The 49,567-nt window shown below is 31.3% G+C and carries 38 protein-coding genes, 2 tRNA genes and 1 riboswitch; of the genes, 5 read left to right on the top strand and 35 right to left on the bottom strand.

Annotated elements, in window-relative coordinates; all coding sequences use genetic code 11:
- Nucleotides 1–338: 338 nt before the first annotated feature.
- The 8 genes from DWX29_RS08855 to DWX29_RS08890 all read right to left on the bottom strand — a co-directional run bounded on the left by DWX29_RS08855 (nt 339) and on the right by DWX29_RS08890 (nt 9,922).
- Complete coding sequence (locus DWX29_RS08855; protein ID WP_022088421.1) at nt 339–1,040, bottom strand: FadR/GntR family transcriptional regulator; 702 nt, start codon at nt 1,038–1,040, stop codon at nt 339–341.
- Between the two features lie 186 nt (nt 1,041–1,226).
- On the bottom strand, nt 1,227–2,414 hold the full coding sequence (metK, locus tag DWX29_RS08860) for a methionine adenosyltransferase (protein ID WP_117910757.1): 1,188 nt from the start codon (nt 2,412–2,414) through the stop codon (nt 1,227–1,229).
- Between the two features lie 114 nt (nt 2,415–2,528).
- Nucleotides 2,529–2,625: riboswitch (SAM riboswitch) on the bottom strand.
- A 184-nt stretch (nt 2,626–2,809) separates the two neighbouring features.
- On the bottom strand, nt 2,810–3,274 hold the full coding sequence (gene rpiB, locus DWX29_RS08865) for a ribose 5-phosphate isomerase B (RefSeq protein WP_117910758.1): 465 nt from the start codon (nt 3,272–3,274) through the stop codon (nt 2,810–2,812).
- Between the two features lie 233 nt (nt 3,275–3,507).
- On the bottom strand, nt 3,508–4,374 hold the full coding sequence (locus tag DWX29_RS08870) for an ABC transporter ATP-binding protein (RefSeq protein WP_022088424.1): 867 nt from the start codon (nt 4,372–4,374) through the stop codon (nt 3,508–3,510).
- A gap of 14 nt (nt 4,375–4,388) precedes the next feature.
- Nucleotides 4,389–6,512, bottom strand: a complete 2,124-nt coding sequence (locus DWX29_RS08875) for a hypothetical protein (RefSeq protein WP_118565672.1) — start codon at nt 6,510–6,512, stop codon at nt 4,389–4,391.
- On the bottom strand, nt 6,509–7,822 hold the full coding sequence (locus tag DWX29_RS08880; protein WP_118565673.1) for a hypothetical protein: 1,314 nt from the start codon (nt 7,820–7,822) through the stop codon (nt 6,509–6,511). The genes DWX29_RS08875 and DWX29_RS08880 overlap by 4 nt, the downstream gene beginning before the upstream one ends.
- On the bottom strand, nt 7,819–9,516 hold the full coding sequence (locus tag DWX29_RS08885) for a hypothetical protein (protein ID WP_118565674.1): 1,698 nt from the start codon (nt 9,514–9,516) through the stop codon (nt 7,819–7,821). Before DWX29_RS08885 ends, DWX29_RS08880 begins: the two co-directional genes overlap by 4 nt.
- Before the next feature lie 139 nt (nt 9,517–9,655).
- Entirely contained in the window at nt 9,656–9,922 is a 267-nt protein-coding gene (locus DWX29_RS08890) for a hypothetical protein (protein ID WP_118565675.1), read from the bottom strand.
- Between the two features lie 326 nt (nt 9,923–10,248).
- On the opposite strand from DWX29_RS08890, the gene DWX29_RS08895 reads away from it, so the two are divergent.
- Complete coding sequence (locus tag DWX29_RS08895; RefSeq protein ID WP_022088429.1) at nt 10,249–11,556, top strand: GHKL domain-containing protein; 1,308 nt, start codon at nt 10,249–10,251, stop codon at nt 11,554–11,556.
- A gap of 89 nt (nt 11,557–11,645) precedes the next feature.
- A complete protein-coding gene (locus DWX29_RS08900; protein ID WP_118565677.1) occupies nt 11,646–12,353 on the top strand; it encodes a LytTR family DNA-binding domain-containing protein in 708 nt (235 codons plus the stop codon).
- 231 nt (nt 12,354–12,584) lie between these two features.
- Here DWX29_RS08900 and DWX29_RS08905 read toward each other — a convergent pair whose 3' ends face one another.
- From DWX29_RS08905 to DWX29_RS08925, 5 genes are all read right to left on the bottom strand, one after another.
- Nucleotides 12,585–13,007, bottom strand: a complete 423-nt coding sequence (locus DWX29_RS08905; protein WP_118565678.1) for a flavodoxin — start codon at nt 13,005–13,007, stop codon at nt 12,585–12,587.
- 134 nt (nt 13,008–13,141) lie between these two features.
- Nucleotides 13,142–13,723 (bottom strand): DUF3793 family protein, encoded by a 582-nt coding sequence (locus tag DWX29_RS08910; RefSeq protein WP_118565679.1) that lies wholly within the window; start codon nt 13,721–13,723, stop codon nt 13,142–13,144.
- 395 nt (nt 13,724–14,118) lie between these two features.
- Nucleotides 14,119–15,531, bottom strand: coding sequence for a pyruvate kinase (gene pyk / locus DWX29_RS08915; protein WP_118565680.1), 1,413 nt, complete (start codon nt 15,529–15,531; stop codon nt 14,119–14,121).
- Nucleotides 15,532–15,935: 404 nt separating this feature from the next.
- Nucleotides 15,936–16,532 (bottom strand): DUF4352 domain-containing protein, encoded by a 597-nt coding sequence (locus DWX29_RS08920; protein WP_118565681.1) that lies wholly within the window; start codon nt 16,530–16,532, stop codon nt 15,936–15,938.
- 367 nt (nt 16,533–16,899) lie between these two features.
- On the bottom strand, nt 16,900–17,979 hold the full coding sequence (locus tag DWX29_RS08925) for a serine/threonine-protein kinase (protein WP_158574528.1): 1,080 nt from the start codon (nt 17,977–17,979) through the stop codon (nt 16,900–16,902).
- An 87-nt stretch (nt 17,980–18,066) separates the two neighbouring features.
- On the opposite strand from DWX29_RS08925, the gene DWX29_RS08930 reads away from it, so the two are divergent.
- On the top strand, nt 18,067–18,519 hold the full coding sequence (locus DWX29_RS08930; RefSeq protein WP_118565683.1) for a hypothetical protein: 453 nt from the start codon (nt 18,067–18,069) through the stop codon (nt 18,517–18,519).
- A gap of 127 nt (nt 18,520–18,646) precedes the next feature.
- Here the strand turns inward: DWX29_RS08930 and cysK are convergent, their stop codons facing one another.
- The 14 genes from cysK to DWX29_RS09000 form a co-directional block, all read right to left on the bottom strand.
- Nucleotides 18,647–19,576 (bottom strand): cysteine synthase A, encoded by a 930-nt coding sequence (gene cysK / locus DWX29_RS08935; protein ID WP_118565684.1) that lies wholly within the window; start codon nt 19,574–19,576, stop codon nt 18,647–18,649.
- 230 nt (nt 19,577–19,806) lie between these two features.
- Entirely contained in the window at nt 19,807–21,114 is a 1,308-nt protein-coding gene (locus DWX29_RS08940; RefSeq protein ID WP_118565685.1) for an O-acetylhomoserine aminocarboxypropyltransferase/cysteine synthase family protein, read from the bottom strand.
- A gap of 403 nt (nt 21,115–21,517) precedes the next feature.
- Entirely contained in the window at nt 21,518–21,742 is a 225-nt protein-coding gene (locus DWX29_RS08945) for a hypothetical protein (protein ID WP_022088439.1), read from the bottom strand.
- Nucleotides 21,743–21,772: 30 nt separating this feature from the next.
- Nucleotides 21,773–22,846 carry a tRNA 2-thiouridine(34) synthase MnmA gene (gene mnmA / locus DWX29_RS08950; RefSeq protein ID WP_118565686.1) on the bottom strand — a complete coding sequence of 358 codons (1,074 nt, stop codon included), beginning with the start codon at nt 22,844–22,846 and terminating at the stop codon, nt 21,773–21,775.
- Nucleotides 22,847–23,059: 213 nt separating this feature from the next.
- On the bottom strand, nt 23,060–23,497 hold the full coding sequence (gene nifU, locus DWX29_RS08955) for a Fe-S cluster assembly scaffold protein NifU (RefSeq protein WP_118565687.1): 438 nt from the start codon (nt 23,495–23,497) through the stop codon (nt 23,060–23,062).
- A 31-nt stretch (nt 23,498–23,528) separates the two neighbouring features.
- Nucleotides 23,529–24,710 (bottom strand): cysteine desulfurase NifS, encoded by a 1,182-nt coding sequence (gene nifS / locus DWX29_RS08960; RefSeq protein WP_118565688.1) that lies wholly within the window; start codon nt 24,708–24,710, stop codon nt 23,529–23,531.
- Between the two features lie 551 nt (nt 24,711–25,261).
- The gene (locus DWX29_RS08965; RefSeq protein ID WP_118565689.1) at nt 25,262–28,267 is read right to left on the bottom strand and encodes a discoidin domain-containing protein; all 3,006 of its coding nucleotides are present in this window, start codon (nt 28,265–28,267) and stop codon (nt 25,262–25,264) included.
- Between the two features lie 232 nt (nt 28,268–28,499).
- Nucleotides 28,500–29,396 (bottom strand): Rpn family recombination-promoting nuclease/putative transposase, encoded by an 897-nt coding sequence (locus DWX29_RS08970; protein ID WP_022088444.1) that lies wholly within the window; start codon nt 29,394–29,396, stop codon nt 28,500–28,502.
- Nucleotides 29,397–29,519: 123 nt separating this feature from the next.
- Nucleotides 29,520–31,772 carry a DUF262 domain-containing protein gene (locus DWX29_RS08975; protein ID WP_022088445.1) on the bottom strand — a complete coding sequence of 751 codons (2,253 nt, stop codon included), beginning with the start codon at nt 31,770–31,772 and terminating at the stop codon, nt 29,520–29,522.
- Nucleotides 31,773–31,810: 38 nt separating this feature from the next.
- A complete protein-coding gene (locus DWX29_RS08980; RefSeq protein ID WP_118565690.1) occupies nt 31,811–32,965 on the bottom strand; it encodes an aminotransferase class V-fold PLP-dependent enzyme in 1,155 nt (384 codons plus the stop codon).
- Nucleotides 32,962–36,561 carry a hypothetical protein gene (locus tag DWX29_RS08985; RefSeq protein WP_118565691.1) on the bottom strand — a complete coding sequence of 1,200 codons (3,600 nt, stop codon included), beginning with the start codon at nt 36,559–36,561 and terminating at the stop codon, nt 32,962–32,964. The genes DWX29_RS08980 and DWX29_RS08985 overlap by 4 nt, the downstream gene beginning before the upstream one ends.
- A 24-nt stretch (nt 36,562–36,585) precedes the next feature.
- Entirely contained in the window at nt 36,586–37,446 is an 861-nt protein-coding gene (locus DWX29_RS08990) for a DUF4007 family protein (RefSeq protein ID WP_118565692.1), read from the bottom strand.
- A gap of 4 nt (nt 37,447–37,450) precedes the next feature.
- Complete coding sequence (locus DWX29_RS08995) at nt 37,451–39,166, bottom strand: phosphoadenosine phosphosulfate reductase family protein (protein WP_199522704.1); 1,716 nt, start codon at nt 39,164–39,166, stop codon at nt 37,451–37,453.
- A gap of 70 nt (nt 39,167–39,236) precedes the next feature.
- Nucleotides 39,237–39,440, bottom strand: a complete 204-nt coding sequence (locus DWX29_RS09000; protein ID WP_022088450.1) for a transcriptional regulator — start codon at nt 39,438–39,440, stop codon at nt 39,237–39,239.
- Nucleotides 39,441–39,595: 155 nt separating this feature from the next.
- Here DWX29_RS09000 and DWX29_RS09005 point away from each other — a divergent pair, with 155 nt between their 5' ends.
- Nucleotides 39,596–39,922, top strand: a complete 327-nt coding sequence (locus tag DWX29_RS09005) for a helix-turn-helix domain-containing protein (protein ID WP_117910773.1) — start codon at nt 39,596–39,598, stop codon at nt 39,920–39,922.
- Nucleotides 39,923–40,097: 175 nt separating this feature from the next.
- On the opposite strand, the gene DWX29_RS09010 is transcribed toward DWX29_RS09005, so the two are convergent.
- The 8 genes from DWX29_RS09010 to DWX29_RS09045 all read right to left on the bottom strand — a co-directional run bounded on the left by DWX29_RS09010 (nt 40,098) and on the right by DWX29_RS09045 (nt 48,255).
- Entirely contained in the window at nt 40,098–40,541 is a 444-nt protein-coding gene (locus DWX29_RS09010) for an Rrf2 family transcriptional regulator (protein ID WP_117910260.1), read from the bottom strand.
- A 518-nt stretch (nt 40,542–41,059) separates the two neighbouring features.
- Nucleotides 41,060–41,890 carry a carbohydrate ABC transporter permease gene (locus tag DWX29_RS09015; protein WP_118565693.1) on the bottom strand — a complete coding sequence of 277 codons (831 nt, stop codon included), beginning with the start codon at nt 41,888–41,890 and terminating at the stop codon, nt 41,060–41,062.
- A gap of 9 nt (nt 41,891–41,899) precedes the next feature.
- Nucleotides 41,900–42,784: a sugar ABC transporter permease gene (locus DWX29_RS09020; protein ID WP_022088454.1), complete on the bottom strand. Its 885-nt coding sequence runs from the start codon at nt 42,782–42,784 to the stop codon at nt 41,900–41,902.
- Nucleotides 42,785–42,804: 20 nt separating this feature from the next.
- Nucleotides 42,805–44,118 carry an extracellular solute-binding protein gene (locus DWX29_RS09025; RefSeq protein WP_243053254.1) on the bottom strand — a complete coding sequence of 438 codons (1,314 nt, stop codon included), beginning with the start codon at nt 44,116–44,118 and terminating at the stop codon, nt 42,805–42,807.
- Between the two features lie 119 nt (nt 44,119–44,237).
- Entirely contained in the window at nt 44,238–45,788 is a 1,551-nt protein-coding gene (locus tag DWX29_RS09030; RefSeq protein WP_118565694.1) for a response regulator, read from the bottom strand.
- 92 nt (nt 45,789–45,880) lie between these two features.
- The gene (locus DWX29_RS09035; protein ID WP_158574529.1) at nt 45,881–47,635 is read right to left on the bottom strand and encodes a histidine kinase; all 1,755 of its coding nucleotides are present in this window, start codon (nt 47,633–47,635) and stop codon (nt 45,881–45,883) included.
- Between the two features lie 435 nt (nt 47,636–48,070).
- Nucleotides 48,071–48,154: transfer RNA gene (locus DWX29_RS09040), tRNA-Leu, on the bottom strand.
- Nucleotides 48,155–48,173: 19 nt separating this feature from the next.
- Nucleotides 48,174–48,255: transfer RNA gene (locus DWX29_RS09045), tRNA-Tyr, on the bottom strand.
- A gap of 181 nt (nt 48,256–48,436) precedes the next feature.
- Between DWX29_RS09045 and DWX29_RS09050 the strand changes: the two genes are divergently transcribed.
- Nucleotides 48,437–49,279 carry a class B sortase gene (locus DWX29_RS09050; protein ID WP_117910265.1) on the top strand — a complete coding sequence of 281 codons (843 nt, stop codon included), beginning with the start codon at nt 48,437–48,439 and terminating at the stop codon, nt 49,277–49,279.
- Nucleotides 49,280–49,567: the final 288 nt, after the last annotated feature.

Genomic DNA, 49,567 nt, shown 5'->3' on the forward strand with positions numbered 1-49,567 from the left:
AACCGATGATTGCGATTGTCTTTCCATCTAATAATGAAAGGTTACAATCTTCCTGATAAAATATTCTTGCTGTTTCCATAATATTTTATGCCTCCTATTTAATTAATCTCATTTATAAAAATGTTTATTTTTTTCTTATAGTTTTGTATTATATCGCTCGCGTTGTCTTATGTCAATAGTGTTGTCTGTTTTCTTCATAAAAATTTTTATGCAAACTTTTTATGTCTGTCTTGTAAATCTAAATTCTCCCCCCAATTTATTATGCTATTTTGCAAATTTTTACGGCAATTTCTTACGCTTTTACAATAATGGGTACTGCTTTGTTTTAAATCATTTAGTTAAGCCTTGTTATTACCCTGATTTTTATTTATTTCTAACTGGTCAATAGCATGCATGATATGCACCCGCATTGCACTTCTGGCACCTTCTGCATTTCTATTTTTCATAAATTCCATAATCATTCTATGCTCTGATATAACCTGCTCTACAGGAATATGCTCTGTTTCATACAAATAAACACCTTTTTCAATTGACTGATGCAGTACAGGCTCTAGTTGATTTATAAATTCATTATGAGTTGCATTTGCAATGGAGCAGTGGAACATCATTTCTTTATGTGTATAATCTATGCCTTTTAAAAGCAGTTCTTCTATTTCTTTACCTATGGCAAATATTCTTTCTAGTTCTCTATCTGATGCCCTTATGGTCGCATAATACGCTATCTCCGGTTCAAATATAAGACGCATTTCATAAAGGTCATCTATATCAACCTTTGCTGAAGCCGTATCTTCAAGACCTGCTACCATTTTAGGAGTGTAATCTTCTCTTATAAATGTTCCTTTTCCCCTCTTTATTTCCAATACATTTCTTGCTACTAAAATACGTATTGCTTCTCTTAAGGTAATTCTACTTACTCCAAGTTCTTCAGATAACTGAAGTTCATTTGGAAGTTTATCACCGGGATTATATTTTTTTTCAACTTTTATCATCGACATTATTGTCTCTGCAACATCATCCGATAATCTTTTATTTTTTCCCATAATAATCTCCATTCAAAAAACCACATAGCCATATTGTTTTTTGGCCATGTGGTTTATAATTCAAAATATAATATACAGGTTCAAAAACACCTAAATTATAGTTATGCTTTTATTTCAATATAATTTAATCCCTTTGCCTTATCAGGCCTCAAGTTGGGGGCCTTTGACCCCAACATCTTAACATATCTATAAGTATTTCTTTAATACATCAACTTTGTCTAATCTCTCCCATGGAAGGTCAAGATCAGTACGTCCAAAGTGACCATAAGCTGCTGTCTGCTTGTAAATCGGTCTTCTCAAATCTAACATTTTGATAATTCCTGCCGGTCTTAAATCAAAGTTTTCTCTAATGATATCTACTAACTTATCATCATGAATCTTTCCCGTTCCAAATGTATCAACCATTATTGAAGTTGGCTGTGCAACACCAATTGCGTATGATAACTGAATTTCGCATTTTTCAGCAATTCCTGCTGCTACAATATTTTTAGCTACATATCTTGCTGCATAAGCTGCTGAACGGTCTACCTTTGTGCAGTCCTTACCTGAGAAAGCTCCGCCGCCGTGACGTGCATATCCACCATAAGTATCAACAATGATTTTTCTTCCTGTAAGTCCGCTGTCACCATGTGGTCCACCGATTACAAAACGTCCTGTAGGATTGATAAAATATTTTGTATCCTCATCTAACATTTCCTTAGGAAGTACCGGTTCAAATACATATTTCTTTATGTCTTCATGAATCTGTTCCTGTGTAACATCAGGATCATGCTGTGTTGATAATACTACTGCTTCAATTCTTACAGGCTTATCATTTTCGTCATATTCTACTGTTACCTGACTCTTTCCGTCCGGTCTAAGATATGCTAACACTCCATCTTTTCTTACTTTTGTAAGCTGTTTTGTTAATTTGTGAGCTAATGAAATTGGAAGTGGCATTAATTCTTCTGTTTCATTTGATGCGAAACCAAACATCATACCCTGATCTCCTGCACCAATTGCTTCAATTTCTTCATCACTCATCTTGTTTTCTTTTGCTTCTAATGCTTTATCAACACCCATTGCGATATCTGTTGACTGTTCATCTAATGCAACTATAACACCACATGTATCTGCATCAAAGCCATATTTTGCTCTGTCGTATCCAATCTCTCTTACTGTATCTCTAACTATTTTCTGAATATCAACATAACCTTTCGTTGTAATTTCACCCATAACTAAAACAAGACCTGTTGTAATTGATGTTTCACATGCTACTCGGCTCATAGGGTCCTGTCTCATTAACTCATCCAATATTGCATCTGAAATCTGGTCACAGATTTTATCAGGATGTCCTTCAGTTACTGATTCTGATGTAAATAATCTCTTCTCCATCATCGTTCTCCTTTTCTTAAACTTTATCTAATTTATCTTTTAGCAGATTTATCCAAAATTTCATAAAAGAAAATCCACTGTTTTAAACAGTGGATTTGAAATCAAGGTTTTCAAATCTTATTGATCGATTGCTCGCTCAGGTGGGCACCTTCCATATAGGGGTTGCCGTGGCATCACAGATCCTTGTATCTCCGCCAACTCTGAATAAGATAAATTAATCATTTTATTTAACTAACAAAAGTAGAATAATACATTCATTTCTTTCCGTCAACCATTATTTTATGAACGCTATATAAAATATGAATCTTTTTTGATAATCTATATATAAAATTGCACTTCTTAGCCTGTATCTACATATACATTATAAAATGTTATTCCACTTTATTTCACAAATATTATTTGCTATATTTTTCTTCTATTTCTGTAATCATCTTTACTCTGTTCTCATGTCTGCCGCCTTCAAATTCAGCTCCAAAAAATTCGTCAAGAATCATTTTTGCCAACTCTTCTCCTACTACTCTTGCACCAAATGCAATTATATTGGCATCGTTGTGCATTTTTGTAAGCTTAGCTGAATATGGATCACTGCATACTGCTGCTCTAACGCCCGGAACTTTATTAGCAGCCATTGAAATACCGATTCCTGTTCCACACATTAAAACACCATAATCAACATCACCTTTAACAACTGCTTCGCCGACTTCCATTCCTTTCTTAGGATAATCGCACTTAATGATTTCTCCATTTTCATCATAATTAGTACCGTAATCTACACATTCATAGCCTTTTTCTTTCATATAAGCTATCATCTTATCTTTTAAATCTACTGCTGCATGATCGCATCCAAAACCAATCTTCATAATTTGTTCCAACCTTTTCTTTTTATGTTTACTAAATTTATAAGTTTTATTCTACCATAAGTACGTTTTATCATAAGTATTCTGTGTGACTGTTACCAAAATTTTGTAGTCTAATTCTAATTAGCTGATTCTTACTTATTAATCCTTTACTTATTCAAATGAAACCTTTTTAATAATACATCATATTCAGTTATTTTCAATCATTTTGGCAAATATTTGCTAAAAATACATGTCTATCTGTCTCCAAATATATGCAAATATAAATCTTCTAATGTTGGTGAAGCCTTTTTTGCATTGTCCACATCCGGAATCCCATCACATAAAAAACGCACCCTAATCTTTGCATATTCCTTCGACAAACTTGTAACTGTATATTTGTTCATAATTGAATTTACATCCTGTTCATTGATTTCTGCTTCATATACAACATCTTCAATACCTTTTAACAGATTTTCAGGAGTATCTTTTTTTCTAAGTATTCCGTTATCTAAAATTAATACTTCTTTTGCGATAAATTCAATATCTGAAACAACATGAGTTGCAATAATTACAATCTTATTAAACCCAATCTGAGATATCAGATTTCTGATTCTAATTCTCTCCTTTGGGTCAAGTCCTGCCGTTGGCTCATCTAAAATAAGAATCTTTGGGTCATTTAATATAGCCTGTGCAATTAATGCTCTTTGTTTCATGCCCCCTGAAAAGGATTTTAATTTTTTATTTTTAACATCATACAAATTAACAAATTTAAGAACTTCTTCTATTCGTTTTTTTGCCTCTGTTTTTTTTAATCCTTTTAATCCTGCAATATAATCAAGAAATTCTGCTACGGTAAAGCTATCATATACTCCCTGTTGCTGTGGCATGTATCCTATAAGATTTCTATAATCTTTGCCCATGCTTATTGTTTCTTTTCCATTATATAAAATTTCTCCACTGCTTCTGTCTATGGCATCTACTAAAATATTCATAAATGTAGATTTACCTGCACCATTAGGTCCTAATAAACCATATATTCCTTCTGTAAATTTACACGAGAATTTATTTAGTGCTTTTTTGTCACCATACTTTTTCGAAAGATTATTTATTTCTAAAATCATAGTTTATCCCTTTTCTATAAAATTTTTCTTTTAGTATAGTTCTTAAGATTTTTAAAATTCATAATAAAAACTGCTACTATAATAATTGCTAAATTAATCCATTCCACTACAGTTGCTTTTGTAAAATAATCGCTCATGTTTACTACCGGAATAAACATAATCTTATTCATAAATTCAACTCCCAGCATATATAGCACAACCGGCATAACTATAATTCCCATAGATATTACTACATTTTTGATGTAATCAGGAAAAAAATCCGATATTCCCACTACAAGCAAACCTAGTAAAATTATACCCATGCATTTACACAAATAAATTAAAATCAAAGCTGCAAGAATTGATATATGTAATGGAAAATGTTGCAACTGTGATAGACTCTGTGCAGGTGCCGCAAATCCGTTTGGCTTATATGCTTTTAACAAAATAACAAGCCACGGAATAGTTTCAATACACCATAAAACAACCGAAATTAAGATTGCGTTTAAATATTTATTTCTAATTAATTTGCTTCTTCCATAATATGTAGTATCCAAAAGTTTCTGCATTTCTTTCTGCCTGTCATAAGTAAATATTGGCACTACACAAAATACTGCAATGATAAATAAAATCAGGAAACTAATATCCTTATCGTATATTGTTACATCACCAAATATGTAACCGAATACTAAATCATTGGTAAACCAGCCTTCAATATTCTGCTTTTCCTTCAGTTCTTTAAGATAATCATTTTTCTCCTGAACTTTTTGGAAATCATCGTATGGCATCATCTGTGCATTATATTCCTGACTTGCCATAACATATACCTGATTATCAACCTCACCATTTATGTATTTTTCCGTAAGTTCGTCATATCCTGCCTGAATCTCATCATATCTTTTCTGTTCAGTATCAAGATACTCCTGACTCTTTTTATCCGGAACTCCATATACTTTTGAAATATAATTTGCATAGCATTTATCATGATAATCCATTTTAGTATTATCATTGCTCAAAAAATATCCCTGAATCACAACAAGTATTATTACAAAGAAAGCAACTTTATTAACTGCAAATATTTTCTTTTTCTCATAACTAAGTATTCCTTTTGATTTTATGCCTATGTTTTTCTGTCCTTTAGCAATTCTTAAATGCGGAAACTTTATTACTCTTTTCGTTGTAAACGAATACATTGTAAAGACTATTGATGCCGACAGATAAACTGCCATTATTATTAATGTCCACTTAAACAATTCAAAAGGATGTTGTAAAATATTTATATTTATGTATTTTGCCATAAACGATTTAGTATTTAATAAGGTAACAGGGCTTAACATTTTAAATACAGCCGTACTCATATTCCACTCAATACTATTAGTTATAAGTAATGAAACTGCCGTGCTTATAAGAATTATCCCATAAGTAACCGTTTCATTTTTTACAAGCGATATTATTCCTATAACTACAATTCCTATAATGCAGACAGCTATCCATTTAACCATGAAATATATAATCATATACTGCCATATCTGCATTGGCAGGGCAAATTCATAAAATCCACGCACTGACTGAATCGGTACATTCATTCCGCTAAGTCCATACTTAATATATAACTGAACAAATTTAATTCCATATACAATTATTATTGCAATTGCTGACGTTATGGATAATGCCACCATCTTGTTCACAATTAAATTCAACCGTCCGTTCCTGCAGGATTTTAATAAATCTAACATTCCTTTTTTTATTTCCTGACTTACTAATATAAGTGCAATCTGAACGACCATTACAAAAAGTATTATGTCCGTAAGTCCGAATTCTGTTATCTTCTCAATCACCCTATAGTTACCATATACCGGTTTCACATTTTTTACGGCTTCATATGCCTTAACCGTTCTTTTAGCATTGCTTAATTGAAATTTATTGTTTTTAGAAAACAATACAATGCTTTGCATATTTGTGCCATCCTCTTTTATCTTAATAAGATATTTACCGTAATTGTCAATCTTATTCTTCTGTAACTTATCCTGTGCAGCAATCTGTTCCTTCGTTTCTATTTCTGCCCTCGTTTCATAAAGAACATTAACTATACACAAACTTATTAATAACGCTATAATTATTTTAGAGAATACTATTTTCTTTAATTCTTTTATTATCATTTCTTTATTTTTAACCCAATCATCTCTCCTTGTGAAAATGACGATACAGAACTATTATTATCTGATTCGTCATCCACAAAATCACTCAAATACCCATACAGATATTTATTGCCTGCTGCCTGTAACGCCAATATTTTTTTATCCATATCATAATCAGGCTTTATATCTGTCCATTTATGTTTGTCCGTATCATAGCATCTGTATTCCGGAGGGATACTCTTATCTTCTGCATCCGGAGCCCCAAGTTCTTTATCTTTATCATACTGTGTTTTTACAATATATATTTTATTATTTACATATGAATATGACATACGATATGCATTATCCAATTCCTTACTTGTGCCTTTCTTCTTATCATATTCATATAAAGTGAATTGTTCACCATAGCACGTTAAATAGTAATAATAATTTTTATTAATTCCTATTAAATAAAAATCATAAAATCCCTTTACATCCTCCATTCCTTCATAGGTCATGTTATAATTGAAATCCATTTTTTCAACATCACCATTTTTTATATCTACACAATAATAATCACTATGTTCGTCAAATTTTTCTATTTCTTCTGCATAAGGGTTAGCACATGAAGTAAGCCATTCTGTATATTTACTCCATGTTTTGAACTCGGAATCATATACATTTTTATTCTGATATCTAATTCCAAGATATATCCTGTTTCCACTCTTCGCCTTTGAAAAACATGATATGTTAGCTTTGTTTCCAAAGTCAGTCAATCTTTTCTGTTCCCCTGTTTTTATATCGACTTCATATAATTCCGATGTCTCAGAAGCAACCATGACCATTCCATCATCATCGGCCTCACCATCTTCACTAGAATAACTTGTAAGATAGATTTTACCGTCAATAAACAAAGCTTCCTGATCATCTGTAGAAAAATCTAAAGTTGCAATTTTCTTTTTATTACTTCCATCAACATTACTTTTGTAAAGTGTAGTTCCACCTACATCTAAAAAATAATAAAGGTCATTTTCATATATGAATGGATATACCACTTTTCCCTCCATTATTGCATTACAAGTAATTTCTTCCCCGGCAACATATTCATGATTACAATTTGCAAGTCCGCACGCAACAACAGTCGTATTCGTCTTTGGATTATAAACTTTAATGCACGAATATCCCGTACTAAAATCATATCCTGAAAGTGTTACCATATCCTCTCCATAAGATGCATCTGGTTTTATCACTTCCACCGTACTAACATTTTCATTTGTCTGTGCCTTCTCATTTCCACAGCCTGTTATAAATAACGACAATAGACCGACCATTAAAAAAATGTATTTTCTCATTTGCTCAACCCCTTATTCATTTCTATTCTTTGTTTATTTATTTCCGATACTATTTCATCTGCTCCGGCCTCTTTTAGTTTTCTGTCAAAATCATTCCAAGCCTCCTCAAAACTTCCATAATCATCGCTAAATAACTTCGAAACATCATTAACTTCTCCCAAAAACTCTCTTTCTACCTTTCGAATTGCTACTACTTTCTCTTTATAAGCTGATAAATCAAAATAGTAACCTTCTATGCCTATATCTATTTTTGCATCTTTCATAGATTCTTTTGCCAATTGTCGGTCCGTATCATCTGTATCATTTATAAGATACTGATTCGCCATATTACCTGCTCCATCTGATGTATACAAATCATTGCTTATTGGAGTATAATTCTTAACTTCATATCCGGCAGACTCTGTTCCATTCACCATTATTTCTGACAGCATCTTATCACTACATATTGTAGCCATTGCTTCTAGAGCTTTCTCTTTGTTATTAGATTTACTACATACTCCATTAATCGTTGACCATCCTCCGATATCTGTTGTATATCTTTTTATCATAGGTACAGCCTCCATATTCTGACTGGCATCCCAACGTGTATGGAAATCCATTGTTTTCTTTCCTGCTGTTGTCATGCAACTGCTTTCTAAAAAACTATTAACAGTCACATCACCCAAAATGTCTGTTGTACTATAGTAATATTTTTTGTCTTTTATACCGTTAATACAGCTATATCCCTGCTGATACATTTCATATAGCGCTTCATAATCTTTTCTTACTTTTTTGCTATCAGTAATCGTTATGACATTGTCATCATTAGTATTTGCATCTACACCTATGCACTCTAACCAAAATACCGGAGCACTGTCATAATTATCAAAATAAAAATTAGGTTCTATAAAGTTTAATTCATATTGATTCAAATAACTCGTTGTAATACTATATTTATAATCACTTTCCCAACCTTTTAATTTATTTAACACAGGAATAATATCACTTAGAGATTTTCCCTCAACATCACTTTTTTTAATTCCATATTTATCAGCCACATCTTTGTTGTATATGTAATAATTTGTTTCGCTTGAAAAAACATTTGTCTTAAATCCATAAAATGTTCCATTGTAAAGACTTAGATTATACAATCCTGACGGATATGCCTTTGTGAGTTTTTGATATGCATCTGTATTGCTGTATTTATCCAAATCTTCATATATGCCATTAAAAACCATTTTCTGACTTGAATTGTCTGTTACATCATTACATCCTACCGATGTTATTATGTCTGGTGGATTATCTCCATTAATCACATCAAGTACATATTCTAATGTCATATTTTCTAATGCCACAGGCATAAAATAAATAACATAATCCGCACCATTTTCCACCAAGTAATCATTCACTGCAACCATCTGTTCATCCGAATATCTATGCTCAGTTTTGCCATTCCATACTTGTGGTTCAGCATACATATAGCTTAAAATTGTCTTATCCGGATATCTTTCCTCAAGAAATTCCTTAGACAATTCAATATGTTCATCTGCATTCTCATTTTGTAATGAAGTTTCTTCCTTAGCAGATATTACTGTTTCTTTTTGTGTTGCATTCAGAAAATCTCTTGCACTGTCGTTTTCTGTATTATTATTGTTACATCCTGAGAGTATTATTGCTGAAGATAACAGCAATATTTTTAGACATTTACTTCTCATCTCGCACCCCCTGTTATAAGATATCAATATTATTCTTCCCTTTAATACATTATACTGCATAAAATTGTTTTGCGGTATTTTATTTTAAGTATATAGAGGTGTATCAGCTCAATACACCTCCATATGTACATTTATCATTCTATTTTGGAGCTACGCTATTATAACTCCAATTAAGCCCACTTCTGTAATAAACATAATGTTCACCAGATGCACTTATCCATTTTTTCCCATTTTCAGTATCTTTATACTTTTGAACAGTTTGAGTCCCTGCCTTAGTTTTGCTGACGTTATATGATATATGACCTGAATCTGTAGCATGTAACACCGTAATAACTTTATAATCTGATACTGTTGCATAAGAACAATATGTCGTTGCTAATGCCCTAGTTTTATTATTTTGAAACACTGTACTTTCTCCACATACATTCGCAGCTGAAACACTACATACATTAGACACTAAAAGTGTAGTCGCTGTTAATAAACATATAATTTTTTCTTCATTAATTCCTGTCTCATTTCGTAATTTTGTCAACTCAATATTAATATTTTACTAACATTATATAGCTTCAATGATTGTAAATAATATAACTAAATATATTTTCTTTTTCCATATTTTTTGCATGAAACGACAAAAAACTATTGTTTTTGGTCATTTCATTTTGATTTTTTTTTATTTTATTGTATACTATTTGTAAATTATTTATAAATTATGCAATGCAAGGGGGTTATATTATGAAAACAACATTACTATATTTATTTATTTATATTATAGAAGCTTTAATATTATGGTCATACTCATCTAATTTATTTCACTCAAGATACTCTAAAAAAATAGAGTTTATAGGTTTGTTTACTGGATACGGATTTCTGTTTTTACTTGCATTCATAAAAGTCGTTTGGATTAATTTACTTTTTTTTCTGCTTATTAATTTTATTTTTTTTATTATATTTTATAAACTTAAATGGAACCTTTGTCTTCTACATTCTATGGTTTTAGCCTGTCTTATGAGTCTTAGCGAACTGACAATCACAGGATTATTCTCGCAGTTTAATAGCGTTGTACTTTATAACAGTTATGATTTTTTATTGCTAGTTATTCTTACCATTTTTAGCAAAATTTTTTACTATATAGGAATTAGAATTATTATTACGTTAATGCATGGTATAATAAGCGAGAACGGACATATTAATAGAGCAACAATCCTGCTTAATATAATACCTCTAATTTCACTTTATATTATTTTAATAATGACTGCTGGGATTTTAAGTACAAAAGTACCATCAGGTTTTAAGCCTTTATTATCATCCTGTGCAATTTTGTTATTTGTTATAAATATATTGGTTATGTATATTTACTATTATACACAGCAAAAATCTCATGAACTTATAAACCTTCAAATTCAATTACAAAAAGAATATGATATGGCAGAATACTACAAAACTTTATTCAAACAAGATGAAAGTCAGAAAATCCTGATTCACGATATTCGAAAGCATTTTATGTCCATTGCAAACTTAAATGAACAAAATGAGCAGGATAAGATTCGGCAATATCTTGATACTATTTTAAATTCATCTGATTTGCAGACTTCGGTTCACATTTCTGATAACGAATTGTTAAATTACATTATATGTCACTATATACAATTATGTAAAAACAAAAATATTAACTTAAAAGTTGATGTTCGAAAAAAAATGCTCCAACATTTGGACTATTCTGAGCTTACAGCTTTGTTTTGCAATCTGTTAGACAACGCCATAGAAGCATGTATTAATATTCAGGATTCCTATATTGATTTAAGCATCACTTCAAATGAAATTAATCATATAACTATAATTAATATCGTTAACACCTGTAATACTATTCCGACTTTTAATAAATCCGGAATGCCTATTTCAAACAAAAATAACAAATTAAAGCATGGCTTTGGATTAAAAAGTGTAGAACGAATTATTAATAAATATAACGGAAATATAAAAATGTATTTTAACAATAAAAAAATGACCTTTCATACAGTCATAACTATGGAAGACTGCTAACACATAAGAATATAAAATTATTGAATTATATTTAATTCCTATTGTATAACTATTAACAACATTCAAATTTATAAGAAGGGGAATTTACAATGCGAATTTTAATTTGTGATGATGACTTAGAAATGTCTATGCAACTCAAAGAGATTTTACAATGCTTTTTTAGCACAAGTTCTTTAAATATACCTGAGATTACGATTTATAATAATGGTACTGATTTACTTTTAGATTCCAGTGAAAAAGATATTGTCTTTTTAGACATAGAATTACCTGATGTAAGTGGTATCTACGTTGGCAATGAGCTAAAAAAAACAAATTCAAATACCATTATATTTATTGTAACTTCTTATTCCCAATATTTAGATGATGCAATGCGTTTTCATGTATTCCGATATCTTTCAAAGCCTCTGGATAAGCAAAGAATTTTTAGAAATATGAAAGACGCAATAAACTTATACACTTCTTCCGTTACAAAAATTCCAATAGAAACGAAAACTGAAGTATTTACAGTATTAACATCCGACATTGTTTGTATCGAAGCACAGGGAAGAAAAATAACTATTCATACTACCACTGGAGATTACGACTCTATACATAACATGCACTATTGGACAGATACTTTAAATATGCCATGTTTTTTTACTTCACATAGAAGTTTTATTGTTAATTTAAGATACGTTTCTAACTTTGATCATTCACTAATATATTTGTATGGCAATAAAATACGTGCTTATTTAACAAAAAGAAAATACACACAGTTTAAAGATGCATACATGCTATATTTAGAAAGCACACGATAATTTATTGTTTCGCTTTTTTACACAAAAATATAGTTTTATAAACTTGTCATATATAAACAAAACGCCGGCAAATTTTCTTTGCCGGCACTCTTATTATGTTAGTAGAATTTATTATGATTTTGCTTTACTATTCTCCATTTTTAGGAGTAGCTATCAAATTATCATGCGAATTGCTTTCTTAGGCTAATTTACATTTAAAATTATTTTTTGTATATAATTTTGCTTTTTAAATTATACTAATGCTGCTCCAAGAGCTTTACATGCTGCAAGGGCTTCTTCATCAGGCATTTCATTAGCAATTACACTATCTGTTGCAAGTTTAATTCCTGATGCTGCACAGTCAGCTTCCCAATTTTCCATCCATTCGCCTGTTCCCCAACCGTATGAGCCAAATAATGCTACTTTCTTTCCCGGTAATTCAGGTTTGCACTCATCAAACATTGGTGCAAATTCGCTTTCTTCCAAAACTTCGTCTCCCATAGCAGGGCATCCAAATGCAATTCCATCAAACTCTTTTACTTTTGCTGCGCCAAAATCTGCTGCTGAAATTAATTCAGCTTCAGCACCTGCTTCTTTTATTCCTTCAACTACAGCTGTTGCCATCGTTGATGTGTTACCTGTTCCAGTCCAAAATACTACTGCGATTTTACTCATTTGTTAAAATCCTCCTTATTTATATTTACTTATGATTATTCATAAGTTTTTTATTATATGATGCTATTATCAGTATTTAACTGACCAATTATTATGTGCTACGTGTTATAACTAACCTGCCTACTTATATTCATTTAAGCTGCAACTGTTAATTGCATAACACTACGCCCGCTAATCCAAAGATTCATATAAATATCTCTGCATTTTTTATATTTACGAAATGTCTTTGTTGCCTCTTCTTCATTGCAATATACTTTCCAATAACCTGTACATTTGCAATTGCACCCATGATTTTCAATAAAGCCTTTTACATCACCTATTGGATATCCTAAAAATATTCCTATCTCATGTGGAAACTGATTTAACTTTTCAAATTTCTTCTTTAACTGGAGTATTATTTTTTCGCAATTAACTTCTCCGTCAATTTCATTGTCATCAATCAAATATCCCTGCTTTAATAAGAATTTACTTATTTCATCCCTGTTTAATATTTTTTCCAAATCTGCCCTTCTGTAAACATATATAAGGGCTTTATTCACTCCCACGTTTTCTGACAAAATGTCAAATGTAATACCTTTTCTCTTCATTTTTGAATTCCAATAAGTCACTCTTACATGAAGCTCTTTTAGTGATTTATATGTATATGTAAATAGGCTTGCTGCCTTAATAGACGCTAACGTTGGAGAACAATGCTCTATTAACTCCTGTTCAAACATATTGCCTACCTCCCAAACATTTTAATTCCTGCCTTTAGTTAGTTGTAGCTAACCTGTAGGTCAAAAAAATTACGGGCTTTATCAGTCATAAGTCGTGTTTCATTGGAGGTAGAAACTTACTTATGACCTAAACACTTTCGTGTTGCATTATGCCCGATTTTATAGGTGCAGTTAGTTGTTAAAACTTTGCGTTAGTCTTAACTAACTACAATATACTTTACATTCTTTTGTTTGTCAATATAAATTTATAGAAATACTCTTTTTAGTAACAATTAATCTAATTAAACATACAATGCAATGTCTAAAAAAGAACTGCAAATAAAAGCATTCACAATTATTTGCAGTTCCTCTTTAATTTAAATTTTTCTAATTATTCATCTTTCAAAATCAGCTAATTAAATTCTTTCCACTTTAATTAAGTTTGTATTACCTGATGTGCCATTTGTATATCCACCTGTAATTACGATTCTGTCATCTTTTTCTAAGCCAAGTACTTCTTTAGCTGTTTTCTTAGCTGTGTAGAATAAAACTTCTGTAGAATCAAATTCTTCTACCATAATAGGTGTTACACCCCATGATAAAGCTAATTTTCTCCATGTCTTTTCACTTGTTGTAAGACCTACAATATCAACCGGTGAACGGAATCTTGAAATCATTCTTGCTGTCATACCTGATAATGTACATACAGCAATTCCTTTTGCCTTAATATCAATGGCCATACCACATGTTGCATGTGAAATAGCATCTATTTCATTTCTAATCTGGAAATCAAAATTTCTAAATCTTTTATCATAATGGATACTCTGTTCTGTTCTTTCAGCAATCTTAGCCATTACTTCTACAGCTTTTACCGGATATTTTCCTGCTGCAGTTTCTCCTGATAACATAATTGCACTTGTTCCATCGTAAACAGCATTAGCAACGTCTGATATTTCAGCTCTTGTAGGTCTGATATTTGTAATCATTGACTCTAACATTTCTGTTGCTGTAATAACTCGTTTACCAAGCATACGACACTTAGTAATCAAATGCTTCTGAATTGCCGGAAGCTCTTCGTATGCAATTTCAACACCCATGTCACCACGGCCAATCATAATGCCTTCACAGGCTTCGCAAATTTCTTCAATATTATCTACACCTGCCTGATTTTCAATCTTTGCAATGAGGTCGATATCTTCACCGTCATTTTCTTTCAAAAACTGCTTTACATCTAATAAATCCTGCTTCTGTGATACAAATGAGCATGCAATATAAGCAACTTCATTTTTAATACCAAATAATATATCCTGCTTATCCTGTTCACTCAAATATTTCTGTTTTAATACTTTATTAGGGAAGCTCATGCTCTTTCTGTCTGATAAAACACCACCTACTGTAACTTCTGTGATAATGTTGTTTCCCTTAATTTCTTTTACGACAAATTCCATTAAACCATTATTTAATAAAATTCTGTCCCCTACATTTAAATCCTTGTTCAAATTCTTATAAGATACAGAGACTATTGTCTGGTCGCCTTCTACTTCATCAGTTGTAAAAGTAAATGGGGCTCCAGCCTTTAATTCAATCTTTCCGTCTTTAAATGTTCTAATTCTATATTCTGGTCCCTTTGTATCTAACATAACCGCTATAGGAAGATTTAATTTTGTTCTAACTTTTTTAATTATATCAATTTTTTTCTGCTGTTCTTCGTGTGTGCCATGTGAAAAATTGAGACGCGCAACGTTCATTCCTGCTTTACACATATCTGTAATGATTTTCTCGTCTGTAGATGCCGGTCCTATTGTACATACAATCTTTGTTTTACGCATTATTATTCTCCTTATACGCTTAATTTACTTAATCTGAATCTTCTAAACCAAGGATAGATATTTGTGAAACTATATTTGAAATATCATACCAAATACATTCTATCTAACCCCATTTATAATACAAATATCCTTTATTTATTTCAACTGTTTTTTCCTATTTAAAAGAAAAATACACTTTTTAGCATCAAATACTTTATTTTTAAAACTAAAAAGGAAAAAATCCTTTAAGTATAGGTTGTGCCATTTTAGAAAAAATATCCATTTTCTAAGCAAATCACCTTAACTTAAAGGACTTTATGTTTTTGCAAATATTTTATTGTCGAGATATATTCAACTGATATGCAATCTATTGTTTATTTTGCTCTCAATTTTTTATATTATCCGTATTTGCATTTTTATTTCACTTACTGATATACAAAAATTATCTTATCAGATGTAAGGAAATTTATATCATATTCTATCTTTATTTCTTTTGCATCTTTAGGTACTTCAAAAAATATCTTTCCTTTTGTTTTTCTTCCCTTTGAAAGAGTTGCATCTAAACTTTCCTGATCAAAATCATAATATGATTTGCAATCATATCCATCTGCATAACACGAAAAATCACCTGTAGAAATGTATTCATTATCATCTGATATATTTTCAAATTCAAATGTAGCATATATTATTTTGTTTCCCTTTGCCGGTTCTGAATATTCACTATAATCAGTAAATTCACCACAATCCAAAAAAGAGACTTTCAAACTTTTAGTTTCAACTACATCACCTTTTGCAAACTCAGTCTGTACTGACTCTTCCTGTTTATCATTTTTAGAATCAGCATCGCCTTTATTTTCATCATTAGAATCTTTTTTGTCATCTGTCTGCGACACTTTTTTAGGATTTGAATCAGTTCCTGATTTATCTGAATCTTCTGAGTTTCCCCCTGCTGCTACAATTATAAGTACTACAATCACTATCGCTGCTATCCACCATTTTTTCTTCTTTTTCTCGCCTGCCATAATTTTCCTGGTATGATGTATTTAAATTTAAACACACCTATACTCTCCTCCTTCTAAAATGTTATATTTAACCGGATTAATTTTTGAAATCAAAATTTATTTCGTAAATACTGAAAATATAATCAATAAACTTATGACTACTTTAAGTTTCTGAAATCAATTTTTTTGCAAATCCGTGTCTAATTTACAACTATTTTATAAGATTTGTGGAAATATTTGGTATGCTGTCAGCATACAATTATTAAATTGTAAATTTGCATTAATTTATTAAATTTCGTGGATAGTTTTATATGTATATTTAATTGCAATTTGCAAACTAAGCAAACAAAACTAAGCTTAAAGTGACCTTACATTTATAACTTACAATTTATATAATTATCAATGCAACAACTATTAATAATACGAGAATTGTAACCGGATAAATTGCAAATCCAATCAATCTTATCAACATATTTTTTTCTTTTACAATCGGAAGTCTGTCTCTTATTCCTCTCCAATTAAAGTAAATTGCTACTGTAACTAATTCTGTTATCAGCATAATTATCCTGAACACTATATCTTCTTTTGTCTTAACAACCGGATTAGAACTACTTGACTCCATCGCCATTGCAAGACTAATCATACTTGCATATCCTGCCAATGCAATTAACATATTAGCAATCTTTCCGCCTCTAAATCCAGGTGGTAAAAATGACTGTTTTATTTTTTCATCAGTTTCATTACACTGAAGACTAATTCTTTCGCCCAATTTATTATTTAATGCCTGCTCTAACTTTTCTATATTTTTATACCTTTTTTCAGGATCTATAGATATACATTTATCTATTATTCTTTTAAGTTTCTTTGTTTCTTTATCAGGATACTCATCAACCATAAGTATATTTTTCATTAGCATTCCTATCGAATAAATATCTGACCTGCAATCCGTCTGTGCAAAACCACACTGTTCAGGTGATGCATATCCTTGTGTTCCCATTATTACTGTATCAACACTTTGATTTTCGTCATATTCCCTTGAAATGTTAAAATCTACAAGATATACGACATCATCATTTGAAACCATAATATTTGTTGGTTTTATGTCTCTGTGAATAATAGGCGGATTCATATTATGTAACTGTTTTAAAATATTACACAACTGTTCCATGATTTTTTTTACTGTTTCCACATCAGTTTTATTATATTTTTTGTCCAAAGTCAGTCCATGTATATATTCTTCTATAATAATAAGTTCTTTCTCATCTTCTATAATTTCATATACTTTTGGAATTCCTTTGATTTGCCTGTTTTTCAAAATTTTATATATTTCTATATTATAATTTTTCAAAGTCTTTTTAATGTATATTCCATCGTTTACAGTATTTTTTACTAATTTCACATTTTCATGTTTTCCCATATCGGACAGTTCTTCGTAAATTGACAAAATATATTTTTCTCTGTTAGTCATATTGATTTCCTCTTGCATTTTTAATAAACTGATGTAGTTAAGATTATACACTATTTTTGATTATCGTAAAAGAAAGGACGTTTTAATTTGAAAAAATCAGACATAAAGAATTTATCGGAAAAACCTACTGATGATCTTTTAAAGATATTAAAATCTGCTAACAATCAAAATGATTTAAAATCATATATTTCATCAAATTTAGATGAAGAACTGAGCCTTGACGAATATTTGGGAAATAAACTTACTGAGAAAGGGATTTCTAAAAGCCAGGCAATTAAGAATTCAAATCTCGATAGAACTTATGGTTATGAAATTTTTAAAGGTCAAAAGGTTATCGGACGTGAAAAACTAATCGCACTTTGCATTGGAATAGGTCTGAATCTTACTGAAACGCAGCGTGCTCTTACTATTGGCAAACAAAAAATCTTATATGCAAAGGATGCAAGAGATTCTATAATTATTTTTTCCATCAATAATAATTACTCAATCATGGAAACAAATGAATTATTGTTTGAAGAGAATTTTGAACCTATAAAATAATAGTTACAGAAACGGTTCTAAACTTTACTCAAGACCTGATAAATAGCGCAGAAAGCAATATAATACACAAGACTCCCAACCTGTTACGGCTGAGAGTCTTTGTGTTGTTATTATATATACATAATTCCTACTGGAATAATGGAGTTGAATAGTATCTATCACCACTATCAGGTAATAGAACTACAACATTCTTTCCTTTGTATTCAGGACGTTTTGCTACCTGAACTGCTGCATAAAGTGCTGCTCCTGATGAAATACCTACTAATACACCTTCTTTAGCTGCAATTTTCTTTCCATATTCAAATGCAACTTCATTTGGTACTGCAATAATTTCATCATATACTTTTGTATTCAATGTATTTGGTACAAATCCTGCTCCAATACCCTGAATCTTATGTGGTCCTGATTCACCTTTAGATAAAACAGGTGATGTTTCCGGTTCTACAGCTACTATCTTAACGTTAGGGTTCTGTTTCTTTAAATATTCGCCTACACCTGTAATTGTTCCACCTGTACCTACACCTGCAACAAATACATCTACGTTTCCATCTGTATCTTCCCAGATTTCAGGTCCTGTTGTTTTTCTATGTGCTTCAGGGTTAGCCTGATTTTCAAACTGTGCCGGAATAAAGCTGTTTTCGATTTCTTCTGCTAATTCATTTGCCTTAGCTATAGCACCTTTCATTCCCTTAGCGCCATCTGTAAGAACAATCTCAGCTCCATATGCTTTAATAATGTTACGTCTTTCAATACTCATTGTCTCAGGCATTACGATAATGCTCTTATATCCTTTAGTTGTTGCAATTGCAGCTAAGCCGATACCTGTATTACCTGATGTTGGTTCAATAATTGTTGAACCTGGTTTTAATTTTCCTGTACGTTCAGCGTCTTCAATCATTTCTTTTGCAATTCTATCCTTTACGCTTCCTGCCGGATTGAAGTATTCAAGTTTTGCCAAAATCTTTGCTTCAACACCTTCAGTTTCTTCAATCTGTGTAAATTCAACTAATGGTGTATTTCCAACTAATTCTAAAGTTCCCTTATATATCTTTCCCATAATAATCCTTCTTTCTTTTCTTGCGGGTTCCGTTGTCTTTTTACGCTTAATGCGGGTTTTGCGGGTTCCGTTTTATTTTTATTACAAATTTTATTATACTACAATATTTTTCAATTCATATATTATATTATATATATTGGTATCAAAATTCTCCAACTTTGATGCCTCCGGATTGTTCCGTGCTACGCACTCCCACAATCCTACCCAATATTCGCATATCGTGGGTATCATTATTTCACTGCTTTAAATGCTTCTTCTAAATCTTCAATAATATCATCGATATTTTCTGTACCGATTGATAATCTGATTGTGTTTGGTTTGATTCCTGAACCCAAAAGTTCTTCTTCTGTCATTTGTGAATGAGTTGTTGATGCAGGATGAATAACTAATGATTTAACATCTGCTACATTTGCCAACAATGAGAATAATTCAAGATTATCAATGAAATCTTTTGCCTTCTGTGCATCACCTTTAATTTCAAATGTAAAGATTGAGCCACCACCATTAGGGAAGTATTTCTTGTAAAGTGCCTGCTGTTCAGGGTCCTTTGATACTGATGGATGATTTACATTTTCAACCTGTGGATGATTATTCAAATATTCTACAACCTTTAATGCATTCTGAACATGTCTTTCAACTCTAAGTGATAATGTTTCTAATCCCTGTAAGAAAATAAATGCATGAAATGGTGAAATTGTTGCACCTGTATCACGAAGTAAAATAGCTCTGATTTTTGTTACAAATGCTGCAGGTCCTACTGCCTTTGTAAAGCTTACACCATGATAACTTGGATTTGGTTCAACTAATGAAGCAAACTTTCCTGATGCTTCCCAATCAAATTTACCGCTATCAACGATTACACCACCGATTGTTGTTCCATGTCCGCCGATGAATTTTGTTGCTGAATGAACAACGATGTCTGCACCATATTCAATTGGTCTTACAAGATATGGTGTTGCAAATGTATTATCGATTACTAATGGAATCTTATGTGCATGTGCAATATTTGCAATCTTTTCAATATCTACTACGTCTGAATTTGGATTTCCAAGTGTTTCAATAAATACAGCTTTTGTATTTTCCTTAATTGCTGATTCAATTTCTTCATAATTAAATGGATCAACAAATGTTGTTGTAATTCCGTATGATGGAAGTGTGTGTGCTAAAAGGTTGTATGTACCACCATAAATATTCTTTGCTGCAACGATGTGGTCACCGTTCTGTGCAAGGTTTTCAATTGTATATGAAATTGCTGCTGAACCTGATGCAACTGCTAATGCTGCTACACCACCTTCAAGTGCTGCAATCCTCTGTTCAAAAACATCTTCTGTAGGATTTGTAAGTCTTCCGTAAATATTTCCTGCATCTGTTAATCCAAATCTTGCCGCTGCATGGTCGCAATTTTTAAATACATATGATGATGTCTGATAAATTGGAACTGCTCTTGCATCTGTAACCGGATCCGGATTTTCCTGTCCTACGTGTAACTGTAATGTTTCAAATTTTAAATTTCTTTCTGCTCTTGTTTTCTTTGCCATAATGTTTACTCCTTATCTTTCCTCAAGTATTAATTATGTATACTACTTCCCAAATAATTTTCTCTACTTAATAACAACAGCACATTCGATCATCTTTTGGAATATAGTATGTTCCTTGTACAAAACTTACCATGTTTTATCCTCGCTTTCAATTTCATAGTTTTCATAGTAGAACGCTATGATTTATCAACTGATGCTATAATATCCTACTTTTCATAGTATGTCAATAGGAATTAAGGTTTTTTTTAAATTCTTTTTATATAAAATTAATTACGGATGACTCTCAAATTTTGAAAATCATCCGTAATTATACTTTTTCATTTTAAATTTTATTCATTTTGCTATAAATTTTTACGGATAACTCTGCGATACGCACTATGTTTCCGTAATATTCCACTATCGCTTACTCATCAATTGCATCTGTATTTGGAATGTCTACACATTCAGGATTCTTTACTGTTCCTTTTGCCCATGCGCTTCCAACATCACAACGGCCATGATGATGAACTTCTCTTACTTCACCGTCTTTTACGCCATCAGATACATTTAAATTAATTCTGCTTGTCCCTGCTGCTACTTTTCCATCTAACATATTAATAATATTTTCAATATCTTTTTCGCTTGCCATATTTTTTTCCTCCAAATAAAATCTTTCACTTTACTTAATTACTCCACCGCAATACACATAATCATCCATGTAAAATACTGCTGCCTGTCCCGGCGTTACAGCTCTTTGCGGCTCGTCAAATGTGCATTTAATTGTATTTTGATCTATTGCTTCAACAACACATGGTGCTCCTTTATGAGAGTATCGAATTTTTCCTACAAGTCTCACCGGTTCATTAATTGATTCAACTGCCATATAATTTACATTCTCCACAATCACTTCTTTTGTAAATAATGCATCATTTTCACATAAAACGATTTCGTTTGTGTCCGCTTTGATTTCTTTTACAAACATCGGCTTACCAAATGTTACACCTAATCCTTTTCGCTGCCCTATCGTGTAATGCGTTATTCCTTTATGTTTACCTACAACTTCGCCATCTTCTAATATAAAATTCCCGGGCATACATTTAATATCTGACTCCTCTTCTATAAATGAAGCATAATCATGGTCCGGCACAAAGCAAATATCCTGGCTGTCAGGTTTGCTTGCCACTTCCAAACCAACCTTCTCTGCTATTTTTCTAATTTCATCTTTTGTGTATTCTCCTACAGGCATTAACGTATGAGCTAACTGTTCTTGAGTTAAATTGTATAAAGCATATGTCTGGTCTTTTTCGACTGTTACTGAATTTCTGATTGTATATCTGCCATTTTCCAATTTTATAATTCTTGCATAATGACCTGTTGCGATATAATCTGCCCCTATTTCCATGGAGCGCTTTAAAAGCGACTCCCACTTTACATAACGGTTGCAGGCAATACATGGATTTGGTGTTCTTCCATGCAAATATTCATCTACAAAATAATCTATAACATACTTTTTAAAATCAGTTTTAAAATTCATTACATAATATGGAATATCAAGTCTGAAAGCTACCCTTCTTGCATCATCAACTGCTGACCAGCCACAACATCCACCTTCATGTTCCATTGTTATATTATCTTCATCCTGCCATATCTGCATTGTTGCTCCCATAACATCATATCCCTGCTCTTTAAGCAAATATGCTGCCACCGATGAATCAACACCGCCAGACATACCAACGACTACTTTTTCTGCCATAAAACTCTTATCGTTCCTTTCATTTTAAAATTACAAAAATTTTATTTTTCTTTTTTAGATATACTTTTTATATCCACATCATTTTATCATTATAAATGAAAAAAAGCGAGAGGTTAGTGAAGCAAACTATAAAGTTAACATCTTTTAACAATTATAATTTACAAAAACCTCTCACTTTTATAAATCCCAGGGTCCTATTTCAATTTTTGTAGTTTAATATTCTTCTTCCTCTTCTTTTTCACTAATGTCATTAACCGGCTTTTCAAGACCTTCAATCTTAATATTATGCTTTTCTGCATAATCCCATAATGCTGCGTGAATTGCCTCTTCTGCTAACAATGAACAATGTACTTTTACAGGTGGAAGTCCGTCTAATGCTTCCATAACTGCTTTGTTTGTTACCTCCAAAGCCTGCTGTATTGTTTTTCCTTTTACAAGCTCAGTTGCCATACTACTAGTTGCAACTGCTGCTCCACATCCAAATGTCTTAAACTTAACATCATGAATTATTCCATTATCATCAATATCTAAATACATTCTCATAATATCGCCACATTTAGCATTTCCAACTGTACCAACACCACTTGCGTTTTCTATTTCGCCGACGTTTCTTGGATTCATAAAATGATCCATAACTTTTTCACTGTACATAGTTTATCCTCCTTCTTTGAAATTTAAAATATTATTTATGTTTTGCTACGTAATCTGCATACAATGGTGACATTGCTCTTAATCTTTCTATAATCTGTTTCAAATTATCAATTACAAAATCTATTTCTTCTTTTGTGTTTTCCTCACTAATTGTAAGTCTGATTGAACCATGTGCAATTTCGTGTGGAAGACCAATAGCAAGCAATACATGTGAAGGGTCTAATGAACCTGATGTGCAGGCTGAACCACTTGATGCACATACGCCCTTTTGGTCTAATAATATTAACATTGATTCACCTTCTATGAATCTGAAACAGAAATTCATATTATTAGGAAGACGTTTTTTTCTGTCTCCGTTTAATCTTGTAAATGGAATTTCATTTAAAATTCTATCAATTGCATAATCTCTTAATTTTGTTTCGTACTCACTTCTTTCTTTAAGTGTGTCTCTTGCAATTTCAGTTGCTTTCTTTATTCCGACAATTCCAGGTACATTTAGTGTTCCGGCTCTTCTCTTTCTTTCCTGAGCTCCGCCATGAATAAATGAACCGATCTTTACACCTGTTCTGATGTATAAAAATCCTATTCCTTTAGGGCCATTAAATTTGTGACCACTAACACTTAGCATATCAATATTTGCTTCATCTACATCAATTGCAATATGTCCGTAAGCCTGTACAGCATCTGTATGGAATAAAATTCCGTGTTCTTTTGCAATTGCACCAATTTCTTTTATTGGTTCGATTGTACCAATTTCATTATTTGCTGTCATAATTGATATTAAAATAGTGTCCGGTCTGATTGATGCCTTTAACTGCTCTAAATCAACAATACCATTTTCATCTACATCAAGATATGTTACTTCAAACCCTCTTCTTTCAAGATATTCACATGTATGAAGAATTGCATGATGCTCAATCTTCGATGTAATAATATGTTTTCCTTTATTCGCATAAGCTTCTGCTGTTGCTTTTAATGCCCAGTTGTCAGATTCACTTCCACCTGCAGTAAAATAAATTTCCTGCGGTTTTGCATTTATAAAATCAGAAATTGTAACTCTTGCCTGATCTACAACCTTCTTAGCGTCATTTACAAATGAATACACAGAAGATGGATTTCCATACTGTACCAAAAAATATGGTTTCATTTCTTCAAATACTTCAGGCAACACTCTTGTAGTTGCTGCATTATCCATGTATATGGTCTTGTTCATAACAGATACCTTACCTTTCCACAAACTTAAATCTATTGTTTTATTGTATATATTCCTAGTAAATTGATATGATTTACACTATGCATTATAACACGTTAATTCCTATTGTCAAGGTATGATTTGTAATACCTGGCATAGGTATATAAATTTTGGTTTCAAAGCGTGTTTGCAGCAATTGTTAGAATTGAATATCTCACGAAATATATTTTATTCTCAATATTGCTTTTTCTTATAACGCACAATGCCAGAGTCAAAAGCCCGAAACTACAATGTTCTTATTCAAAACTAGTTTACGGCTTAGCGACTCTGGCATTAAATATATTTCTTATTATTTGTAAGTTTTAATTAAAATATGCACTGTTTTTAATATTCTTATGCATAATGATATCTTCTCTTCTATTTTTTAATTCATCACATTATGCAATGTAATAATACACATATTCACCTACTTCACCTTCACGTTTTACATATTTATTTTCCATTTGCAATATATTTTTTATTTATTATTTTTACAATTTAATTGTAGTATTTTGTGAATAAATATATGCCTTTTATTTGTTATACAACTGAAAATCGTATAATCTTAGTGTTCCGACTCCGTCATCTGGTGTGAACACCTTAATCATTACATAACGTGCCTTCTGATTTCCTATGTTAAATGAAGCTACTGCTGAGTTATTGGATGCCTGATAATCTACTGATGTCCAATCATTATTATTGTTGGATATAAGTACCTCCCACTCTGTGGCATTTCCAAATCCTTCTTTGCTTTTTGTATTATAAATTGTATATGTATTAAATTCCTGCTCTTTTCCAAGGTCAATTTTTACCCAATGTTTTACTCCATTTAAGCTGTATTCTCCACTTGTTACATTTGAGCTTGTTGCGCACCACTTTGTATCCAGTTTACCGTCAATTAACTTATCAGCACTTTCATTGTCATTTGTATAACCTGAACATTCATAAACTTTTCCATTAAGACAAAGATTTGTTCCATCCGAAACTGTATTATTTAACTGTGCTGCTGTTTTGTTTCCATGTATTTTTTCTCCTACCATTGGATATTCAGGATTTGCAATTCCATCTATGTTTTCTGTTACCCAGTTATCTTCATAATTAGCAAATCCCTTAAATGTCCACGTTCCAGCCTTTAATTCCTCTACATATTTCTTTCTCAAGGATTCTATGCAGTCATATCCTGTAATCTGTTTTACAACATTGTTAAATGGTGTTGTTGTATCATATGGGTCATCTGTGTATGTTTTTCCTGTGTTGTTATCTTTGATAAGTTTATTAATACTATCAATTAATCCATATTTCAATGTTCCATCCGCATTTTTTCTCGTTGGGTATCTTGAATCCATATATGCAAAGAACCATTTGTTATTTCCGTATTGTTCGTATCCCCAATCCTGAAGAGTCTCATCTGTTGCTTCATACACTTGTACATACTTTGGATTTGACCAATGGAAATATCTAAATCCTCCGTAATTTGCCATGTTTTCCGTCCACCATGCAACATCATCTCCGTAATTCAATTTGCCACTGTATTGCTGAACTGAATGCGTAATTTCATGGGAAAAGAATCCAATGTCTGTTGGATGACTGTTAGCATATTTTGTTGATACACATACAGTTGTTCCCTGACAATATGCCACTCCACTATAATTTTTGTCTGCCTTAAATGTTATCGTTGTCGGTTCTGTTCCGTTTCCCCATCTCTGATATAATCTTGGGTAACTGTTATAAAACAATTTTGTAAGTTCTTCCAAATATCCGTCAACCGTCACATCATTCCAATCACCTGTAAATAAAATATCATATTTACTTGGGCTTACAGTTGCACCTCTAAGTGCTATTTCCGAAAGTTGAATAGAATTACCATAAGACGCCTTGACATCCATCTTGTAATATTTATATGAACCTGTCTTATCTACTGCATAATTGTATGTCTTATAATTTTCATCTTCCATACCACTTTCATTTACAACATCAATTTTTTCCCAGTTATAACCATCTTTCGAGCCGTATAAAATCCATGACTTTGGATTTCTTCCTTTGTATGTTGCATTGTCATTTGCTGTTGTAAGACTATAACTATATAATATAGTTTCCTGCTTCATTTTCCATGCAATACTAAAATTACCAGAAAATTCAAATAACTTTGTTGTTATATCGCTGTCAAATATGTTCGCCGGAATTTCATTTCCATTTCCTTTTGCAGTTGTCTGTTCATTATAAACGCTTTCGAAATAAGTCATTAAATCATCACCCATTTCATCAGTTACATCTGCTATATCTCCATGCAATGAAATCTCTGCTAACTGAAATCCATAGTAATTAGTTCCATTACCTTCAAACTGAATTAAAAAGTACTGAAAACTTTTTTGTACATCTGTTTCATATGTATATGTTTCTAAATTTTTAGCTTCAATTCCACTATCTGTCACAGTATCAATTTGTGTCCATGAAGTTCCATTATTTGAGCCATATAAATGCCATACTTTTGGATTTCTGTATGAATAAGCTGCACTATCATTTGCTGTTGTAAGTGTATATTTTTTAAGTACTATTGGTTTTTCCATCTGCCATGCAATACGCAATGGGAATCCATTTAATGTACACATTTTTGTATTTATATTTCCGTCAAATAGTTTTTCCACTCCTTCATTTGCACTTGTAGAAACTTTTGTTGAGCTTGCAGCATCAACCTGACTAATATATGAATCTACATTTATATTCTTTGGATGTTCTTCTGTTTCAGCTTCCTCATGAAATTCTGTAGTTACTTCTTGTAGTTTTGTTGTTTCTTCTATTTTCGTAGTTGTCTCTTCCGGTCTTGTTTCCGGTGCCTTTGTTGTTTCTTTGATCTTTGTAGTTGTTTCTTCCTGCGTTGTTGTCTCTGGTGCCTTTGTTGTTTCTTTAATCTTTGTAGTTGTTTCTTCCTGCGTTGTTGTCTCTTTAATTTCCGTCGTAACTGGTACAATAGTGCTTTCTATTATTGATTCTGATTCTTCTGTTACTATAGGATAATCTTCCTCTTTAGTCGTAATTTCTTCTCTATTTTCCTTTGATGTAACCGGAATGTTTTCCTTTTCTGTTTGGTTTTCTTTGTCCTTTGATGTTACTTCCACTGTTGATGATTCTACAGATTTTGTTGTGAAAACAGAACTACCTTCTCCTGATTTATTTACAGTCTCCTCATTCGCTTTTAATTTTACCTTTAATGTAAATTTTTTATTACCATATATTGCTTTAATCTTAGCATTTCCGACTTTTCTTCCTTTAATTACAATTTTTTGTTTATATTTTCCCTTCTTTTTAATTGAAACATTCTTCTTGCCATATACAATTTTCCATACTACTCTGTGCTTTACTTTCTTTAAAATAATAGTTTTCTTTTTTCCTACTGATACTGTAACTGTTTTTTTATTAAGTTTAACTTTGCCTGTAGCTGCATTAACCGGTATTACACTATCAGGCACTAAACTTACTGTTAAAACTAATGCAAGAATAATTGCCAGCCCCTTTTTTACCAACTCATTATTTTTTTTCATGAAACCTCCTGCTTTTCCTTTTGCCTTTTCTAAATTTTAAAATTAAATCTATTTTAACATTATAAAGAATTGCATTCAATTTTGTTCATTTCATATTTTTTACTTTTTTTTCATTATTTTTACTATTTTCATATAGTACTTTGTCTTTTTATATCAAAATAACTTTATACTTTTATTAATTTCAAAAAATAGGCCGTCACTAAGTGAACAGCCTATTTTTAATCAAGTTCCATTATTCTGATATTTTTTCCAGTATTTTACCTATATCATATTTAGGCACCGTCTCTTCTGCTAATTTTTTTATTTTAGCAACCGCATCAACGCTCTCTTCAAGTTGCTGTGCTATCTGCTCACAACTTTCACCTTTGCTTAATTTTTTGCATACCAATGATATTAAAAATTCTTCCATACCAGCTTGTCTGCCAACACGTCTGCCTTCTTCTATTCCTGCCCTCATTCCTTCTTTCATACCCTCTTCACGTGCTAACTCTTTCTCATCCTCAAGCCATTCACTCAAACGCATATACTCCGTCCTCCATTCTGTACTTGATTTTATTCGTTCCACTTCTGATTTTAATATAACAGAAAACGAGTCATCAGTAAACTGGCTTCTAACTGCCCTAAGAAAAATTTTACAGTCCTCACTAATGTTTCCCATTTTTCCTTTTGTATTCATAAAAATGGTTGTTCTTCCCTCATTTAGATATAATCCTTCAACTTCTTCACATTTACTTGTAAATGTATACTTATATTGTTCTTCTCCAAACAAATCAAAATCACATATAAATATTACATATGTGTTGTTTAAATTCTTATATCTACAACCTTTCTCAAGTAAATCCAAATCTATCAAATCATGATAATATCTGCTTCTTTTTTTCAGATTATCTATATTTAGATTCTGCATTTCCACGCTATACACAGCGTCTTCACCTTTGATATATGCATCTAATCTTATGCCTTTAGCATCACTTCTTATAGATATGGTTTTTTCGTAATCTTTATACTCAACCTTCGAAACCTCAACACCAATTATTTCAGTTAGAATCTTCGTGCATAATCTTTCATTCATCATTGCTTTCTGAAAAATAAAATTATCAGAAAGACCTAATTGTTCCCACTTTTGCAAAAATACTCCTTCCATATTCCGGCCGAACTTTTAATTTTTATTGGAATATTCTATATTCAAAGTGTAACATTATTATTCAAATTGTGCAACATCTATATTATGTGATATTTTGTTGAATTTTCCCTATGCAAATGGCATTTTTTCATCATTTAATTTACGTGATAATATTGCTGTGAAATATTTTAATAATCTGTTTCTTCTCTCAGTAAAAAATTCTTCAACCGGAACTCTATATTTCACACTACCTCCCTCGCTTTTAGAATATCTATCATCCTGCAATAATTCTCTTACTTCTTCAATCATCCAATGATGTGGACTCATATTGTCGTAAAATTCTAACGCCATTTCTAATGGTCTATTATCCTTATTATTATTATCTTTACTATCAAGAATCATAAAATTGCCTATTGTATCAGTATATACGTTTCGTTGCTCACCTATATTTTTAGGTTTAAAATATTTTTCCTCTGCACTATGATTTATATTATCTGCCTCCATATGGTCTAATTGAATATCTGGGGTTCTAAAACTCCTGCCTGTTGCTAGTAATTCTAAATAATTATCTCTTTTTTCTGTGTTAAATAAATTAATAAATAAAACCTTTGCCTTTAAATCACTATCACCTTTCCCATATTTCCATGCATTAATCCATTTCAGAAATTCTTCTTTCATTGAATTCATTATTTCTAAAGAAATTGTATATGAAAATTCTTGTCTATTCACATTATTTAAAGATATTATTTTTTTAGCTTCCTGTCGAGGCATATCTGCGGATGGACAAAGTAATGCAAATCTCCATAATTCAAAAGCTATTTCATGTATTTTAATAAATTTTTCATTATTATTTTTATAATCTTTTATTATTTCATCTACATACTTACCAAATTCATCTATATTTATAGCTCCATCTGTTCCAGTATGATTATCAATATACTGTTTTACAATAACATTTATGAGTGCTGATAAAACACCATATTGCTTTAAAGCATTTAATAAGTGAAAAGTTTTGTATGTTATTGATTTTTCTACACTTATTTCTGCTTCCACACACTTCATATTTTTGTGTTGATAAGCTAATTCAACATTTTCCAATAAAATTGCAATCATCTGATATACACCTATATCATTTTTGATATCTACTGAATTATATTCGTTTTTGTTATTAAGATATTTATTTTCCAGAACCTCTCTATATCTTTCGCTATCATTGTATTTCAATGCATCATCAGCTGTAAAAAATACTGCTGCAAAATAAGATATCATCTTAGCTCTGTCTTTTCCTGTAATTGGAGTAAATACTTTTTCAACCCAAATTTCATCCACTTCTTCTATACACTCATCAACTGTATCATCATCTTCCTTTGTATGGTGACAATACCATTTATAAAACAAGTTTTTAATTAAATCTAAATCCTCTATATCTAAAGCTCTATCATTTAAAACCTCAAATAACGTATATGCATCATTTTCATTCCCTGTAATTATTACACAAAATTTAATATGTTCTAACATACTGTCGATTTCAGAAATTAATTCATTTGTGTATTCAATTGGACTTTTGCCTTTTATGGAAATTATATTACACAATCCATTAAACTCATATTTCATAGCATCTATATACTGTTTTACCAATTCATCCTCTTTTTGTTTAGCTACTCTACATTTAGGATTATGAACATCTGTTAAAAATATCACAAAGCTACTTAATGCTTCCTTCAACTTTTCATTGTATGATTCTCTATTATATTTTAACGACAAATCACATTTCTTCAATAATTTTTTTTGTTCAATATAATACTTATCAGCATATTCCATTTCGTCTGTTAAGTTTTTTTCAGGTAAGAAAACTGCTTTCTGATAATTTTCAAGTAAAATATCAAAAAGATTGTCCCCTTGCTCTTCTTCTGAAACTTTTTCTATTATCTCTGTATGAACTTTTTTCAAGCTTTCTTCTATTTTACTGCCAAAAAGTATATTACATATTTCTTCCAACTTTTGCAGAGCTGTATCTAATTTAGCAATTCTTTTTTTACTAAGCAATTCTTCTACATAAGCTCTCTGTAACAAAAATTCCAAATATGTAAATAAAAACATAGTTGTTATTCTTTGTTGCCCATCTATGACATCATGATTTTTTTCTGCTGAAACTACCATAACTGCTGATCCAACAAAGTATTCCTTTTTCCCTTTTTTCCCATCTTTTCCATTTTCTTCATTTTTCTTAAAATCATTAATTAAATTTTTTATATTATCTTCTCCCCATTTATAAGGTCTTTGATAATAAGGGATATTAACTCTCATAGGAACATTTTCCTTACTTCCCATTTCACTACATAAATTTTTTACATTACGTATTTCGGCTCCTTTTAAATCCATAGTTTTTTCCTCACACTTTCATTTGTTTTTACTACTTACTAACCTTCGTCAATTTCTTCCACTGCCATAATCAGCCTGTCCACATCATCTTTAGTGGTATATCTTCCAAGGCTTGCCCTAACCACACCTACATAATCTGTGTCTGCCAAATATTCATGTACAAGTGGTGCACAATGATACCCTGTTCTAACGGCAATGCTGTAATCTTCATCAAGAATCATTCCTACATCTGACGCTTTATAACCTTTTATATTAAATGCCACAATTCCTACATGTGCATCTTTAGGTGGCAAATACATAACTACATTTCTATTTTTATTTAATTCAGAAATAAGATAATCCGTGAGTCCCTTCTCGTGTTTAAAATAATCTACACTTTCTTCTTTAATAACATCTGCTGCAGCATTTAGTCCTGCAACTGCAACTATATTTGGACTCGATGGTTCAAACATTCCCGGAATTGATGACGGCATATTCAAATTGAGTGAATCACTACCTGTTCCTCCTGCAATAAAAGGATTAATTTTTTCTCCTTTTCTCATATAAAATCCACCTATTCCAAATGGTCCGTACATATTTTTATGACCCGCAAACACAACAAAATCCGCCTGCATATTAATCAAATCTATATCAATTAATCCTAGCGATTGTGAAGCATCTATAATCACTTTACAATTGTATTTTTTTGCAATTTTCACAATCTGTTTTACCGGTAAAATATATCCTGTAACATTACTTATATGTGTTATAAACAACTTTGTCGGATTACTAACAGAAAATAAATATTCCATTTTTTCCAAATCAATTGTCATATTTTCTCTAATAACAGGTAATTGCTTAATTTCAAATTTATTTTCATCCTGGGCTTTTTTGAGCGGTCTCATTACTGCATTATGCTCAAATGGAGAAACAAAACATATGTCATTTTCACTCCAGTCAAGACCACCTATAATCATGTTAAGTGCAATTGTTGCTGAAGGTGCAAATATAACATCAGCTACCTGTTCTCCATTAACAAGACTTAGCATTTTTGTCCTTGTTTCATCTATTAAACCTGTAGCTTTCTTAGCCAAATCATACGAGCCTCGTCCGGCATTTACAGCCAGATTTCTATTTACATCATCCATTGCCTGATATACTTTTTCAGGTTTAGGAAATGTTGTTGCCCCATTATCCAAATAAATTAATTTCATTTGCTTAATAAATCCTCCAATGCCTTTGCAAGTACCGAAACTTTTTGATTAAGTTCCAACGTATCCCCAAATTCTTCTAATGCTTCTTCAATAGCATTTTGTAAAAAGTAACTTGTGCTGTCGTCATCATCAGTCTCATAAAATCTTTCTATCTTATTTCCACCATTTTCAATATAAATTCTGTTTTCGCCTGAGCCTGATTCATTATTTTCCTTTACTGCCTCAACGCTCGCCTTTACTCTCGCCAATTCATCCATAAATTGTTCAAAAGAATCATTCTTCCAGTCATTTATATAAATTCCGGAAATTATCTTGCACACTCTAGATACGATTTCTAATTCGTCATTAGTTTTTAGCTGTCCGATATAAGTCATAAAACCTGTTATATTTTCTGAAAAAATATGTGACTTTGCTTTTTCACTTTGCTCTACATACCATGTTTTTAGACATTCACCAAGACTGTCATTTGCTTTTTCGCCAAAAACCTTCTTTATATCTGTTGCAGTTTTTATTTTTGTAAAATACAGATTTTCACTCATGCATTTCTTTATTTTCAAAACTTCCTGTGTGCATTTTTCATATGCATTATCATCAATATTTCCATAAATTGCTTCCGGTATTTTCTCAAATAAGACTTCTCTTGGATTTAACTCTATCCCTTTAAAAATCTTTCTGAATTTCTTTATTTTTTCAAATGTTTCCTCTTCTATATATCCCTTTTCTTTTTTATTGAAAATTTGTTTTGTAAATGTAAGAGTATACTGGTCTATAGACCTGTACCATCTGTGCATACTTTCAACAATATTGCTTAATCTCTGCATCTTAGACTGTTTCTTTTTCTTTATTTCCTCAGTAATAAAGTTTTCTTCTAAAATATTGAGATACTTTTCCTTTTCCATATTTTCTTTTTCAATGAATAGGAAATATTCTTCCGGCTTTTCATTTATGTTATTTAGTATTTCGCTTGATATATCAACTTCTTTATCTCGAAGATAAATAATTGGTGTATCCTGTAAACCTACAATTTCATTTGCAAGAAAAATAGGTATTACTCCCTTTCTTACACCAAATTTTTCTCCCATTATTTTTGAATACAACTCATCAAAAGATGTTTTTTTACCGGCACATTTACCTATAAAATCTCTTATCTCTTTTAAAATTTTCTCGCATCCTGCCTCATATTCATTATTGTCCATTATCCCTGTATGAACTAATGTTGCCCTGAAAATAGTTGATTCTGAACTTGTCCCTTTTTCAAATCCCGATAAATCTTCTTCTCCAAGAATAGCATCAATTATCTGATTTCTTGCTTTTTTAATCTGCGCTGAAACATTCTGTCTGTTTATCAGCTCGTTATTAATTTTAGGAGCATTTTCGTAATACGAAGAACATATATCGCTTAAAAATCTGTTAAAATTTTTTTCTGATTCAAATTTTAATTTTTCACTATCACGTCCACTGTAAAAGCAAATATCATTTCCATTTTCAGGCATATAAAGACTTTCAAGTTCTCCATTAATTTCAAAAATTAAATCATCTCTATATAATTCGAGTTCCTGTTGTAAAACTTTATTTTCATCTATAAAATTCTTATCTTTAAGCAATGCCTTTACGGCTTTTAATTTTCTGATGCTTTGCTGCTGTCCAAATGCTTTTTTAGGATAAATTACTACTATTCTTTCATCCTTAAGCTTATCTGTATGCGACTTTACTTCATTTGCATCATTTTCTTTTAACATTACAATGCATACAATTAATCCGTCAGCTTTATATGTATCAAACAAATAGTTTGAATTCTTTACACTAAGAAATTGTTCCTGTGTCATATACACATATTTAAAGAAACGTGTCATAGTGTATTCCCTGTTATATTTTTTAGGAAGTACATATTCTAATTCAGAAATATTTGCAAACTCTTCTGCCCAATTTAAGCTTAATGACTGCTTTTCAATCATCTGGTTCATATACTTATCCAAATTAATTCCAATATTATTTTTGAAAGTATATATTCCAAGTTTATTACGGTATTTTACAATTTCCTTGTTTTCTAATTTCTGCAAATATCCTGTAAAATCCTCTTTACTAAGTCCTGTAGCCAGACGAATTTCTTCTTTTTTTACCGGTACCTCTTCATTTTTATTAATCATATGAAGTATGGCTATAGCCTTAATTACTTTTTCCTCACCTAAAGATTCTGCCTTAGTCAAAGCATAATCTGCCTTTAGCCACTCATTGTGAATATTTGTAAGTGAAATACTTTCCTTAAATAAATTTTTAAAATAATCATAAATTACATCTACTGAAAGCAATTCATCTGCTCCGTTTTCAATTAAATTGACAAGGCTTCCCTTTTCGTCATTTGCCAAAAAAGTAAAAATGCTTCGCTCGTTTTGTGCTACTTTTTCACTTATATTAAGTAACGCATACGCTGTTAAAGGCAACATTGGGAATGCACCTTTTACAACTATCTGCTGATAATCGCTAAATTTAAACATACTTTGAAAACATGGTATTTTATAAGATTCTTTAATAATTTCACTATTATTTTCCTCTTTTAGCCATGCCTTATATTCTGTTCCTTTTTTCTTAATTACATGTTGCAAAAGTTCATAATTATTCTGAGCTGATACAATAAATCTTATTTCCTTTAATCTGCCTTCTACACCTTTAAATGCATTAATCATATCCTGAGGCAATGCATTTCCATACTCTTTTATACTTTTATGGGCAACAAATGTAATATGTATCTGTTGTTCTTTTGAATTATTTGCCAATTCACACATATCCTGAAGTATCTTCATATCATAGGCAAATGTTTCCCTTTCATGCCCTTCTATATATTTGCTGAATTCATCAAAAATAATATAAATGCCACCATATCCATGCTCTTTAAGTGCAATGCTTATTTCTCTATACAGTGTCATTGCATTGTCCTGAACCATCGGTCTGAATTCACTTCCTGCCGTCAATTCAGGGTATACTTTCTTAAAAATTTCTAACCCATTACGATTCATTGACTTAAGGCTTTTTTCTAATTCCTTAACGTTAGTTTCATAACCTGTTAAAATATTCTCAAATTCCTTATAGACTTTTTTATATTTATTTTTCCAATTTTCAATCACTTCAACAGCTTTGCTGTAATCACTATCAGGAGCAATGTCCATCAAATCATTTTTCTTTAAAGCCTCCATTAAGCCAAGTACAAACCCATGATTTAAATCCCTGTCCGTTCCTGAAATAATAACTGGCAAAAATGGCTTATATTCTTTATGAATAAGTCTTGCGTTATTGGCTGTCACATCTGATATTTTTTCTATTTTATTTAAAAGTTTTTCTGTTGTTTTATCTTCTGATTCTTTAAGAACAGCCAATAAAACCAACAATAAATGTGATTTGCCTTTTCCATATGGTCCAATAAGGATATTTGCCTTTTCTTTATTATTAATAACGTTCTCAAGAAATCCATTTAATATATTTATTGATGAACGTGTAGGTATATAACTGTTGAGTTTTTTTCTATTGTCTATATCCAGTTGTAAGTTTATTGAATTCTGAAATTTCTTGTCTATTTCAATAAAATCCTTTAATTGGCTCATATTATGCTCCTTCACAGTTTATCTTTAATTTTTCTCGTAATATTTTTCTACTATTTCATTTAATGGAATATTTTTCTTCAAATAAACCATATCAAGTCCTGCCGTTCTATTTACTGTTATGTAATTTAAAGCCGCAAGATTATCTAAATACTCATTTAATGCAATTCTTTTCAAATTCAAAACCCTGCCCGGGGACAATGGTGCATTTAACAATTCATCTATTCCAACAGAATCTTTGGATTTTTCTTCAAAATATTTCATCAATGCATATAAAAATACTTCGTTTATCAATACTTCTCTATCAGGCTGTGTTTTAAAATATCTATCCCTATCCTTCTTTATTAATCCTAATTTTGCAAATGGAGATATTTTCTTTTCTTCCGGATCATAATCTTCTATTCTTTCTTTCACATACATATTTAAAAGAACCGAAATATCATCTCTTAATGAACGCTCTGATATTTTCTTTCCTTCAGCTAATATTTGCATTTTTCCAAGAATAATATACTCAATTTCCTCTTTAGTGAATTCATCCATATTCGTCTCATTAAAAAATAAATACCATGTTGTTGCCATATCCTTATTAAATACAAGATTTATATGGTAAATCCACAATGCAAAACTATCCTCTAAATATTCGTCATTATCTTTTATTATCTTTGCAATATCAGTTAACTTTGCTCCGTTTTTAGGCGATTCCTCGATAAATTTCCCCGCTTTAAGCCAGTATCTGATAGCTTTCGCCATATTGCTTCCAACTCCTAAAGCATCTGCTCCATAGTTCTCAGAAAAAACTTTTCCATTGTCACTTACCGCTTTTAACCCTTTATCAAGCCAACCTTCACGTATTGTAAATGTTTCATGTCCCTTAAGTTTTATTGCCATATTTTTATCCTTTTTTCGTTGCTAATACTTTTCGCATATAACATCCTGCCGTGTAATGATTAACGCATTCTGCACATCTTACGCATTTATCATCCAAAATCTTATAATCAAGATTACCTTCCTTATCTTCTTTAATAACAATTGCATTATGCTTGCATATACTCTCACACGCCCTGCATCCCATACACATTTGATATTTAGTAATCTGACATTTAACTTTGTCTTCCGCTGCCTTAACACTTGCAGCACCATCTATTTTGTAATCGATTATCGTTACTTTTAACGTTGTACTTCCAATTCTTCCCTGAAGTTTAAGCACTAGTCTTCCATCTTTTCTCGTAACATAAACTTCTCCAAGTCGTTTATTTCCAAATTCAAAATTTAGATATCCAAATGGTTTAAACAATTCATACAATTGTTCTGAAATCGGTCTTTGCAGTTCATAATTAAATGCATTTTCTTCCAATGCACATGGTTCAAAAGAAACTGCTGTCTTTTTTGCATAATCTACGCCATTTCCACCCTGACGTGCTTTCCATTTGCCATCATCTACATATACTTCAGGGTCCGGTTTTCCAATCTGTTTTGCAAAATCAATTAGCATCTGCCTAAACCTTTCCGACTGTTGTGGCATATGAATTTTTGACAAAAATTCTGACCACCCACTGTTATTTGGGCAGCACCAGCATCCTACTCTTGCATATCCCAATCTGTACGCATAATTAAAATCTATTTTTGTTGTAAGCATATACAACCAGACATCAAAATCCATCCAGTCTATAATTGGGGATATTGTTATTTGCTTTGTAATTTTAGAGCCTTCTGTTTCTCTTTCGTATTTACTTCTACTGGCAGACTCACTTCGTCTTATTCCATAAAATGTTATTATTTTGTTTTTATTTCTAAATAAAGTCTTTATCTTTCTTTGTATCGCACCGGTTTTAAATATTGTGCAGCACCATCTCATTACTCTGCTTGGTGGTCCCACTAATTTACATAGTTCTTCAAAATCCTTATCCTTGTTTCTCGAAGATAAAACCGGAGTTTGGGGATGTTCTTTTTTAAACCTATCAACATATCTCATTGTTTCCGGAAATTCTAATGTAGTATCTCCAAATATGTGTAATATCTTTGGCTCACTTAACGCCCTCATAACTATATCTGATGTAACTGTGGAATCTTTTCCCCCTGAGAAAGATACAAACATATCTTTTGCCGTGTAATCTTTTGTAGAATTTTTAATGTAATCCACTGCTTCTCTTACAATGAATTCGTATCTGCTTCTGTTCGCCTGAACAAATTTATCTGCATATTGTTCAAAATATTCATAACTTATATTTTTTGATGCTTCTTCATATTTACTTCTAATATCATCAACATCTTTATTTTTTAATTCTTTAACTGAAAATTTAATTCGTTTACCATTAATTAAATATTTATTCCCGGAACAGTTCCATACTGAATCCTTCTCATATGTCCCAGGGATTTTATCTAATAAAATCTCTAAAAGCAGTCTTTCTTCCGGGAATACCGGTCTTATATCTGTTGTTATTCTTGTCCCTTTTCCACTACAACATTCGCACTCACTTTGAAATAGCGGAACCTTGCAATTATCACACCAGTAAATGTCTGATTTTTCTAATTCAGTTCTTTCTCCACACACCGGACATGTGCTGCTTTTTGTCTTTATATTGTCATTTCTACATACGTATTTAAGCACTTTATCACCTATCTCATATCCCTTGGGTTAGTTAAATGCAGATTTGCTCTTATTTTCTTATCTGCAAATGTTATCTCATATCTTTCGGGTCCAAATGCAGATAGGAACATAGTTCTAAAAATTCACCTGCGCTAAAATCCGCATTATTATCTATGAATTCTGACATATGTATCCCTGTATCTTTTTCTATCTGGGCAACTGAAATTTTATTACGTTTTATATACTCAACTATATTTTCAGATACCCTGCTATTACTTTTCTTTTGATTATTCATTCGATACCACCATTCTCGTTTCCCAAGAAAATTTTACTAATATCTACATTATATTCTTTGTTTGAGAGAATTGCAATGAAGTTTTTTCTTTGTAAAAGAGAATTTGTTGACGTAAATTTTTTCTTACTATATTATTGAAAAGAGAGGTAAATAAGATGAAGAATGCAAAGATTTCTGAAGTATTAAAAAATTATAGAAAGTTAAACAAATTGAGTGTGCGTGATGTATCAGGTATACTCAAAGAAAAATCTTTAAACGTTGCCGAAAAGACCATATATGGCTGGGAAAGCGGTCAAACTCAACCTAATGCTGATACCTTGCTTATGTTATGCGAAATTTATAATATTGAAAATATTTTAGGCACTTTTGGATACACGGATGAAGAACCTATTAATCTTACAAGTCACGAAGTAAAATTAATAAAACAATACAGAAACCATCCTGAAATTCAGGATGCTGTTAATAAATTATTAGACGTGTAATTTTATTATAATAAAAAAGTCGGAGCATTTATACCTGCCTCCAATTGTTAAATTAACTAATGGAATCGGTACAAACGCTCCGGTTTTTTAACCGAATTATTATGAATCACATATATAAAGAGCAGACGCTTTTCATCTGCTCCACTTATTTTATGTTGTATTTATTTAATTTAGATTAAATACAATAGTCATTTGTTTGATTTTCTTCTAACTGCCACTGAACTAAATCTGCCAATGTAATATTATCAACTACATCTTTTACTGCATCATTTATCTTCTGCCATACTCTAACAGTTGCGCATCCTGTCATTCTTTCACATGGTTCTGCATCATCTTCCACACATGCAACAGGAGCTAATGAGCCTTCTGTTAATCTTAAAATCATTCCTACTGTATATTCTTCCGGTTTTTTCTTTAATAAATATCCACCCTGAGGTCCTCTTGTACTTCTTACATAGCCGGCTTTATTTAAAACTGAAATAATCTGTTCCAAATATTTATCAGATATTTCCTGTCTCTTTGCAATATCTTTTATACTTACCGGTGTATTTCCCTCCGAATGTTCTGCAATATCAAGCATTAATCTCAATGCATATCTTCCCTTTGTAGAAATTTTCATTATATTTACATCTCCTATTAGTTTTCATTATTTAACAGACGCCTAAATTTATAATATAAATTTATTTTGCGTAATCGTTAATTAAAATTGCAACAATTATAACGTCAAATACTTCTCAGGCATCTTTTGTCTTCAATAATATAAATATATTATAGAACATAATTCATACTTTTTCAATAGGAATTAAGAAGTATTTAGTGTTTTATCTTTTAAGCAACCTTCTAACAGACTCCAAATCTACTCTTTTTATACCCATAAAGAAACTACCGCTTCACAAATCTACATTTGTAAAGCGGTAGTACCGTAAAAAAGAAAACTATTAGTAATAATTGACATAACAATTATTAATGATAACCTATATAATTAATTGGTATGATAAACAAACTATTGAGAGTTCTAGTTGATATGTTTATCAATACTAATTATATAACATTGTGTTAATAAGATGTCTTACGGATTGTTTTGTGTAATACACTTTCACAATACCTGCATCCATAAAATTATTTGGATAAATTAATTTATCCTTTTACTGCACCTACTACCAAACTTTCCTGTACCTGCTTACTTAAGAAGAAGTAGATAATAATTGTTGGCAATGTTGCAATTACCATACCTGCTCCAATTAATCCCCATTCTGTCGAATACTGTCCGGCAAGTGACATAATACCTACAGGAAGTGTTCTGAACTCATCACTGTCAACAAATGTATTTGCTAACATCAATTCATTCCATGTTCCTAAGAATGTAAATATTGAAGCTGTTGCAATGGCTGATTTAACAATTGGGAATATGATTTGTATAAAACATTTAAAAATTCCGCATCCATCAATATAAGCCGCTTCTTCCATTTCTCTTGGAATTCCTTTATAGAAACCTACCAGAATCATTATACTCATAGGAAGCGCTCCGGCAATGTAAGGAATTAACAATCCTAAATATCCACCTTTAAGTCCCAGTCTATCTAAAATCTGAAACAATGGTAACAATGCTGCCTGCGCTGGTATCATAATTCCAATCATAAATAACCCATATACAAGGTTTCTTAATTTCCATATCATTCTTGAAATGGCATATGCTGCCATTGATGAAATTATTCCTGCTGCTACTACCGTAACCACCGAATAAAATACTGAATTAAGGAAATATCTGATTAAATTTGATGAACTCAATGCTGTCACATAATTATCCCATCTCCATACATGAGGAAGTCCAATTACATTTTCACCAAATATTTCCGTGTTGCTTTTTAACGAAAATGTTATAAGCCAATATAGTGGAAACAACTGAGTTAAAGCAATTAATAATAAGATAGCAAATTTTATTGCTCCCATAATTTTTTTCTTTTTCATTGTGTCCTCCTATACTGCCGAAACATTCTGCTCTGCTTTTTTAAATATTCTGTTAACTATAAATGTAAATATGAGACACTCTATTACTATAAAGAACGCCTGTGCACTTCCATATCCATACAAACCTTTTCTAAATAAATTATTGTACATTAGCGTAGCGGGAACTTCACTTATGTGGTTTGGACCTCCACCTGTCATAACATAAACAAGGTCAAAGGCTCTTAATGATCCGGTTATTGCAAATATTACACATGTTTTTATTACCGGAACAAGTAAAGGTAATGTAATTTTCATATGAACCTGCAACGTTGACGCTCCATCTATCTGAGCTGCTTCATAATAGTCTGTCGAAATAGACTTTATACCTGCATAAAAAATAATCATGTGATATCCTATGTACTGCCATATAGATGGAATCAAAACTGTCATAAAAGCATCTTTTGTAAGCCAGGAATGCTCATATTTAGGATTGAAGTATCTGACTACGGTGTTAATTACACCGTAGTCATTATTAAACATTTTAAGCCACAACTGTCCTATAACCATACTTGATATTACAACCGGAATAAAATAAACCGTTCTAAAAAATCCGTCACCTTTTACTCCTCTTGATAATACCAAAGCTAAAATTAATGATATAGGTAACTGAATAAATACTGATGCCACTACAAGAATCAAAGAGTTCTTTACTGCAAGTGGGAAATATCTGTCTTCAGTAAACAATTGTATGTAGTTTTTTATACCAATAAAGGTTTTTGTTCCAATTCCATTGTATTCAAAAAAACTGTAAATTCCTGACGTAACTAATGGAATCAAGGTAAATCCTAAAAACAATAGTAGCGCCGGTAATATAAATATTAATATGTATTTCTTATTTCCAAGCATTTTTTCCATAACACTACCTGCCTCACTTATTATTTACCGTTAATAGCTGCCTTATGTTCATCTATAAATGCATCAATGTCTGCGCCATCTGCAAATAATGTCTGAACCTGTTCATTATGTACTGCTGCCGGTTCTGATTCTAATGATGTATCCCAAGCAAGTACACCCTGTTTTCCTTCTGCTAATAAATCTTTAATCTGGATAAATAATGGGTTTAAGTTGCTTTCATCTGCAGGAGTTGTCCATCCACTGAATCCTGATCCTGTTTCATATGAAGCTACGCCCATTTTTTCATTAATGTAAATACAGAACTTAGCTGCTTCTTCTTTGTATTTAGTGTTATTGTTAACCCAGAATGATTCAACGAATCCACCACAGTAATCTGTTGCTTCACCTTTTCCATCTGCGATTGTTGGAATCTTTAATGCTACTACTTCTTCAGGTTTAATTGTTGCTGCATCGTCTGTGTATACATTGTTTGCAAACCAGCTTCCCATAAGTCTCATAGCTGCTTTTCCATTTTCAAATGCTGCATTTGCGTCATCATTTCCCTGTTCTAAAGGATTGTCCCCAAATGCTCCCATTTCATATAAATCACTTACTTTCTGTGCTGCTTTCTTGAATCCTTCATCTCCGAATTCTTTCTTTCCTGATAACATTTCGTTAACGCCTGTTGCACCTACTTCTCTTAAAGCTAATGCCTGATATACGAATGCTGCATTCCATCCGTCTTTAGCACCTGCTGCCATTGGTATAACACCATCTAATTTCTTTAATTTCTTAACTGCATCTACTAATTCATCGTATGTAGTTGGTAATGTAGCTCCTGCCTTGTCAAACATTGTCTTGTTACAGAATAATGTCATATACCATGAAAACATTGGTACTGAATATAATTTTCCATCAAATTCAAATGCTGATGTTGAACCTTCTAAAATCTTTGACTTAACATCATCAGTTACATAGTCATCTAATGCCATAACTTTTCCTGCATCAACTAACTTCTTTGCTGTACCTGCACCCCACCAATAGAATACGTCGATTCCTTTTGCGTCTCCGGCAAATTCAGCGTTAATCTTTGTCTTGTAAGCTTCTGTATCCAAAGTTTCTGTCTTAATCTTAACACCTGTATTTTCTTTTTCGTAAGCTTTAACTGCCTCTTCATATTTGCCCTTAAGTTCATTAGTATCATTTGACCACTGATGCCATACATTTAATGTAATTGTACCGTCGTCATTTTTAGCATCGCTGCTACCACCTTTGCTACCACATCCTGCCATTGAGAATGCCATTGTTGAAGCTAAAGTAAGCGCCAACACTTTCTTAAATAAATTTTTTCTCATTATAAATCCTCCTCAATTTATTTGATATTCAAAGTATACTTAATCAGATTCTCTATCTCAATTTAATATTTTGACTAAAAAAGGTTAAAAATTTTACTATAAATTTTTAACCTTTTTTATTAACATCTGTATTCTTTTACTGTCTTTCCTGTCTGCTTTTTAAAGCAAATGCAGAAATAATGTGAATCTTTAAACCCAACTTTTTCCGCAACTTCATACACTTTTAAATCAGTCTGCTTAAGAATTTTTTTACTTGCCTCTATTCTCTTTTCAGATACATATTCTATAAAACTGACTCCGTATGCCTTCTTAAATTCCCTACTTAGATAACTTTCATTTATATATAAATCCGTCGCCGCTTTCTTTAATGAAAGTTCTGAATTGTATAAATTTCTATTAACATATTCTAAAGCATCTTCTATAACATTTTTATTACGTTTAGATTTTTTTTGATTATGATAATCATAAACAATTTTGATATATTCCTTGGCGCATTCTAAGGCATCTGTTACACTTCTAATCGCTCTTACATCCTTAAAAACGTCCTCTTCATTTATTAATTGATACAAATTTATTCCATACTTATTAAGAGTCGAACCTGCACGTAAAATAATTGTCATTGTCATAAGTTTTAAATATTCTTCATCAGCTATCTTTCCTTTTTTAATTACTTCAATATAATCTTTAATGTATTTCAGCATTTCTTCTTCCCTGCAATTATTTATAGCTTCCGCAAATTTATCCCAGTCAAGTTCTATTTTAGAATTATTTTGCTTCATAACCTCCTGGTATTCAGAATATGTAACCACTCTGTTTCTTCCAAGCAAAACTGAAACTCCAAGCGCCTTATCTGCCTGACCATATGCCGATGCAATGCCACAAAATCCTATATTTTTACCACTTATTCCGATGGTTGCAGTTATTCCAATCTTATTTAATTTTTTATGCAATGCTTCTGCATAATTAATGCATTCATCTAAATCCTTATTTACAAAATAAATTATTATATTATGCATAAAATGAACAAACGAAATCATATTGTCGTTATTTTGATTTTGAACTAATTCATAAACTTTTTTATAATTTTCCTCTTCCTGATTATCTTTAATTTTTACATCTATGCATACACAACCATCAAGAAGTTCTTTGCAGTTATATGTATCCATTTTTTTCACTGCTTCTTCTTCATCTATTCTATTTTCAACAAGCCTTAAAAGAAAACTTTCTTTTAGTATGTCATAATTATTCTCCATGCTTTCTTTTAATTTAGCCACCTCTGTAGCCTCTTTGTTTCTCTGGTTAATCTCCTCTTTTAATTTAGCCATCACTTCACTTATTTCTTTTATGTTAATTGGCTTTAAAAGAAATTCGTCAACACCTAAATTGATAGCTTTTCTTGCATATTCAAATTCCCTGAATCCTGTTACAATTACAACCCTGCATTTAGGATGTGCTTTCAATAGTGCTTCAGTAAATTGTAGGCCATCCATTCCCGGCATATTAATATCAGTCACCACAATATCCACCTCATGATAATTTATATATTCCAATGCCTCTTTTCCGGACGCTGCTTCCCCTACAATCTTAAAACCATTTTCTTCCCATTTATATCCTTTGCGAATTAAAACCCTCTCTAATTTTTCATCATCCACCAACAATACATTTAACATAATTATTTCTCCGATTTTTTGCTTAATTTAATGTATTTCCACTTTACATTTATACTATTTTGTCTGATTGTACATTTACACTATTGCAAATCTTACTCTGATTTTATCTTACCTACAGTAACAATTATTTCTGTTCCAACACCTATTTCACTCTGAATTATCATTGGATTCTCTATTTCATCCATTAACTTTATTCTCTGTATTAAGCTATAAAGTCCAAATCCCGATTTTCCAGTAACAGATTTACCTTCCATTATTTCCTGTATTCTTTCTTCACTCATCCCAACCCCATCGTCAGATACAATAAATATTATTTCATCATCCTGTTCAAATACTTTTATATTTACAGTTCCTTCTTCTCCATTTAGTCCGTGATGTACTGCATTTTCCACTAAAGGTTGAAGTAAAAGTTTAAGAACTTTCTCTTTTTTTACCGATTCTTCTATTTCATAATTAACTTTTATCTGATTGTCGTATCTCATGTTTAATATTGTAATGTAACTTTCGATACTACTTATTTCATCCTCAACTTTTATATAATCAAGTCCACTGTTTAGACTGTTTCGATAAAAATTTCCTAACGCCTGCGTCATCTGGAAACATTTTTCATTTTCCTCCATTAATGCTAATGCTGAAACCGCATCTAAAGTGTTATATAAAAAGTGCGGATTTATCTGCGCCTGTATTATGTCTAACTTGCCTTTTGCAATAATTCTTTCTTCATCCTTTATTTTTCTCATTAAAGATTTAACAGACAAAATCATATGGTTAAATACTTTTTTAAGGCTTGTGATTTCATTAGCATTATCTTCAACAGGCATTGTCACAAATTCACCGTTTTCAACTATTTTCATATGTTTTTCTACTTTTGCAAGTGGTTTAAATATGAGATATGTAAGTAACATTGAGCATATAAATACAAATGCAACATTTAAACACATAATTATCACTATCACTGTCGAATAATATGGAGCTAAAGATGTAATGTTATCCAATGAAAATACTCCGATAAGTTTCCAATCCTGTATTCCTATATCCTGACTTACAACAACACTTTTTCCGTCTTTATTATTTACTTCCATGTACTCCTTAGACATATTTTTTGCAATTTTTGTATACTTTTTAAAATCACGCTTTTTGTCTTGAGGCTCAATAATATAATTTCCTTTCGAATCAACTATGTAGAACTGATTCTTGTAATCATTACTAACCTGATTAAAATAGTCCTGCAATACTGAATCATCAAATGTTATTAGAAGTGTAGCCAAAGGTTTATAATCTTTCTTATCTACAATCTGTCTTACATAGCACAGATAATCATTAGGTGAATAATATTCTATTGTTCCATCGCTTCCGTTATAGAAAAATCCATTTCCATTTGCTTCCTGCATTTCCTTATACCAATTTGTATCCTGAATTTGCTTATTTATTTTTTTTGGTGGTCTCTTATAAGAATTATAACAATTATTATATTTATCAAATATATATACTCCGGAAATGTATTCTCCGGATAATATCATATTAAACAAACTCTTTGTTATGTTTTTTTGATAATTTAAATTAATATTCTCTGAATTTATTTGTCTTAAAGAATCCTGTACGATATCGTCAAAATATATCTGTGTTGAAAATTGAGTTACATTATCAAAAATAAGCGCTAAATTACCCTGAAGTGCATTAACTGTCTGCACTCCTGCCTTACCAACTTCAATTTTCGTATATCTTCCGTTTACAGCTGAAATTAATGTAAACGTCATTATAAATGACAATAAAAGAACCGCAATATAAGTCAGAATAATCTGCGTTCTTATCTTTGCGTTTTTCCATTTTTTTAATAATTTATACACTTTTCTCTCCACCATACATTATATTACAATTTTCTTTAAAAATTGTTTATGAACTTCATCTGTCATTTTTTAGTACTTATAATTTTTTATATTATTTATGCTGTTTCACTCATATACATAAACATACTTTATAAACCTATAACTGCAAATTAACTTATATAAAGTTCATGAACATTTCCATGTCCAATATAACAAATACCCTCCTTTTATAGTAAATGATTAGGGCCAAAATGTAAATATTTACTATTTTTTATTGTAAAACAAAAATGCCTGCAACCTCTTTTTCTATAAAGGATTGCAGACAATATAATTTCCATCTCGCTGATGCGGCATTCGCCGCATCACAAAAAAAGAACAGGTTCTTTCTGAAAACTAGCTTTCTAAAGAACCTGTTCTTTTTTTGTGTATGTGGACTCATTGCTTCGCACATATATATGCCGGCGACCGGAATCGAACCGGTACGATATTGCTACCACAGGATTTTAAGTCCTGCGCGTCTGCCAGTTCCGCCACGCCGGCGAACCCGTTGAATAAATAATGGGCAGAGAAGGATTCGAACCTTCGAAGGCGTTGCCAGCAGATTTACAGTCTGTCCCCTTTGGCCACTCGGGAATCTGCCCATTTGTTTCCAACAATAAATATTTATACCATAATTTTTTTATTTACGCAACCATTTTTTCTACTAAATCAAGCTAAATTAGGCACCATCAGATACCGCATAATTGACATCCTTTTTTCCAAGTCATATACTTGTCTATATTATGAAATTGGCTATTTATACATTAAGAGAGGAATTTAACAATGGTGAAATTTTCATCTTCGAGAAATAAGAAATCCATGAAGAAGCGAAATCTTTTAATAGCTATTTTGATTGTTGCGATGCTCGCTTTTTCTGTGGCAGGAACATATATATTTATGTATTTTTCCAGTGGCAAAAATCCAACAGAATACAAGAAAACTAATGCAACATCTCAGTCAAATAAATCTAACAATAATTCAGCTATCAACAATAACTCTGACAGCATGAATGATAATGAAGATGACTCAATCATAAATCCATATGATTGGGATAAGATTGCTAAAACAAACAAAGATATTTATGCATACATATATATTCCCGGTACAAAAATTGAATTGCCGGTTGCGCAATCTGATGATTCTAAAGATGATTCCTTTTATCTTACACATAATGAAAAAGGAAATTATGAATTTTCAGGTTGTATATATAGTGAAAAAATAAACTCAACTGATTTCACTGACCCCGTAACTGTATTTTATGGTCATAATATGTTAAACGGCACAATGTTTGCACACTTACATTATTTCGAGAAAAAAGACTTCTTTGATAAACATGAATATTTTTATGTTTATACACCTAGTCACAAATTAACATACAGAGTTTACTCAGCTTATGTTTATGATGATACTCATATTTTAAAAGCATTTGATTTTTCGGATATTCAGGTGCGAATGGACTATTTCAAGACAACTCTTAATCCAAGCGTTTCTAATGCAAATGTTAGAAAAGATGTAGCTTTAACTCAGGACAGTAAAATATTAACACTTAGCACATGTACTTCAGGAAAAAGTAATACACGATATATTGTAAATGGACTATTTATTAAAGATGACGTTACAGACTAGGTATAGTTATATAAAACTAATTGTGCATGCATTGAAGCGCAATATCAATGACATTATAACTCTAAATCAAATCTTACAAATAAACCCAGACTCCCACTATGATTGACAAAGATTATTCTTAACAAAGAACAACAAATAAAAATGAACCTATAGATTTTCAATATTTGACAAAATTACATTCTGCCAAACACTATCTTAAATATACAGGTTCATTTTTATATTCTATAATTTATATTTTATTATTTATTTTAGATTTTAATTGACGTATATATAATTTTATGCTAACCG

It is taken from the genome of Eubacterium sp. AF19-12LB, from assembly GCF_003479125.1.
Lineage (GTDB): Bacteria > Bacillota > Clostridia > Lachnospirales > Lachnospiraceae > Eubacterium_U > Eubacterium_U album.

What these genes read in the sequence shown, in the direction of transcription:
- DWX29_RS08855 (WP_022088421.1), bottom strand. Translation starts at nt 1,040, where the DNA reads ATGGGAAAAAATAAAAGATTATCGGATGATGTTGCAGAGACAATAATG.
- metK (WP_117910757.1), bottom strand. Translation starts at nt 2,414, where the DNA reads ATGGAGAAGAGATTATTTACATCAGAATCAGTAACTGAAGGACATCCT.
- rpiB (WP_117910758.1), bottom strand. Translation starts at nt 3,274, where the DNA reads ATGAAGATTGGTTTTGGATGCGATCATGCAGCAGTAGATTTAAAAGAT.
- DWX29_RS08870 (WP_022088424.1), bottom strand. Translation starts at nt 4,374, where the DNA reads ATGATTTTAGAAATAAATAATCTTTCGAAAAAGTATGGTGACAAAAAA.
- DWX29_RS08875 (WP_118565672.1), bottom strand. Translation starts at nt 6,512, where the DNA reads ATGATAATAAAAGAATTAAAGAAAATAGTATTCTCTAAAATAATTATA.
- DWX29_RS08880 (WP_118565673.1), bottom strand. Translation starts at nt 7,822, where the DNA reads ATGAGAAAATACATTTTTTTAATGGTCGGTCTATTGTCGTTATTTATA.
- DWX29_RS08885 (WP_118565674.1), bottom strand. Translation starts at nt 9,516, where the DNA reads ATGAGAAGTAAATGTCTAAAAATATTGCTGTTATCTTCAGCAATAATA.
- DWX29_RS08895 (WP_022088429.1), top strand. Translation starts at nt 10,249, where the DNA reads ATGAAAACAACATTACTATATTTATTTATTTATATTATAGAAGCTTTA.
- DWX29_RS08900 (WP_118565677.1), top strand. Translation starts at nt 11,646, where the DNA reads ATGCGAATTTTAATTTGTGATGATGACTTAGAAATGTCTATGCAACTC.
- DWX29_RS08905 (WP_118565678.1), bottom strand. Translation starts at nt 13,007, where the DNA reads ATGAGTAAAATCGCAGTAGTATTTTGGACTGGAACAGGTAACACATCA.
- DWX29_RS08910 (WP_118565679.1), bottom strand. Translation starts at nt 13,723, where the DNA reads ATGTTTGAACAGGAGTTAATAGAGCATTGTTCTCCAACGTTAGCGTCT.
- pyk (WP_118565680.1), bottom strand. Translation starts at nt 15,531, where the DNA reads ATGCGTAAAACAAAGATTGTATGTACAATAGGACCGGCATCTACAGAC.
- DWX29_RS08920 (WP_118565681.1), bottom strand. Translation starts at nt 16,532, where the DNA reads ATGGCAGGCGAGAAAAAGAAGAAAAAATGGTGGATAGCAGCGATAGTG.
- DWX29_RS08925 (WP_158574528.1), bottom strand. Translation starts at nt 17,979, where the DNA reads ATGACTAACAGAGAAAAATATATTTTGTCAATTTACGAAGAACTGTCC.
- cysK (WP_118565684.1), bottom strand. Translation starts at nt 19,576, where the DNA reads ATGGGAAAGATATATAAGGGAACTTTAGAATTAGTTGGAAATACACCA.
- DWX29_RS08940 (WP_118565685.1), bottom strand. Translation starts at nt 21,114, where the DNA reads ATGGCAAAGAAAACAAGAGCAGAAAGAAATTTAAAATTTGAAACATTA.
- DWX29_RS08945 (WP_022088439.1), bottom strand. Translation starts at nt 21,742, where the DNA reads ATGGCAAGCGAAAAAGATATTGAAAATATTATTAATATGTTAGATGGA.
- mnmA (WP_118565686.1), bottom strand. Translation starts at nt 22,846, where the DNA reads ATGGCAGAAAAAGTAGTCGTTGGTATGTCTGGCGGTGTTGATTCATCG.
- nifU (WP_118565687.1), bottom strand. Translation starts at nt 23,497, where the DNA reads ATGTACAGTGAAAAAGTTATGGATCATTTTATGAATCCAAGAAACGTC.
- nifS (WP_118565688.1), bottom strand. Translation starts at nt 24,710, where the DNA reads ATGAACAAGACCATATACATGGATAATGCAGCAACTACAAGAGTGTTG.
- DWX29_RS08965 (WP_118565689.1), bottom strand. Translation starts at nt 28,267, where the DNA reads ATGAAAAAAAATAATGAGTTGGTAAAAAAGGGGCTGGCAATTATTCTT.
- DWX29_RS08975 (WP_022088445.1), bottom strand. Translation starts at nt 31,772, where the DNA reads ATGGATTTAAAAGGAGCCGAAATACGTAATGTAAAAAATTTATGTAGT.
- DWX29_RS08980 (WP_118565690.1), bottom strand. Translation starts at nt 32,965, where the DNA reads ATGAAATTAATTTATTTGGATAATGGGGCAACAACATTTCCTAAACCT.
- DWX29_RS08985 (WP_118565691.1), bottom strand. Translation starts at nt 36,561, where the DNA reads ATGAGCCAATTAAAGGATTTTATTGAAATAGACAAGAAATTTCAGAAT.
- DWX29_RS08990 (WP_118565692.1), bottom strand. Translation starts at nt 37,446, where the DNA reads ATGGCAATAAAACTTAAGGGACATGAAACATTTACAATACGTGAAGGT.
- DWX29_RS09000 (WP_022088450.1), bottom strand. Translation starts at nt 39,440, where the DNA reads ATGAATAATCAAAAGAAAAGTAATAGCAGGGTATCTGAAAATATAGTT.
- DWX29_RS09005 (WP_117910773.1), top strand. Translation starts at nt 39,596, where the DNA reads ATGAAGAATGCAAAGATTTCTGAAGTATTAAAAAATTATAGAAAGTTA.
- DWX29_RS09010 (WP_117910260.1), bottom strand. Translation starts at nt 40,541, where the DNA reads ATGAAAATTTCTACAAAGGGAAGATATGCATTGAGATTAATGCTTGAT.
- DWX29_RS09015 (WP_118565693.1), bottom strand. Translation starts at nt 41,890, where the DNA reads ATGAAAAAGAAAAAAATTATGGGAGCAATAAAATTTGCTATCTTATTA.
- DWX29_RS09020 (WP_022088454.1), bottom strand. Translation starts at nt 42,784, where the DNA reads ATGGAAAAAATGCTTGGAAATAAGAAATACATATTAATATTTATATTA.
- DWX29_RS09025 (WP_243053254.1), bottom strand. Translation starts at nt 44,118, where the DNA reads ATGAGAAAAAATTTATTTAAGAAAGTGTTGGCGCTTACTTTAGCTTCA.
- DWX29_RS09030 (WP_118565694.1), bottom strand. Translation starts at nt 45,788, where the DNA reads ATGTTAAATGTATTGTTGGTGGATGATGAAAAATTAGAGAGGGTTTTA.
- DWX29_RS09050 (WP_117910265.1), top strand. Translation starts at nt 48,437, where the DNA reads ATGGTGAAATTTTCATCTTCGAGAAATAAGAAATCCATGAAGAAGCGA.